At 55.4% G+C, this 57,507-nt stretch carries 52 protein-coding genes and 1 riboswitch (2 of these 53 only partly in view); of the genes, 31 read left to right on the forward strand and 21 right to left on the reverse strand.

Going from position 1 to position 57,507, the window contains the following annotated elements:
* From baeR to Q7C21_RS01305, 8 genes are all read left to right on the forward strand, one after another.
* Positions 1-570, forward strand: the 3' portion of a protein-coding gene (gene baeR / locus Q7C21_RS01270) for a two-component system response regulator BaeR (RefSeq protein ID WP_004571268.1). It extends 138 nt beyond the left edge of the window; the window shows 570 of its 708 coding nt (coding positions 139-708); the start codon falls outside the window, past its left edge; its stop codon occupies positions 568-570.
* Between the two features lie 120 nt (positions 571-690).
* Positions 691-2,073, forward strand: a complete 1,383-nt coding sequence (gene yegQ, locus Q7C21_RS01275; protein ID WP_375150328.1) for a tRNA 5-hydroxyuridine modification protein YegQ — start codon at positions 691-693, stop codon at positions 2,071-2,073.
* Positions 2,074-2,295: 222 nt separating this feature from the next.
* Positions 2,296-3,195: a lipid kinase YegS gene (gene yegS, locus Q7C21_RS01280; protein ID WP_375150277.1), complete on the forward strand. Its 900-nt coding sequence runs from the start codon at positions 2,296-2,298 to the stop codon at positions 3,193-3,195.
* A gap of 206 nt (positions 3,196-3,401) precedes the next feature.
* Complete coding sequence (gene manD, locus Q7C21_RS01285; RefSeq protein WP_182629542.1) at positions 3,402-4,616, forward strand: D-mannonate dehydratase ManD; 1,215 nt, start codon at positions 3,402-3,404, stop codon at positions 4,614-4,616.
* Positions 4,617-4,626: 10 nt separating this feature from the next.
* Entirely contained in the window at positions 4,627-5,637 is a 1,011-nt protein-coding gene (locus Q7C21_RS01290) for a Zn-dependent oxidoreductase (RefSeq protein ID WP_110411245.1), read from the forward strand.
* 80 nt (positions 5,638-5,717) lie between these two features.
* Positions 5,718-7,001 carry an MFS transporter gene (locus Q7C21_RS01295; protein WP_004571263.1) on the forward strand — a complete coding sequence of 428 codons (1,284 nt, stop codon included), beginning with the start codon at positions 5,718-5,720 and terminating at the stop codon, positions 6,999-7,001.
* A 67-nt stretch (positions 7,002-7,068) separates the two neighbouring features.
* Complete coding sequence (locus Q7C21_RS01300) at positions 7,069-8,529, forward strand: mannitol dehydrogenase family protein (protein WP_375150278.1); 1,461 nt, start codon at positions 7,069-7,071, stop codon at positions 8,527-8,529.
* 87 nt (positions 8,530-8,616) lie between these two features.
* Positions 8,617-9,303 carry a GntR family transcriptional regulator gene (locus tag Q7C21_RS01305; protein WP_004571261.1) on the forward strand — a complete coding sequence of 229 codons (687 nt, stop codon included), beginning with the start codon at positions 8,617-8,619 and terminating at the stop codon, positions 9,301-9,303.
* A 51-nt stretch (positions 9,304-9,354) separates the two neighbouring features.
* Here Q7C21_RS01305 and thiD read toward each other — a convergent pair whose 3' ends face one another.
* Positions 9,355-10,155, reverse strand: a complete 801-nt coding sequence (gene thiD / locus Q7C21_RS01310) for a bifunctional hydroxymethylpyrimidine kinase/phosphomethylpyrimidine kinase (protein ID WP_008926102.1) — start codon at positions 10,153-10,155, stop codon at positions 9,355-9,357.
* The gene (gene thiM / locus Q7C21_RS01315; protein WP_375150279.1) at positions 10,142-10,939 is read right to left on the reverse strand and encodes a hydroxyethylthiazole kinase; all 798 of its coding nucleotides are present in this window, start codon (positions 10,937-10,939) and stop codon (positions 10,142-10,144) included. Before thiM ends, thiD begins: the two co-directional genes overlap by 14 nt.
* Before the next feature lie 34 nt (positions 10,940-10,973).
* Positions 10,974-11,074, reverse strand: a riboswitch (TPP riboswitch).
* A 307-nt stretch (positions 11,075-11,381) separates the two neighbouring features.
* On the opposite strand from thiM, the gene Q7C21_RS01320 reads away from it, so the two are divergent.
* Both Q7C21_RS01320 and Q7C21_RS01325 read left to right on the forward strand, forming a co-directional pair.
* Complete coding sequence (locus tag Q7C21_RS01320; protein ID WP_078804586.1) at positions 11,382-11,579, forward strand: hypothetical protein; 198 nt, start codon at positions 11,382-11,384, stop codon at positions 11,577-11,579.
* Positions 11,580-11,677: 98 nt separating this feature from the next.
* Positions 11,678-12,637 carry an AEC family transporter gene (locus tag Q7C21_RS01325; protein WP_375150280.1) on the forward strand — a complete coding sequence of 320 codons (960 nt, stop codon included), beginning with the start codon at positions 11,678-11,680 and terminating at the stop codon, positions 12,635-12,637.
* 64 nt (positions 12,638-12,701) lie between these two features.
* Here the strand turns inward: Q7C21_RS01325 and ahpF are convergent, their stop codons facing one another.
* A complete protein-coding gene (ahpF, locus tag Q7C21_RS01330; protein WP_004571256.1) occupies positions 12,702-14,267 on the reverse strand; it encodes an alkyl hydroperoxide reductase subunit F in 1,566 nt (521 codons plus the stop codon).
* Positions 14,268-14,338: 71 nt separating this feature from the next.
* Positions 14,339-14,902, reverse strand: a complete 564-nt coding sequence (gene ahpC, locus Q7C21_RS01335) for an alkyl hydroperoxide reductase subunit C (protein WP_004571255.1) — start codon at positions 14,900-14,902, stop codon at positions 14,339-14,341.
* 247 nt (positions 14,903-15,149) lie between these two features.
* Here ahpC and Q7C21_RS01340 point away from each other — a divergent pair, with 247 nt between their 5' ends.
* Positions 15,150-15,605: a GNAT family N-acetyltransferase gene (locus tag Q7C21_RS01340; RefSeq protein ID WP_004571254.1), complete on the forward strand. Its 456-nt coding sequence runs from the start codon at positions 15,150-15,152 to the stop codon at positions 15,603-15,605.
* Here Q7C21_RS01340 and apbC read toward each other — a convergent pair.
* On the reverse strand, positions 15,602-16,714 hold the full coding sequence (apbC, locus tag Q7C21_RS01345; RefSeq protein ID WP_004571253.1) for an iron-sulfur cluster carrier protein ApbC: 1,113 nt from the start codon (positions 16,712-16,714) through the stop codon (positions 15,602-15,604). The two genes, Q7C21_RS01340 and apbC, sit on opposite strands and share 4 nt — an antisense overlap.
* Positions 16,715-16,890: 176 nt before the next feature.
* Here apbC and metG point away from each other — a divergent pair, with 176 nt between their 5' ends.
* The 6 genes from metG (at position 16,891) to sanA (ending at position 24,064) form a co-directional block, all read left to right on the forward strand.
* A complete protein-coding gene (gene metG / locus Q7C21_RS01350) occupies positions 16,891-18,924 on the forward strand; it encodes a methionine--tRNA ligase (protein ID WP_182629553.1) in 2,034 nt (677 codons plus the stop codon).
* Positions 18,925-19,153: 229 nt separating this feature from the next.
* Positions 19,154-19,546 (forward strand): CidA/LrgA family protein, encoded by a 393-nt coding sequence (locus Q7C21_RS01355; RefSeq protein WP_004571250.1) that lies wholly within the window; start codon positions 19,154-19,156, stop codon positions 19,544-19,546.
* A complete protein-coding gene (locus Q7C21_RS01360) occupies positions 19,539-20,231 on the forward strand; it encodes a CidB/LrgB family autolysis modulator (RefSeq protein WP_004571249.1) in 693 nt (230 codons plus the stop codon). The genes Q7C21_RS01355 and Q7C21_RS01360 overlap by 8 nt, the downstream gene beginning before the upstream one ends.
* 120 nt (positions 20,232-20,351) lie before the next feature.
* Positions 20,352-21,242, forward strand: a complete 891-nt coding sequence (gene cdd / locus Q7C21_RS01365) for a cytidine deaminase (protein WP_182629554.1) — start codon at positions 20,352-20,354, stop codon at positions 21,240-21,242.
* 269 nt (positions 21,243-21,511) lie between these two features.
* The gene (locus Q7C21_RS01370) at positions 21,512-23,209 is read left to right on the forward strand and encodes an NAD-dependent malic enzyme (protein ID WP_375150281.1); all 1,698 of its coding nucleotides are present in this window, start codon (positions 21,512-21,514) and stop codon (positions 23,207-23,209) included.
* Positions 23,210-23,344: 135 nt separating this feature from the next.
* A complete protein-coding gene (gene sanA, locus Q7C21_RS01375) occupies positions 23,345-24,064 on the forward strand; it encodes an outer membrane permeability protein SanA (protein ID WP_004571246.1) in 720 nt (239 codons plus the stop codon).
* Between the two features lie 442 nt (positions 24,065-24,506).
* Here sanA and mglC read toward each other — a convergent pair whose 3' ends face one another.
* From mglC to Q7C21_RS01410, 7 genes are all read right to left on the reverse strand, one after another.
* Positions 24,507-25,517, reverse strand: a complete 1,011-nt coding sequence (mglC, locus tag Q7C21_RS01380; RefSeq protein ID WP_003854114.1) for a galactose/methyl galactoside ABC transporter permease MglC — start codon at positions 25,515-25,517, stop codon at positions 24,507-24,509.
* A gap of 19 nt (positions 25,518-25,536) precedes the next feature.
* Positions 25,537-27,057, reverse strand: coding sequence for a galactose/methyl galactoside ABC transporter ATP-binding protein MglA (gene mglA / locus Q7C21_RS01385; protein WP_003854115.1), 1,521 nt, complete (start codon positions 27,055-27,057; stop codon positions 25,537-25,539).
* 68 nt (positions 27,058-27,125) lie between these two features.
* A complete protein-coding gene (gene mglB, locus Q7C21_RS01390; RefSeq protein ID WP_003854116.1) occupies positions 27,126-28,121 on the reverse strand; it encodes a galactose/glucose ABC transporter substrate-binding protein MglB in 996 nt (331 codons plus the stop codon).
* A gap of 309 nt (positions 28,122-28,430) precedes the next feature.
* Complete coding sequence (gene galS / locus Q7C21_RS01395) at positions 28,431-29,471, reverse strand: HTH-type transcriptional regulator GalS (RefSeq protein WP_182629555.1); 1,041 nt, start codon at positions 29,469-29,471, stop codon at positions 28,431-28,433.
* 146 nt (positions 29,472-29,617) lie between these two features.
* On the reverse strand, positions 29,618-30,778 hold the full coding sequence (gene yeiB, locus Q7C21_RS01400; protein WP_375150282.1) for a DUF418 domain-containing protein YeiB: 1,161 nt from the start codon (positions 30,776-30,778) through the stop codon (positions 29,618-29,620).
* 48 nt (positions 30,779-30,826) lie between these two features.
* Positions 30,827-31,492: a GTP cyclohydrolase I FolE gene (gene folE, locus Q7C21_RS01405; protein WP_008926107.1), complete on the reverse strand. Its 666-nt coding sequence runs from the start codon at positions 31,490-31,492 to the stop codon at positions 30,827-30,829.
* A 124-nt stretch (positions 31,493-31,616) separates the two neighbouring features.
* A complete protein-coding gene (locus tag Q7C21_RS01410) occupies positions 31,617-32,744 on the reverse strand; it encodes a YbfB/YjiJ family MFS transporter (RefSeq protein ID WP_008926108.1) in 1,128 nt (375 codons plus the stop codon).
* 117 nt (positions 32,745-32,861) lie between these two features.
* On the opposite strand from Q7C21_RS01410, the gene Q7C21_RS01415 reads away from it, so the two are divergent.
* The 3 genes from Q7C21_RS01415 to fghA all read left to right on the forward strand — a co-directional run bounded on the left by Q7C21_RS01415 (position 32,862) and on the right by fghA (position 35,826).
* The gene (locus Q7C21_RS01415; protein ID WP_003854125.1) at positions 32,862-33,773 is read left to right on the forward strand and encodes a LysR family transcriptional regulator; all 912 of its coding nucleotides are present in this window, start codon (positions 32,862-32,864) and stop codon (positions 33,771-33,773) included.
* 73 nt (positions 33,774-33,846) lie between these two features.
* A complete protein-coding gene (locus tag Q7C21_RS01420; protein ID WP_003854127.1) occupies positions 33,847-34,971 on the forward strand; it encodes an S-(hydroxymethyl)glutathione dehydrogenase/class III alcohol dehydrogenase in 1,125 nt (374 codons plus the stop codon).
* 12 nt (positions 34,972-34,983) lie between these two features.
* A complete protein-coding gene (gene fghA / locus Q7C21_RS01425) occupies positions 34,984-35,826 on the forward strand; it encodes an S-formylglutathione hydrolase (protein WP_008926109.1) in 843 nt (280 codons plus the stop codon).
* Positions 35,827-35,969: 143 nt separating this feature from the next.
* On the opposite strand, the gene Q7C21_RS01430 is transcribed toward fghA, so the two are convergent.
* From Q7C21_RS01430 to Q7C21_RS01450, 5 genes are all read right to left on the reverse strand, one after another.
* Positions 35,970-36,758: an ABC transporter ATP-binding protein gene (locus tag Q7C21_RS01430; protein ID WP_140916260.1), complete on the reverse strand. Its 789-nt coding sequence runs from the start codon at positions 36,756-36,758 to the stop codon at positions 35,970-35,972.
* Positions 36,758-37,834 (reverse strand): iron ABC transporter permease, encoded by a 1,077-nt coding sequence (locus Q7C21_RS01435; protein WP_105098971.1) that lies wholly within the window; start codon positions 37,832-37,834, stop codon positions 36,758-36,760. The genes Q7C21_RS01430 and Q7C21_RS01435 overlap by 1 nt, the downstream gene beginning before the upstream one ends.
* Before the next feature lie 282 nt (positions 37,835-38,116).
* Positions 38,117-39,583 carry an amino acid permease gene (locus Q7C21_RS01440; RefSeq protein WP_375150283.1) on the reverse strand — a complete coding sequence of 489 codons (1,467 nt, stop codon included), beginning with the start codon at positions 39,581-39,583 and terminating at the stop codon, positions 38,117-38,119.
* A 117-nt stretch (positions 39,584-39,700) separates the two neighbouring features.
* Positions 39,701-40,567, reverse strand: coding sequence for a DNA-binding transcriptional regulator YeiE (gene yieE / locus Q7C21_RS01445; protein ID WP_003854133.1), 867 nt, complete (start codon positions 40,565-40,567; stop codon positions 39,701-39,703).
* A 9-nt stretch (positions 40,568-40,576) separates the two neighbouring features.
* Positions 40,577-40,951, reverse strand: coding sequence for a YkvA family protein (locus tag Q7C21_RS01450; protein WP_003854134.1), 375 nt, complete (start codon positions 40,949-40,951; stop codon positions 40,577-40,579).
* Between the two features lie 106 nt (positions 40,952-41,057).
* On the opposite strand from Q7C21_RS01450, the gene Q7C21_RS01455 reads away from it, so the two are divergent.
* Both Q7C21_RS01455 and nfo read left to right on the forward strand, forming a co-directional pair.
* Positions 41,058-42,113 carry a YeiH family putative sulfate export transporter gene (locus tag Q7C21_RS01455; RefSeq protein WP_375150284.1) on the forward strand — a complete coding sequence of 352 codons (1,056 nt, stop codon included), beginning with the start codon at positions 41,058-41,060 and terminating at the stop codon, positions 42,111-42,113.
* A gap of 51 nt (positions 42,114-42,164) precedes the next feature.
* Positions 42,165-43,010: a deoxyribonuclease IV gene (gene nfo, locus Q7C21_RS01460; protein WP_003854136.1), complete on the forward strand. Its 846-nt coding sequence runs from the start codon at positions 42,165-42,167 to the stop codon at positions 43,008-43,010.
* A 165-nt stretch (positions 43,011-43,175) separates the two neighbouring features.
* On the opposite strand, the gene fruA is transcribed toward nfo, so the two are convergent.
* From fruA to Q7C21_RS01480, 4 genes are all read right to left on the reverse strand, one after another.
* Positions 43,176-44,888: a PTS fructose transporter subunit IIBC gene (fruA, locus tag Q7C21_RS01465; protein ID WP_110411237.1), complete on the reverse strand. Its 1,713-nt coding sequence runs from the start codon at positions 44,886-44,888 to the stop codon at positions 43,176-43,178.
* A gap of 16 nt (positions 44,889-44,904) precedes the next feature.
* A complete protein-coding gene (gene fruK / locus Q7C21_RS01470) occupies positions 44,905-45,843 on the reverse strand; it encodes a 1-phosphofructokinase (protein WP_003854138.1) in 939 nt (312 codons plus the stop codon).
* Complete coding sequence (gene fruB / locus Q7C21_RS01475) at positions 45,840-46,970, reverse strand: fused PTS fructose transporter subunit IIA/HPr protein (RefSeq protein WP_314508965.1); 1,131 nt, start codon at positions 46,968-46,970, stop codon at positions 45,840-45,842. Before fruB ends, fruK begins: the two co-directional genes overlap by 4 nt.
* Positions 46,971-47,242: 272 nt before the next feature.
* Entirely contained in the window at positions 47,243-47,497 is a 255-nt protein-coding gene (locus Q7C21_RS01480; protein ID WP_003854141.1) for a YkgJ family cysteine cluster protein, read from the reverse strand.
* 163 nt (positions 47,498-47,660) lie between these two features.
* Between Q7C21_RS01480 and yeiP the strand changes: the two genes are divergently transcribed.
* The 9 genes from yeiP to yejF form a co-directional block, all read left to right on the forward strand.
* On the forward strand, positions 47,661-48,233 hold the full coding sequence (yeiP, locus tag Q7C21_RS01485; protein WP_003854146.1) for an elongation factor P-like protein YeiP: 573 nt from the start codon (positions 47,661-47,663) through the stop codon (positions 48,231-48,233).
* A 74-nt stretch (positions 48,234-48,307) separates the two neighbouring features.
* Positions 48,308-49,276, forward strand: coding sequence for a CobW family GTP-binding protein (locus tag Q7C21_RS01490; RefSeq protein WP_375150285.1), 969 nt, complete (start codon positions 48,308-48,310; stop codon positions 49,274-49,276).
* Between the two features lie 42 nt (positions 49,277-49,318).
* Entirely contained in the window at positions 49,319-50,026 is a 708-nt protein-coding gene (locus tag Q7C21_RS01495) for a phosphatase PAP2 family protein (protein ID WP_003854148.1), read from the forward strand.
* 512 nt (positions 50,027-50,538) lie between these two features.
* On the forward strand, positions 50,539-51,114 hold the full coding sequence (gene mepS, locus Q7C21_RS01500) for a bifunctional murein DD-endopeptidase/murein LD-carboxypeptidase (RefSeq protein WP_071591717.1): 576 nt from the start codon (positions 50,539-50,541) through the stop codon (positions 51,112-51,114).
* 216 nt (positions 51,115-51,330) lie between these two features.
* Positions 51,331-52,893 (forward strand): cyclic di-GMP phosphodiesterase, encoded by a 1,563-nt coding sequence (locus Q7C21_RS01505; RefSeq protein WP_375150286.1) that lies wholly within the window; start codon positions 51,331-51,333, stop codon positions 52,891-52,893.
* Positions 52,894-52,937: 44 nt separating this feature from the next.
* Positions 52,938-54,746, forward strand: a complete 1,809-nt coding sequence (locus Q7C21_RS01510) for an extracellular solute-binding protein (RefSeq protein ID WP_375150287.1) — start codon at positions 52,938-52,940, stop codon at positions 54,744-54,746.
* Positions 54,747-54,757: 11 nt separating this feature from the next.
* Complete coding sequence (locus tag Q7C21_RS01515; RefSeq protein WP_003854153.1) at positions 54,758-55,852, forward strand: microcin C ABC transporter permease YejB; 1,095 nt, start codon at positions 54,758-54,760, stop codon at positions 55,850-55,852.
* A complete protein-coding gene (locus Q7C21_RS01520; protein WP_003854154.1) occupies positions 55,849-56,871 on the forward strand; it encodes an ABC transporter permease in 1,023 nt (340 codons plus the stop codon). Before Q7C21_RS01515 ends, Q7C21_RS01520 begins: the two co-directional genes overlap by 4 nt.
* Positions 56,872-57,507, forward strand: partial view of a microcin C ABC transporter ATP-binding protein YejF gene (gene yejF, locus Q7C21_RS01525; RefSeq protein ID WP_008926120.1) — the 5' end (the start) only. 969 nt of this gene lie beyond the right edge of the window; the window shows 636 of its 1,605 coding nt (coding positions 1-636); the start codon lies at positions 56,872-56,874; the stop codon falls past the right edge of the window.

Genomic DNA, 57,507 nt, shown 5'->3' on the forward strand with positions numbered 1-57,507 from the left:
GTGCGTCAGACGCCACCCGACCTGATGCTGCTGGATTTAATGCTGCCCGGCACCGATGGCTTAACGCTTTGCCGTGAAATCCGTCGTCATTCCGAGCTGCCGATTATTATGGTCACCGCGCGTACCGAGGAGATCGATCGGCTGCTGGGATTAGAGCTGGGCGCGGATGACTACATCTGCAAACCCTTCAGTCCGCGTGAAGTGGTCGCACGGGTCAAAACGATTCTGCGCCGGGTCAGGCGTTCAGCGGAAGAGCCGCAAAGCGCCTCGTTGCTGCGGGTCGACGAAAGCCGCTTCTTCGCCAGCTGGCGCGAAAAGCCACTGGATCTAACTCCGGCGGAATTCCGCCTGCTGAAAACGTTGTCGCTGGAACCGGGCAAGGTCTTTTCACGTGAACAGCTGCTCAACCATCTTTATGATGACTACCGCGTGGTCACGGATCGCACCATCGACAGCCATATCAAGAATCTGCGGCGGAAGCTGGAGAACCTCGACAGTGAGCAACCTTTTATCCGCGCTGTTTACGGGATGGGCTATCGCTGGGAAGCCGATGCCTGTCATTTGATCTAGTTTGATCCCGATCAATTTACTTCCCTTTTCTCACTGCCTACAATTCCGCACCCTTTGCAGGGCTTAATGGTCCTGCACCTGTCGCCTGAAGCGACATACTGACCTGACATCAGTGAGAAGATCATGAAACCCGAACTGCTTTCCCCTGCTGGCACGCTAAAAAACATGCGTTACGCCTTTGCTTATGGGGCCGATGCCGTCTATGCCGGCCAGCCGCGCTATAGCCTGCGGGTGCGCAACAACGAATTTACCCACGAAAATCTTGCGCTGGGCATCAATGAAGCGCACGCGCTGGGCAAAAAATTCTATGTGGTGGTGAACATTGCACCGCATAACGCCAAGCTGAAAACCTTTATTCGCGACCTTACGCCGGTGGTGGAGATGCAGCCTGACGCGCTGATCATGTCCGATCCCGGTCTTATCATGCTGGTGCGCGAGGCTTTTCCGACGATGCCGATTCACCTGTCGGTGCAGGCCAATGCGGTCAACTGGGCCACGGTAAAATTCTGGCAGCAGATGGGGCTGAGCCGGGTAATCCTGTCACGCGAGTTATCGCTGGAGGAGATTGGCGAGATCCGCCAGCAGGTGCCGGAGATGGAGCTGGAAGTCTTCGTTCATGGCGCGCTCTGTATGGCCTATTCCGGTCGCTGCCTGCTGTCAGGCTATATGAACAAGCGCGACCCGAATCAGGGCACCTGCACCAATGCCTGCCGCTGGGAATATAAAGTGCAGGAAGGCCAGCAGGATGAGGTGGGGAATATCGTCGGTATTCACACGCCTGTCGCAGTGCAGGATGTCACGCCGGTGCTGGGCATCGGTCAGCCTACCGACAAGGTGTTTCTGCTGGAAGAGAAGATGAAACCTGGCGACGTGATGAGCGCGTTCGAAGATGAGCATGGCACCTATATCATGAACTCGCGGGATCTGCGCGCGGTCGCGCATGTTGAACGGCTCAGCGAGATGGGCGTTCATTCGCTGAAAATCGAGGGGCGTACCAAGTCTTACTACTACTGCGCCCGCACCGCCCAGGTATATCGCCGGGCGATTGATGATGCCGCTGCCGGGAAGCCGTTTGATCCGTCACTGCTGTTAACGCTGGAAGGTCTGGCCCATCGCGGCTATACCGAAGGCTTCCTGCGCCGCCACACGCATGACAGTTATCAGAATTATCAGCAGGGTTTTTCCGTGTCCGATCGCCAGCAATTTGTCGGCGAATTTACCGGCGAGCGTCGGAATGAGTGGGCTGAAGTGGCGGTGAAGAACAAGTTTATGCTGCACGACAGCGTGGAGATCATGACGCCTGAAGGAAACCTCAATTGTCAGCTTGATGCGCTGCAGAACGCGCGCGGCGAACCCACAGAGGTTGCGCCGGGCGATGGCCATCGCATCTGGTTGCGGGTGCCGCAGGAAGTCGATCTGCGTTTTGCACTGCTGCTGCGCAACTTCGATCACGGTGAAGATACCCGGGATCCACATAATCGTTTACCAACGGAAACATTTTGAGGAAATCAGAACAGGATCACAGACCCCTGTTCAGCGCTGCTTTATAGTCCTGCCTGCTGCTAATGAGTAACAACAAACGGCAGATTTACCTGGAACCACCTCATTTACCCGCCCGGCTCCCCCGTGCGGGTTTTCTTTTTTCTCTCTTTCGCCAATTATTTACTGCTGGCAGCTATGTTATAAATTCCCCTTCTTACTCTGTAGATCTCCAAGGAACGCAAAATGGATAATAAACCGCTAACGCTACTCATTCTGAATGGGAAAGGCGCGGGCAATGATGATCTGCGCGAAGCCATTACTGCCCTTCGTGAAGAAGGCTTCGATATTGCGGTGCGTGTCACTTTTGAAAAAGGTGATGGCGACAGGTACGTCAAAGAGGCGATTGCGCTGCAGGCGGAGACGGTGGTAGCAGGTGGTGGCGATGGCACCATCAACGAAATCGCGACGGCGCTGGCGGCATCGAATGCCGATCATCGCCCGGTGCTGGGCATCCTGCCGCTGGGAACGGCCAACGATTTTGCCACCAGCGTGGGCATCCCGGAAGAGATGGAACCGGCATTGCGCCTGGCGATCCAGGGCAAAGCCAGCACCATCGACCTGGCCCAAGTGAACCAGGATCACTACTTCATTAACATGGCGACGGGTGGATTTGGCACCCGTATCACCACGGAAACCCCGGAAAAGCTAAAGTCGGCACTGGGCGGTGTTTCCTATTTTATTCACGGCCTGATGCGCATGGATACGCTGAAACCTGACACCTGCGAGATCAGCGGTCCCGATTTCAACTGGCAGGGTGATGCGCTGGTCATTGGCATTGGTAATGGACGTCAGGCGGGCGGTGGTCAGCGACTCTGCCCTTCGGCCCTGATTAACGATGGCCGGCTGGACGTCAGCATTGTCACCGCACAGGAGCTGCTGCCGACCCTGTTGCACTCGCTGACGGGCGACGACGACAATCCGGGCATCGTCACCGCACAGCTGGAGTCACTGACCATCCGTTCTCCGCATGAAATGACCTTTAACCTTGATGGCGAGCCGCTTTCGGGACGGGAATTCGTGATTGAGGTGATGGCGGGCGCATTAAGCTGTCGCCTGCCACCACAGTGTGAACTCCTTTCCTGAGCCTGATTCAGGGGGCGAAAGCCCCCTTTTAATGCCGGTCTGAATCTCTGTTTGTAAAAAACGCCTCTTTCATTCCCCTGTTTGCCGCGCCTGGGTACCCCTGAAAACACTCTGTGACTGGGTTCACAACTCTGTCAGACCAACTTGTATGGTAGTATTAAAGTGCGTACTTTTTCATCATTGAACGCTGACTGAAAGGCACCAGAATGAAAATTGTTAAGGCGGAAGTATTTGTAACCTGCGCAGGCAGAAACTTTGTCACTCTAAAAATCACCACCGATCAGGGACTGACCGGCATTGGCGACGCCACGCTGAATGGCCGTGAATTACCGGTCGCCTCCTACCTGAAAGATCACATCTGTCCGCAGCTGATTGGCCGCGATGCCCATCAGATCGAAGATATCTGGCAATATTTCTACAAAGGCGCTTACTGGCGTCGCGGTCCGGTGACCATGTCCGCTATCTCTGCGGTCGATATGGCACTGTGGGATATCAAAGGTAAAGCCGCCAATATGCCGCTTTACCAGTTGCTGGGTGGTGCCTCACGCACTGGCGTTATGGTCTATTGCCACACCACTGGCCATTCCATTGATGAAGTGATGGATGACTACGCGAAACACAAAGAGCGGGGCTTCAAAGCGATTCGCGCCCAGTGCGGCGTGCCGGGCATGAAAACCACCTATGGGATGGCGAAAGGCAAAGGCCAGGCTTACGAGCCGGCAACCAAAGGTCACTGGCCGGAAGAGCAGTTCTGGTCAACCGAGAAATACCTCGATTTCACGCCGAAACTCTTTGCGGCTATCCGCGACAAATTTGGTTTCGATGAGCATCTGCTGCATGACATGCACCATCGCCTGACACCGATTGAAGCCGCGCGTTTTGGCAAGAGCGTGGAAGATTATCGCCTGTTCTGGATGGAAGATCCGACACCCGCCGAAAACCAGGAATGCTTCCGTCTGATCCGCCAGCACACCGTCACGCCGATTGCGGTGGGCGAAGTGTTTAACAGCATCTGGGATTGTAAGCAGCTGATTGAAGAGCAGCTGATCGACTACATCCGCACCACCATCACACATGCGGGCGGCATTAGCGGTATGCGACGTATCGCTGATTTTGCCTCGCTCTATCAGGTGCGCACCGGCTCCCACGGTCCTTCAGATCTCTCCCCGATTTGCATGGCGGCGGCACTGCACTTTGACCTCTGGGTGCCGAACTTCGGCGTGCAGGAGTACATGGGCTTCTCTGAACAGATGATGGAGCTATTTGACGCAAACTGGACCTTTGATCAGGGCTATATGCATCCCGGCGACAAACCGGGCCTTGGCATAGAGTTCAACGAGAAACTGGCTGCGAAATATCCCTATGAACCTGCCTATCTGCCGGTCGCCCGTCTTGAAGATGGCACCCTGTGGAACTGGTAAGGAGAAACTCATGAAAAGTGTTGTTATTGAACAGCCAGGCGAACTGGTGATAGCTGAACGTCCACTGCCACAACCGGCGGCAGGTGAAGTCCGGGTCAAAGTGGCCTATGCCAGTATCTGCGGTTCGGATGTGCATATCTGGCACGGCCATAACCCGTTCGCGAAATATCCTCGGGTTATTGGTCACGAATTTTTTGGTGTGATCGATGCGGTAGGTGCGGGAGTCGATGCGGCCCGACTGGGTCAGCGCGTGGCGGTCGATCCGGTGGTGAGCTGCGGCAGCTGCTATCCCTGCTCAGTAGGCCGCCCCAATGTCTGTACCACACTGCAGGTGATTGGCGTGCATCGCGACGGCGGCTTCAGCGACTATGCGCTGGCCCCGGCAAAAAATGCCTGGGAGTTGCCGGACGCCATCCCCGACAAGCTTGCCAGCCTGGTTGAGCCCTTTACTATCGCAGCCAACATCACGGCGTTTCTTAAGCCGCAGCCAGACGATGTCGCCCTGATTTATGGCGCCGGACCAATGGGGCTTACCGCGATTCAGGTGCTGAAAAACGTCTATAAAGTGAAAAAAGTGATGGTAGTGGATCGTCTGCCGGAACGCCTGGCGCTGGCTGAAGAGAGTGGTGCCGATCAGCTGTTCGATAACAGCGAAATCCCACTGGCAGCACAGCTTGAGGGCGTCCAGCCCACGCTGATTATCGACGCCGCCTGCCATCCCGCTATTCTGGCAGAAGCCGCCGCGCTCGCCTCACCGGCCGCGCGTATCGGTCTGCTGGGATTCTCCGGCGAACCGTGCAGCATTACTCAGCAGAGCCTGACCAGCAAAGAGCTGTCGCTGTTTACCTCGCGTCTCAACAGCAACCGCTTTCCACAGGTGATCGCGTGGATGGAACAAGGCTTGATCCAGCCAGAGAAACTCGTGACGCACTACTTCCCGCTGCAGGAGATTGAACGCGCGATGAGCCTGTTCGAAAAAGATCCGCGCACCTGCTGCAAAGTGATCCTGCAAATGGGTTAACTCCCGCTGAACACCAGGTCTCCTTCGCCGGTGCGTACCCGCCGGCCTGATTAAAAAAGAAAACAGATCACGGAGTTTGTATGTTCAAGAATCTGCGCTGGACCCTCGTTTTGCTGCTCTTCCTGGTTTACATGATCAACTACCTCGATCGTGTTGCCCTCTCACTGACGGTGCCGCTGGTGGAGAAAGATCTGGCGATCAATGCTGAGCAGTTCGGCATGATTTTCGGCAGCTTCTTTTTCGGCTATGCCCTGTTTAACTTTGTCGGCGGCCTCGCCACTGACCGCTTTGGCCCGAAAATCGTGCTGGCCGTGGCGGTGGGTGCCTGGTCCATTTTCTGCGGCATGACCGCACTGGCGACCGGCTTCTGGTCGCTGCTGATTCTGCGTGTGCTATTCGGCATGGCGGAAGGCCCAATCTGCTCCTCAGCCAACAAAGCCATTAACGGCTGGTTCCCGAAAAAACAGGCCGCAACAGCGATGGGCTTACTGAGTGCCGGCTCACCTTTGGGTGGTGCCGTCGCCGGTCCGATCATTGGCTATCTTGCTCTGGCCTATGGCTGGCGTCCGGCGTTTGTGATCGTCTGCTGTATCGGTCTGGTCTGGATGGCGTTCTGGCTCTTCTTTGCCGCTGATAACCCGGCAAAAAGCAAAATTGTCACCGAAAAAGAGCGTCTGCTGATTGATCGCCTGAAAGCCACCAATCCGAATGATGAGGTTGACCTGGCTGAAACGCCGCATCCGTTTGGCTACTACCTGCGCCAGCCGATTATCCTGGTCACGGCGTTTGCCTTCTTCTGCTACAACTACATCCTGTTCTTCTTCCTGAGCTGGTTCCCGGCCTATCTGGTGCAGGCGCACGGCCTGGATATCAAATCCATGAGCATCACCACCATGATTCCGTGGATAGTCGGATTCGTTGGTCTGGCGCTGGGTGGCTGGATCTCCGATAAGATCTTCAATATCACCGGCAAACTGTTGTTGTCCCGTAAAATTGTGCTGGTGGTCTCACTGCTGGCAGCCGCAATTTGTGTGGCACTGGCGGGTACGATAAAAGAAGTGGTTCCCGCCGTTATGATGATGTCGGTGTCGATTTTCTTTCTCTATATCACCGGCGCGATCTACTGGGCGATTATTCAGGATGTGGTACACAAGAGTCGTATCGGCAGCATCAGCGGCTTTATCCATCTGGTGGGTAGCCTCTCCGGCATCATCGGGCCGATCGTCACCGGCTTTATTGTCCAGCACACCGGTAAATTCGATAGCGCCTTTGTACTGGCGGGTTGTGTCGCCGCGCTGGGGGCTTTCCTGGTGCTGTTCGTGATTCGCAGTCCGAAATCCCAGGATAAACCGGTTTCGGTCTGAGTGTTGTTCCGCTAACAGAACGATGATTTCGGGGCGCCATGCGCCCCGTTTGCCATAAGGACGGACTATGTTACAGATTGATCGCCTGCCCGCTGAGGTCCAGCGCCCCACTTACGACCGCAGCAATTTAAAGACTCGCATGGTACATATTGGTTTTGGTGCGTTTCACCGCGCGCATCAGGCACTCTGCAGCGATAAGCTGGCTGAACAAGGCAGTGACTGGGGCTACTGCGAAGTTAACCTCAACAGCGGCGATCTGATTCAGGCTCTGCGTGAGCAAAATCTGCTCTATACCCTGACAGAGATGGCCGATGACTCACTGCAAACCCGGGTCATTGGCGTGATTACTCAGGCGCTGCACGGCAAAAGTGATGGGATTGAGGCGGTGATCAACGCAATGAGTCAGCCAGAGGTGGCCATTGTCTCTATGACCGTCACCGAGAAAGGCTATTGCCATCAGCCCGCCAGTGGAAATTTAAACCCCGATCATCCTGACATCGTGCACGATCTGCAGAATCCAGACTCGCCTCGCTCGCTGCCGGGTCTGATTCTGGCCGCGATTCGCCGCCGGAGGAAGCAGGATCTGCCTGCGTTCAGCGTAATGTCCTGCGATAACATGCCGGAAAATGGTCACGTCATCCGTAATGTGATTGTGCAGCTGGCACAGTATCAGGATCCGGCGCTGGCAGACTACATTCAGCAGCACATCACCTTCCCCTCCACCATGGTGGATCGCATTGTTCCGGCCATGACCGATGCGGCATTTGCCGCGCTGAACGCGCGCCTGGGTTGCAGCGATCCGGTTGCGGTTGAAGCGGAACCCTTCTTCCAGTGGGTGATCGAAGATAACTTCGTTAATGGTCGTCCGGCGTGGGAAAAAGCAGGCGCAGAGCTGGTCAGCGATGTCCTGCCCTATGAAGAGATGAAACTGCGGATGTTGAATGGCAGCCACTCTTTCCTGGCCTATCTTGGCTTCCTGGCCGGTTATGAGTACATCAGCGACTGCATGGCCGATCCTCATTTCCGCGCCGCCGCCCGTTCACTGATGGTGGATGAGCAAGCCCCGACGCTGCGCGCCCAGGGCGTGGATCTCAATGCATACGCCGATTCGCTGATTGCCCGTTATGAAAACCGTGCGATTAAACATCGCACCGGACAGATTGCCACTGACGGCACCCAGAAGCTGCCACAACGTATGCTTGATAGCCTGCGCTGGCACCTGCAGCGCGGCAGCGACTGCGACCTGCTGCTGCTGGGCGTGGCGGGCTGGATGCGCTATGTCGGCGGCATTGATGAGAAGGGTCAGCCGATTGAGATTCGTGATCCGATGAAAGCGCAACTGGCAGAATGCGTCGCCAGCAGCGAAGAGGGTGAAGCGCGTGTACGGGCGTTACTCTCCATGCACGAAGTGTTTGGCGACGATCTGGCGCAGAATGCCGATGTGGTCGGCCGACTGACCGCCTGGTATAACAAACTGGCCGCTCAGGGCGCGCGCGCGACGGTGCATCAGTCTCTCAACCGCAGCTAAAAGGGCTGGCGCAGACGCAGCGCGCTGATTAGACTGGCACTTTCCCATCGCGCTGGCTTTTGCCAGCCGTAATATGGATATTGCTGCATGTCGATCGCCTATACCATTACGACCAGCGAACCGGTAAATCAGCAGATTTACCGGTATCTGCGCAAAGATATTGTCACCTGCGCAATTCAGCCAGGCTCGCTACTTTCTGAAAAGGAAGTGTCTGCGCGCTTCAACGTCTCACGCCAGCCGGTGCGCGAAGCGTTCATCAAGCTGGCTGAAGCCGGACTGGTACAGGTATTGCCGCAGCGCGGTACTTTTGTGCGCAAAATCTCCGCTAAGCGGGTAGCAGATGGTCGCTTTATCCGTGAGGCGGTGGAAGTGTCGGTGGTTCGTCGCGCGGCGCTGGAGATAGACGACTCGTCGCTGATGGCGCTGGAACATAACCTGCAGCTGCAGCGCATGGCTGCTGAACGCCATGACAGCCAGGCTTTTCTTACGCTGGACGATGAGTTTCATCGCCTGATCGCTGAAAGTATCGACTGCAAGCTGGCCTGGGAGACGGTGGAGAACATCAAAGCGGCAATGGACCGCGTGCGCTTTCTGACGCTGAGTGAAGTCTCGCCGCCAGAAAAACTGATTGAGCAGCATGAAGAGATTTTTGCCGCGCTCAAGGGCCATGACGACAATGCTGCCGAAGCGGCGATGCGTCGCCACCTGCAGGAGATGATCTTCTCAATCACCCCCATTGCCGAGCGTAACAGCGCCTGGTTTGAAGCACCCTAATCGCTCATCACCCGCACCGCCTGAATGTCAGGCCGGTGCGGGTCTTCGCCGTCACCACCATTGATGAAAATGGTGAACCGGCCCGATGCCCTTCCCGACCTCCAGCGTATCTGCCATTAACAACGCCTGTTGTAACCAGTTTTTGGCTTCCCCAATCGTCTCTGCCCAGTCAGCATGACGCGGACGCAACGCGGCTAAGGCGGCCGACAGCGTGCAGCCGGTGCCATGGGTGTGACGGGTGTTGACGCGAGACGTGCTGAATCGCTGCTCAGTGGAATGCGTGATCAGCCAGTCCGGGCTCTCTGCCGCCGTAAGATGTCCGCCTTTCATCAGCACAGCCTGACAGCCCAGCGCCAGCAATGCCCGTCCCTGCTCGCGCATCTCCGCCTCATCGCTGGCGACAGCACAGTTGAGCAACGCCGCCGCTTCCGGCAGATTCGGTGTGATCAACGAGACCTGCGGCAATAACAGCTCACGTACGCTGGCCACGGCGTCTGGCGAGAGCAGCGCATCGCCACTTTTTGCGACCATCACGGTATCCAGTACCACAAACGGGATATCAGCCTTTCTCAGCCGGGCAGCAACCTGCTCTACGATAGCCGTTTCTGACAGCATGCCAATTTTTGCGCTGTCGATGCGCACATCACTCAGCACCGAATCGAGCTGGGCGGCAACAAAGTCAGGTGCAATCCGGTAAACAGACTGCACGCCTTGCGTGTTTTGTGCCACCAGCGCGGTTATGACGCTGGTGCCATAGGCGCCCAGAGCCGAGAAGGTTTTCAGATCGGCCTGAATGCCTGCCCCGCCGCTGGGATCGGTACCGGCAATCGTCAGGGCATTAATGCGCTTCATTGCCGACCTCCAGCGTCCAGAGGGCATCAATAAACGCGGTGGCAAAGCTGCCCGGCCCGACAGCCTGCGGCGCTGCCTTTTCCCCCGCCAGGGCCATGACCTGACAGGCGGCCGCGACATTCATTAAACGATCACCAGGCAGACTGCTGAAGCCCGCTACCACGGCGGAAAGTGCACAGCCGGTGCCCACCACCCGTGTCATTAACGGGCTGCCACCGCTTATGGCGAGGATCCGCTGACCATCCGTGGCGTAGTCCACTTCACCGGTGACGATCACCAGCGTTTTCCAGGTCTCAGCGAGTTGCTGTGCTGCATCAATTGCCGCATCCGCCTGATGCAGTGTATCAATGCCCCGCCCGCCACTGGCCTGCTGTGCCAGCGCCAGAATCTCTGATGCATTGCCGCGGATCACCGCCGGTTGCTGACTCAATAACTGCTGACAGAAGTCACTGCGCAGCGTCAGCGCGCCGACCGCAACCGGATCGAGTGTCCAGGGTGTGCCCGCCAGATTAGCGGCAGTGATGGCAGCCTGCATCGCCTGCTGCCGTTCGCGGGTTAACGTGCCCACATTAATCAGCAGCGCATCGGCCAATTCACTGAACTCTGCGGCTTCTTCCGGATCGATCACCATCGCCGGTGAGGCATTAAGTGCCAGCAGTACATTGGCGGTGAAGTTCTGAACCACGTCATTGGTCATGCAGTGCACCAGCGGTGACTGACGGCGGAAAGTGTGCAGGATGGGCGCGAAGTGCGCGGCAGAAAGGTGTTGAGATTGATGTGTCATCGTAGCTCCCAACCGGCGAACAAGAAGGCGAATGCGGTCAGGCATCAGACTTCCCTACGCTGGCATTATCCAGTTCAGGTCAGCGGGTTTTTCTCAGCCCTTTCCGTGTGGAAAGCGGCACCCCGAGTCGTGTTACGGCTTGCAGCATAGGAGAGCTATACGGTGAAAGCAAGCGACACCTGTCGGGGAAATAATCCGTGCTGAAACAATTCATATGATCCCGATCAACGCCTGAGGTCACAAAAAAAGGCTTAATGCTGCGGGTTAACGAAACACCTCTTTATAGTTAGCTTTATTTATCCCCCTGACAGGAAATATTTCCTGCAGTGTCTCTGACTGCATAATAATAATTAACCTGCTTGCAGCATCATCGTAAAAAATATTTTATTTCATGAGGTTAGTTACCTCCTGAAGCGGAACTTCATACTATGCAGGATGTATGATGCGATTTTTAGCGCTTATTCCACACCGTCATCGATGGCAGGATATTATTATTGAACGTCAGGGTGCCGTCGCACCCAGTGGCAGATATTATTTTTCAACCTATATTTCCGCACGCTGCTCAGGCTGTAACGAAATAATCCATCGCGTCTATTATCGTGATATCAGCGATGAACAGGCGCGTCGCTGGCTAGATTAGCCGCCCTCACGGCGGAGGGTTCAGACACCGTTCCAGTTAACAGTTAGTTAGCAATTTGTTAGTCTGGTAACTAATCATCGCCTGATCAGACGCCCTCTATGCCACTGCTGTTTGAAAGCTTAAGCCATCAAATTTATCTTTCTGCCCCGCTATTTATCCTGATCTTACTGGGATACTGCCTGACACGCCTCGGAAAATGGCCTGCCAGCATCAGCGAAGGGATGAACCGCTTTGTGTTTAACGTTGCACTGCCCTGCATGCTGTTTCGGGTAATGAGTACCTTCTCACAAAGCCCGCCGGTGGATGCGCGCCTGTTACTGGCCTTCTTCGGCAGTTGCCTGCTGGTGTTTATCGTGGGGCGACTGCTGGCAACAAGGCTGTTCGATCTGGATGGCGTGGCGGCTTCAGTCTTTGCCCTGGGCGGTATCTTCTCTAATAACGTGATGCTGGGGATCCCGGTGGCCACCGTGTTACTCGGGCCAGAAGCGCTGCCACCGGTGGCACTGGTATTGGTGTTTAACAGCCTGATCCTGTGGACTTTACTGACCGTCTCAGTCGAGTGGGCGAAACAGGGCAGCTTCTCGCTGAATGGCCTTTGGCGCACATTGATCGGTGTGCTGAAGAATCCGCTCATCATTGGCATTCTCAGCGGCACAGCCTGGAGTTTTCTGCAACGCCCGTTGCCGCAGCTGGCCGCTGACCCATTAAAGATGCTGGCCTCGCTGGCCGCGCCGCTGTCGCTGGTCACGCTGGGCATGAGCCTGGCGCACTATCGGGTGCGGGACGGCTTAAAAGAGAGCTACACCATTTGCCTGCTGAAGCTGGTGCTGCAACCGATGACGGTATGGGCTATCGCGTGGCTGACCGGTCTGCCGCCGCTGGAGAGTAAAGTGGTAGTCCTGCTGGGATCAATGGCGGTGGGAGTAAACGTTTATCTGATGTCGCAGAAGTTTAATGTCATTACGGGTCCGGCGGCGGCCAGTATGCTCTTTTCTACGGTGTTTGCAGCGGTGACGACGCCGATATGGATGATGCTGATGACGCTGGCGGGCTATTAACAGACTAAAAAAAAGCCCTTCAGCACGAATGCTGAAGGGCTATTGTCTGCCTGACTAAACGTTATTAAGCCGATTTAGTGCGAATCAGATAGTCAAAAGCGCTCAGTGAAGCTTTTGCGCCTTCGCCGCTGGCAATAATAATCTGCTTGTACGGCACGGTGGTGCAGTCGCCCGCCGCGAACACGCCTTTCAGGCTGGTTTCGCATTTACCATCGATGATGATCTCACCCATTTTATTGCGCTCAACCGCGCCTTCCAGCCACGGGGTATTTGGCAGCAGACCGATCTGAACGAAGATACCAGAGAGCGGCAGCTCATGGGTGGTCTGCGTCGTACGGTCAAGATAGTGCAGGCCGGTCACTTTAGTGCCGTCGCCTTTCACTTCGGTGGTCTGCGCGTTCAGGATGACATCAACGTTCTTCAGGCTACGCAGCTTATCCTGCAATACCTGGTCGGCACGCATCTCACCGGCAAACTCCAGCAGCGTAACATGTTCAACGATACCCGCCAGGTCAATGGCTGCTTCAACGCCGGAGTTACCGCCGCCGATCACTGCCGTACGCTTGCCTTTAAACAGCGGGCCATCGCAGTGTGGGCAGTAGGTGACGCCTTTGGTGCGATACTCTTCCTCACCCGGCACACCCATGTTGCGCCAGCGTGCGCCGGTCGCCAGAATGATACTGCGAGACTTCAATACTGCGCCGGAGGCGGTTTCGATGGCATGCAGTCCGCCCTCTTTCGCCGCCGGGATCAATTTGATGGCGCTCTGGCTTTCAATGACATCCACATTGTAATCATCAACGTGTGCGCGCAGTGAACCTGCCAGTTTCGCGCCTTCGGTTTTCGGTACGGAAATATAGTTTTCGATATCCACCGTATCCAGTACCTGGCCGCCAAAACGTTCGCCCATCAGGCCAGTACGGATACCCTTACGCGCTGAGTAGATGGCTGCCGCTGCACCCGCCGGGCCACTGCCGATAATCAGGACTTCATAGGCGTCACGCTTGTTCAGCTCTTCCGCTGCACGTTTATCCGCGTTGGTATCTACTTTGCTGACGATTTCCGCCAGGCTCATGCGGCCCTGACCAAACTCCTTACCATTCAGGTAAACCGCTGGCACGCCCATCACGTTGCGTTCCTGAATCTCGTTCTGGAACAGGCCACCGTCGATAGCAGTGTGGCTGATGCGCGGGTTAATCACCGCCATCAGGTTCAGCGCCTGGACGACGTCCGGGCAGTTATGGCATGAGAGTGAATAATAGGTTTCGAAATGGAAGTCGCTGTCCAGCGCGGCGATCTGGTCCAGCAGGCTCTGTGCTTCTTTAGACGGATGCCCACCGGTCTGTAACAGTGCCAGCACCAGTGAGGTAAATTCGTGACCCAGAGGTGAACCGGCAAAACGCGGGCCGCTGTTCGAACCTGGGTTGGTGATCAGAAATGAGGGCTTACGCACCTGACGATCGTTCTCTTCGCGGAAGCTGACTTTGTCAGACAAGCCGGCGATATCAACCAACAGTTCACGGATCTCGGTTGATTTTGCACCCTCATCCAGGGTGGCAATCAACTCAACAGGTCTGGTTAATTTCTCAAGGTAGGCCTTGAGCTGGGTTTTCAAATTTGTGTCGAGCATAGTGATATCCTGGTCAAAAAATCGGGTGCCGCAGCACCCGATTGGAGAATGATCGAAAGAGCAAAGCGGGATTAGATTTTGCCAACCAGGTCCAGAGACGGAGCCAGTGTTGCATCACCTTCTTTCCATTTAGCCGGGCACACTTCACCTGGGTGAGAAGCCACGTACTGAGCCGCTTTCACTTTACGCAGCAGGTCAGAGGCGTCACGGCCAATGCCTTCAGCGGTGATTTCGATTGCCTGGATTACGCCTTGCGGGTCAACGATGAACGTACCACGGTCAGCCAGACCTTCGTCTTCACGCATGATTTCGAAGTTACGGGTCAGCGCGCCAGTCGGGTCACCGATCATTGTGTATTTGATCTTCGCGATGGTGTCTGAAGAACCGTGCCAGGCTTTGTGGGTAAAGTGGGTGTCGGTAGAAACGGAGTAGATGTCTACGCCCAGTTTCTGGAACTCTTCGTAATGGTCAGCTACGTCGCCCAGTTCGGTCGGGCAGACGAAGGTGAAGTCAGCTGGATAGAAGAAGAACACACTCCATTTACCTTCAACGTCTTTCTCGGTTACGTCGATGAATTCGCCGTTTTTGAATGCTGCGTTTTTGAACGGCTTAATTTTGGTATTGATAATAGACATCTGGTGGCCTCCGTTAAAATATGTGATGCAGGTTACATAATTTTCGGGCCAACATCTAATATGCGGACGTTATCAATCTGATAAACGAAAGCTATCAAACGCTGAGAGCCTGATGCTCTCTGGCCCGGCAGGCAGTGTACAGCGATTTACGTGACATTTAACCCGCTTTATCTTTTACGTGATCTTTTAGGCACGTCTCCGCTAATCACTGCTAGTTTTGTAAGACCAGATGATAAGGAGCTGACCCGTGGAGATTCGTCCGTTTACTGAAGCCGACCGTCCTTTCCTGCGTACGCTGTTTCTGGCAGCGCGACGACATAACTGGCGCTGGCTGGAGGGCAGCGAGTGGCAACTGGAAGATTTTGATGGCGTTATTCTGGGGGAGACCGTCCTGGTTGCGGAGGCTGATGGCCATCGGGTCGGCTTTGCAGGTCTGCTGGAGAACGACAACTTCCTGCACAGTCTCTATGTCGATCCAGACTGGCAGGGGCGCGGCGTGGGCAGCGCGTTGCTGGAGGCGGTAGAGGCGCGTTTTACCTCAACCGGCGCGCTTAAGTGCCTGCAGAAGAACAAAGCGGCGCAGGCATTTTATCTGAAGCATGGCTGGAAGATGATTTCACAGGGCGAAGGCGAGCACGGCGGTTATGTGCTGATGCACTACCCGCTGGCCTCACAATACGCCAGCGGGTCGGGTCGGGCTTAAAGCGCGCGGAAGGCGATATCGCCAGGGATGACCTCGCCCTGCCAGTAAAGCTGGGCCGCGACGCGTCCGGCCAACTGGCGATACAGCGTGGTAAACTCGCTATCGGGCCGGCGAATCACTGTCGGTTCACCTTCATCAAGATCCTCGCGCAGATCAATGTGCAGTGGCAACTGGGCCAGCAGTTGCGTCTGGTAATCTTCCACCAGTTTCTGCGCGCCGCCGGTGCCGAAAATCGGCTCGTGGAAGCCACACTGGCTGCAGACATGCAGGCTCATATTCTCTACCACGCCCAGCACCGGCACATTGACCTTTTCAAACATGACCAGTCCTTTGCGGGCATCAATCAGGGCGATATCCTGCGGCGTCGTGACCACCAGCGCACCGGTTACCGGCACGTTCTGCGCCAGCGTCAGCTGAATGTCGCCCGTGCCGGGCGGCATATCCAGCACCAGATAATCCAGCTCAGGCCACAGAGTCTCATTCAGCAACTGCATAAGCGCTTTACTGGCCATGGGTCCGCGCCACACCATCGCATTGTCATCCGTGACCAGATAACCAATGGAGTTGGTGGCCAGCCCATGTGCCATGATCGGCGCCATATGGGTCCCATCCGGCGAGGTTGGCCGCTGGTCCTGAGTCCCAAGCATGTTCGGCACAGACGGGCCGTAGATATCCGCGTCAAGAATGCCGACGCGCGCGCCCTCAGCTGCCAGCGCCAGTGCCATATTTACGGCGGTGCTGGATTTACCCACGCCGCCTTTGCCGGAGCTGACCGCAATAATGTTTTTAACCCCGTTAACGCCCGGCTGGTTTTTCACCCGCTTCAGGGTGGCGATATCGTGGCTGAGCCGCCAGTCGATGGCGCGTGCGCCGGTCTGACGCAGCAGGTCGGCGCTGACCTGCTCTTTCAGGGCATCGAACCCGCTGGCCCACGCAAACGGCATCAGCAGTTCAACATGCAGCGTTCCATCCAGCTGCGCCACGTGGTGCAGCGCTTTCAGCGAGGTGAGATTCTGTTTAAGGGTCGGATGCTCAAAGCTTCTCAATACGCCCGCTACGATGGCGCGCAGGCCCTCTGGCGTATGCGGTTCCCGGGATTGTACTGTCATCCCCTGCTCCTTATTTCTGCTGTGCTTACGCTGTGTTTCAGCGATGTATTGTCAATGATATCAGATGCTCGTGGATCTGCGGCGACTGGCGGGGTGAATCCCTTATGTTTACGCAGGAGAAGCCATCAGTTACCATCTAAGCCCGTTTTTTCAATCAACAGAAAGCTACGCAAACTATGACTCAAGTCGCTAAAAAAATTCTGGTAACGTGCGCACTGCCTTACGCGAACGGATCAATCCATCTCGGCCACATGCTCGAGCATATCCAGGCAGATATTTGGGTGCGTTACCAACGAATGCGTGGCAATCAGGTTTATTTCATTTGCGCCGATGATGCGCACGGCACGCCTATCATGCTGAAAGCTCAGCAGCTGGGCATTGCGCCGGAGCAGATGATTGCAGAAATGAAAAGCGAGCATGAAGCCGACTTTGCCGGTTTCAACGTCAGCTATGACAATTATCACTCCACTCACGGCAATGAAAACCGCGAGCTGTCTGCGCTGATTTACGGCCGCCTGAAAGAGAACGGTTTTATTAAAAACCGCACCATTTCCCAGCTTTACGATCCGGAAAAAGGGATGTTCCTGCCGGACCGTTTTGTGAAAGGCACCTGCCCGAAATGTAAGTCACCTGATCAATACGGCGACAACTGTGAAGTCTGCAGCGCGACCTACAGCCCGACCGAGCTGATCGATCCGAAGTCTGTGGTTTCTGGTGCGACGCCAGTTCTGCGCGACTCTGAGCACTTCTTCTTTGATCTGCCGTCCTTCAGCGCCATGCTGCAGGCGTGGACCCGCTCCGGTGCGCTGCAGGATCAGGTGGCGAACAAAATGCAGGAGTGGTTTGAGTCAGGCCTGCAGCAGTGGGATATCTCACGCGATGCGCCTTACTTCGGCTTTGAAATTCCGGATGCGCCAGGCAAATACTTCTACGTCTGGCTGGATGCGCCTATCGGCTACATGGGCTCGTTCAAGAACCTGTGCGACAAGCGCGGCGACATCGACTTCGACGAATTCTGGCGTAAAGACTCCACCACCGAGCTGTATCATTTCATCGGTAAAGATATCGTCTATTTCCATAGCCTGTTCTGGCCAGCGATGCTGGAAGGCAGCAACTTCCGCAAGCCGAACAATCTGTTTGTACACGGCTATGTCACCGTTAACGGTGCCAAGATGTCGAAGTCGCGCGGCACCTTTATCAAAGCCAGCACCTGGCTGCAACATCTGGATGCCGACAGCCTGCGTTACTACTACGCGGCGAAACTCTCTTCACGTATCGACGACATCGACCTGAATCTGGAAGATTTCGTCCAGCGCGTAAATGCCGACATCGTCAACAAAGTGGTTAACCTGGCGTCACGTAACGCAGGCTTCATTACCAAACGCTTTGAGGGCAAACTGGCAGCAGAACTGGCCGATCCGGCGCTCTATCAGACCTTCGTTGATGCGTCAGAGAAGATTGGTGATGCCTGGGCTGCGCGCGAATACAGCCGTGCTATCCGTGAAATTATGGCGCTGGCCGACCTGGCGAACCGTTATGTCGATGAGCAGGCTCCGTGGGTGGTCGCGAAGCAGGAAGGCCGTGATGCCGATCTGCAGGCCATCTGCTCAATGGGCATTAACCTGTTCCGCATTCTGATGACCTGGCTGAAGCCGGTGCTGCCGTCACTGAGCGCCCGTGCAGAGGGCTTCCTGAACTGTGAATTGAGCTGGGATGCCATTGCGCAGCCGCTGCTGGATCATCAGGTTGCGCCATTCAAAGCACTCTACAGCCGCATTGAAATGGCGAAGGTTGAGGGACTGATTGACGCCTCAAAAGAGGATGCTGCCGCAGCAAGTGCACCAGCCGCAACCGGTCCGCTGGCAGATGCGCCGATTGGTGACACCATCACCATCGACGATTTCGCCAAAGTGGATATGCGCGTTGCGCTAATCGAGCAGGCGGAACGGGTTGAAGGTTCAGACAAGCTGCTGCGTCTGCAACTCGACCTGGGCGGTGAAAAGCGTCAGATTTTCTCGGGCATCCGCGCCGCTTATCCTGATCCCTCTGTGCTGGTCGGTAAAATGACCATCATCGTGGCCAACCTGGCGCCGCGTAAAATGCGCTTCGGCATCTCCGAAGGTATGGTGCTGTCAGCGGGTCCGGGCGGGAAAGATCTGTTCGTGTTGTCCGTTGATAGCGGTGCTGTACCGGGCATGCCGGTTAAGTAAAGGTCTGCCCTCTGCGGTTTAAACTGTAAAGCACACTGCCGTTCTGAAACCCTTCGTGCCTTAGCTCTGGCGCGAAGGGTTTTCTCTTCTCTGTTCCCACGACTACCCAACCTCTCCTTTTCTTTCCCGGCACGCTTCACCCGGCACTGCCCTGTACCCATAAGTGTGATCGCTAGCACGCTAAGCGGTTAATGCGTATGATGAAGCTCAGTGAAAACAGGAGCCTGCCATGCTCACCGTGCTGTCTGTCTGCGGACGTTATCTTCGCGCTTTTATCATCATTTATCTCTGCTTATACGCCGGTATCGGTATCGCCTCGCTGCTGCCTATCAAAATGCCCGGCAGCATTCTGGGGATGTTAATTCTGTTTGCCCTGCTTGCGTCACAGATTTTGCCAGTGAGCTGGGTGAAGCCGGGATGCCATCTGCTGATTCGCTATATGGCGCTGCTGTTTGTGCCGATTAGCGTCGGGGTAATGAGCTACACCGATATTCTTACCGCGCAGTTCGGCCCTATCGTTGTCTCCTGCGTCGTCAGCACCCTGCTGGTCCTCTCCATTGTTGGCGTAAGTGCCCACAAGCTTCACAGCCGCCGTCCGGCCGGGGAGTCTGCTGATGAGTGAGATATGGTGGTCGCTGCCATTGACGCTGGCCGCCTTTTTTCTGGCGCGCAAGCTGGCGATAAAACTGAAGATTTCGCTGCTAAATCCGCTGCTGGTGGCGATGGCGATCATTATCCCGATACTGCTGCTGTTACAGCTGCCCTACTCGCGCTATTTCGCAGGCAGTGAGATTCTCAATCAGCTGTTGCAACCGGCCGTGGTTGCGCTGGCATTGCCGCTGTATGAGCAGATGCACCAGATTCGTGCCCGCTGGAAGTCCATTATCGGCGTCTGCTTTATTGGCAGTGTGACCGCCATGAGTTCAGGTACTGCTATTGCTCTGTGGATGGGTGCCACGCCCGAAATTGCCGCCACGATCATGCCCAAATCCGTGACCACACCCATCGCGATGGCTGTCTCCGGCTCGCTGCATGGTATCCCCGCTATCAGCGCTATTTGTGTACTTATTGCCGGGGTGCTGGGTGCGGTGTTCGGGCACACGGTACTGAATCTGCTGGGCGTGAAGTCTAAAGCCGCGCGCGGACTGGCAATTGGCAATGCGTCACATGCCCTGGGCACAGCACGCGCGGCCGAGCTCGACTATCAGGAGGGCGCCTTCAGTTCACTGGCGCTGGTGATCTGCGGCATCATCACCTCACTGCTGGCGCCCTTTATTTTTCCGCTCCTGCTGCACTGGTTTGGCTGAAACTTTGCGATAGATCTCGCAAAGTTGAAACATGCAACACAGGTTACATTGTCAGAGCGATGTGGATCACATATAAACCGGTGACTGGCACATCGCCCTGCTGAATTTAATGAGGCTCACATGCAATCCCGTTTCCTCTCCGCTTTTGAGGCATTGCCGTCAACGCTGCAAACTGCACTGGCTCCCCTGCTGAACGAGGCTGACTTCAACGCCGTGCTCAGCGCCGACCAGGTCGCCTCGCTGCAACAACAGACCCAGATGGATGCCGATGCACTGGCGCTGGCGCTGCTGCCTCTGGCGGCGTCCTGCGCCGTGGCTACCGTGTCGCATTTTAACGTCGGGGCGATTGCCCGTGGCGTCAGCGGCAACTGGTACTTCGGGGCCAACATGGAATTTGTCGGCACGGCGATGCAGCAGACGGTTCACGCCGAGCAGAGCGCCATTACCCATGCGTGGCTGCGTGGCGAGCGCCAGCTTGAGACGATAACCGTTAACTACACGCCGTGCGGGCACTGCCGTCAGTTTATGAACGAGCTGAACAGCGGCACCAGCATTCGTATCAGCCTGCCAAAGCGCGCGATCAGCACCCTGGCCGACTATCTGCCCGATGCCTTTGGCCCACGCGATCTCGACATCACAACCTTCCTGATGGATGAGGTTGATCATGGTTACGTCGCCGGGGGCGATGAACTGGTACAGGCCGCCGTGGCCGCCGCCAATGCCAGCCATGCGCCTTACAGTCAGTCACACGCTGGTGTTGCCCTGCTGACCCAGGATGGCGCGATTGTCGCGGGTCGCTATGCGGAAAATGCCGCGTTCAACCCAAGCTTCCCGCCACTTCAGGCGGCGCTGGTCTTGCTGAACATGCAGGGCGGCGATGTTCATCAGATAAAAAAAGCGGTTTTAGCTGAAGTAGAAAATGCCACGTTAAGCCAGTTCGCCGCCACACAGGCAACACTTGAGACATTTGGTTGCGGTGAGCTGCTGCAGGTGACGCTGTACAAAGCATAACCCGCTGTCAGAGAGGCCACAGTTTTGTGAGCTTTTATGAACAAACGCTGTACTTCTGCGGGAAATTTCATAGGATCTGGCGCCAGAATTCACGTGATCACAAATTACTCTGAATAATTCAGGTTGCAGGATGGCACCGCGGTCGTGAATCTTTCTGGAGCGGTTACCCTGCCGCTGCCGGGCCTGCAGTCTGAGCTATAACGGGTAAGAAAACTGGCGCTACCTTTCCGGCGTGACGCCAGACAACACTGCAACCGGAGCATCACTGCATGGAACTCGACTACGAAAGTAAACGCCCGCTGTATATCCCTTATGCTGGCCCGATTTTGCTGGAATTTCCCCTGTTAAACAAAGGCAGCGCCTTCAGTATCGAAGAACGTAACGAATTCAACCTCAATGGTCTGCTGCCAGAAGCCGTAGAATCGATTGAAGAGCAGGCGCAGCGTGCCTGGCGTCAGTTCCAGGACTTCAAAAACAATAACGATAAGCATGTCTACCTGCGCAACATTCAGGACACCAACGAAACGCTGTTTTACCGCCTGCTGGATAACCATCTCGAAGAGATGATGCCGATTATCTACACCCCGACCGTTGGCGCAGCGTGTGAACACTTCTCTGAAATCTACCGCCGTGCGCGTGGCGTGTTCATCTCCTACCCAAACCGCGATCGCATCGAAGATATGCTGCAAAACGCCACCAAGCAGAATGTGAAGGTGATTGTGGTGACTGATGGCGAACGTATTCTGGGCCTCGGCGATCAGGGCATCGGTGGCATGGGTATCCCGATTGGTAAGCTTTCGCTGTATACCGCCTGTGGCGGCATCAGCCCGGCGTACACGCTGCCGGTTGTGCTGGATGTCGGCACCAACAATCAGCAGTTGCTGAACGATCCGCTCTACATGGGCTGGCGTCATCCGCGTATCACTGGCGAAGAGTATGATACGTTCGTGAATGAGTTTATTCAGGCCGTTAAGCGCCGCTGGCCGAAAGTGCTGTTGCAGTTTGAAGATTTCGCCCAGAAGAATGCCATGCCACTGCTGAACCGCTATCGCGATGAAGTCTGCTGCTTTAACGACGATATTCAGGGCACCGCCGCCGTGACCGTTGGCACGCTGATTGCGGCCAGCCGCGCAGCCGGTAGCCGCCTGTGCGAGCAGAAAGTGGTGTTCCTGGGTGCCGGTTCTGCGGGTTGCGGAATCGCTGAACAGATCATTGCGCAGATGAAATCAGAAGGTCTGAGTGATGATGAAGCGCGTGGCCGGGTAATGATGGTGGATCGCTTTGGTCTGTTGACTGATAAGCTCCCCAACCTGCTCGACTTCCAGAGCAAGCTGGTGCAGAAAAGCGAAAACCTGCAGACCTGGGATATCACCAATGATTCCATTTCGCTGCTGGATGTCGTACGCAATGCGAAACCCGATATTCTGATTGGTGTCTCCGGCCAGCCGGGTCTGTTCACCGAAGAGATCATTCGCGAGATGCACAAGCACTGTCAGCGCCCTATCGTGATGCCGTTGTCGAACCCGACATCACGCGTGGAAGCCACACCTGCGGATATCATTGCCTGGACTGACGGTGCCGCGCTGGTCGCCACGGGCAGCCCGTTCTCACCGGTGAGCTGGAATGGTAAAACCTATCCGATTGCGCAGTGCAACAACTCCTATATCTTCCCCGGTATTGGGCTGGGTGTGATTGCGTCAGGCGCCAGCCGCGTTACCGATACCATGCTGATGACCGCCAGCCGTGCGCTCGCCGACTGTTCACCGCTGGTGAATGAAGGCGAAGGCCCGGTGCTGCCTGAGATTAAAGATATTCAGGGTGTGTCGAAAATCATTGCGATGGAAGTGGGTAAAGCGGCTCAGCTGGCGGGTGTCGCCGTAGTGACCTCAGAGGATGTGTTGTCACAGGCTATCGCCAACAACTTCTGGCTGCCGCAGTACCGTCATTATCGTCGTACCTCGATTTAACCTTCAGACTGCCGGATCGCAGGCGATCCGGCAGTGTTCAAAAATAGCACAGCCAGCCGGCAGTAACTTGCTTCACTGCGACAGCTCAAGTAGCCTTGTCCCATCTCAACATTCTGACATCGAGTCTCCAGGCGCATGCTGAAACGCGTTTCCATTGGTCTGCTTTTCATCATCTTACTGATGATGGCAACGGCGCTCGGCCTTGATCGTTGGATCAGCTGGAAAACTGCGCCTTTTATCTACGAAAATGTCGCCTCTTTACCCCATCGTCAGGTTGGCGTGGTGCTGGGTACGGCTAAATATTATCGTACCGGCGTCATCAATCAGTATTACCTCTATCGCATTCAGGGCGCGCTGAACGCCTACAACAGCGGCAAGGTCAATTACCTGCTGCTGAGTGGTGATAACGCGCTGCAAAGTTATAACGAGCCGATGACCATGAGACGCGACCTCATCAAAGCTGGTGTCGATCCGGCTGATATCGTGCTCGATTATGCCGGGTTCCGTACGCTGGACTCCATCGTTCGCACACGTAAAGTGTTTGATACCAACGATTTCATTATTATCACGCAGCGTTTTCACTGTGAGCGTGCGCTGTTTATCGCCTTACAGCTGGGCATTCAGGCGCAGTGCTATGCGGTGCCCTCACCTAAAAACATGCTCAGCGTGCGCTTCCGTGAAGTCGGTGCCCGACTGGGCGCGCTGGCGGACCTCTTTCTGCTCAAGCGTGAACCTCGCTTCTTAGGTCCGCTGGTACCTATTCCCGCCGTACGCGATGTCCCTGAAGATGCGCAGAGTTACCCTGCGGTGACGCCGGAGCAGCTGCTGGAGCTGGAACAAAAACTGCGGAAATAGCTGGCGCTCAGCGGCTTCTTTTAGCTTTGCTGAAATCGCATTGTTAGCAGTTTGCTGCGGTCTGGCAGCAAGGTACAAGGTTCAGGGAATTCTGACAGCAACGACTAAGCTCAACGCGCAGGGAACAGGGTCAGAAGAGGAAAGCGTCCCGCGCCATGAATGGCGCGGGCCGAGCGTGTCATGGATGACGGCCTTTGCGACTTTCCGATCTGACCCTGTTCCCTTCGCTGACTCGATCTCACAGCAATGCCTCCAACACTCTCCCTCATAAAAAGCGTTCTGCAGAGGAATAACACGAGCCGAGCGTGTCATGGATGACAGGTTTTGCGTCTTTCCGATCTGACCCTGTTCCCTTCGCTGACTCGATCTCATAGCAATTCCTCACAACATCTGCCCATAAAAAAAGCGACCCGAAGGTCGCTTTCTTAGCGTTGAATCAGACTTACTTCTTACGAGAGTATTTCAGTGAATCCAGCGCAACGGCGAAGATAATGATGCCGCCTTTAATGATGTACTGCCAGTAAGGGTTGACGCCGATATAGGTCAGACCGTAGTTGATAACGGTGAAGATCAGTACACCGGTCACGACGCCCGCTACGCTACCCACACCACCGGCGAAGGAGACGCCGCCGACCACACAGGCCGCAATCGCATCCAGCTCATACATAAAGCCGAGGTTGTTGGTGGCAGAACCGATACGACCCGCTTCCAGCATCCCGCCGAAGGCGTAAAACACACCTGACAGGGCATAGATCATGATCAGGTTCATCGGGACGTTCACGCCTGACACTTTCGCCGCTTCCGGGTTACCGCCGATAGCAAAAATGTTTTTGCCGAAGCGGGTTTTGTTCCACAGCACCCAGACGAAAATAATGGCAATCACAGCGTAGAACGTGATGAACGACAGTTTGAAATCACCAAAGCGCAAGAAGCCCTGGGTGAATTTCGAGAAGCCTGCGTCAAAACCGGCAATCGGTGATGCGCCAACAAAGTCATAATAGAGTGAGTTGATACCGTAAACGATAATCATGGTGCCCAGCGTGGTGATAAATGGCGTTACCTTCAGGTAAGCAATAATCACACCGTTGACCAGACCAATCACACCGCCGATGATGCACACGGTCAGAATAACCAGTGGAATCGGCACGGTATCCAGCGTCGGGAAGACTTTGTTCGCGTTATCCATCGCCTGCAGCAACGTCGCGGCGACAACCGCAGCCAGACCAACCTGACGTCCGGCTGACAGGTCAGTACCCTGGGTCACAATCAGACCCGCCACACCCAGTGCAATAATAATGCGCACTGAAGATTGGGTCAGAATATTACTCAGGTTCATTAAACTTAAGAACGATGGATCCTGGAAGATAATAATAGCCAGCAATACCAGCAGAACGACGTAAATGCCGCCCTCTTTTAACCAGGTTAGCGCATTCTTTTTTGTGGTCGCTTTCATGTTAACAGCCCTTGCTTCATTAAAGGTGTAATGACGCTAAACGCAATATTTCGTTCTGCGTGGTCGTTTTGGTATCAACTATGCCTGCTACCAGTCCATTACTCATTACCAGAATACGATCGGTAATGCCTAACAGCTCCGGCATTTCAGAAGAGATAATAATGATGCCCTTTTCTTTCTTCGCCAGCTCAGCAATCAACTGGTAAATTTCGAATTTTGCACCAACATCAATACCGCGAGTTGGTTCATCAAGCATCAGGATTTCAGGCTGGGTCAATAACCAGCGGCCAATAATCACTTTTTGCTGGTTACCGCCCGAAAGCGAACCAATTTGAGTATGGTGGCCTGGTGTCTTAACGCGCATAGAATCGATCACCCACTGGGTATCACTCTTCATGCGTTTATTATCCAGCAGCCCCATACTGTTTTTATATTTTTTAATATTGGAAATAAGCGAGTTAAAACCAATATCCAGATAAGCATAAATACCGGTTGAGCGACGCTCTTCCGTCACCAGCGCGAAACCGTGGTTAATGGCTTCGTTGGCGCTGTGATTATTAATCGGTTTACCATGCAGTTTAATGGTGCCGCCCGATTTTTCGCGAATGCCAAACAGCGTTTCGACGATATCGGTACGTTTGGCGCCCACCAGCCCGGCAATGCCGAGTATCTCCCCTTTACGCAGATCAAATGAGATGTCACGAATCGACGGCTGACGCAGCGACGTCAGATTGCGCACCTCAAGAATGGTCTCGCCTGGCACGTTGGTACGGTCAGGGAAACGCTGGTTCAGTGAACGGCCGACCATCATAGCGATGATCTTATCCATATCCAGCCCTTCCAGCGGCTGAGAGGTAATCCACTGACCATCACGCAGAATGGTGATCTCATCGCACAGCTGGAAAATCTCTTCCATCTTGTGCGAAATATAAACAATGCCGCAGCCGCGATCTTTCAGTTTGCGAATAATCGTGAACAGGTGATTAACCTCTTTCTCAGTCAGCGAGGAAGTCGGTTCATCCATAATCACAATTTTCGCGTCGTAAGAGAACGCTTTGGCAATTTCAATCATCTGCATCTGAGATACAGAAAGATTGGCAACTTTGTCGCGCGGATCGATATCGATATCCAGCTCGTCAAAAATCGCTTTTGTATCCTGATACATTTTATCCTGATCGACAAAAAAGCCTTTGCGCGGATAGCGCCCAAGCCACATGTTGTCCATCACGGTACGTTGCAGTACCAGGTTTAATTCCTGATGCACCATCGACACGCCATTTTCCAGCGCCTCTTTGGAGCTTTTATAATCGATCTCGTTACCCTGAAACAGTATACTGCCGGTATCTTTTTTATAGATACCAAACAGGCATTTTAATAATGTGGATTTCCCGGCACCGTTCTCGCCCATTAATGCATGAACAGAGTGAGGCCGCACTTTCAAATTAACATTATCTAACGCTTTAACGCCGGGAAATGATTTTGAAACATTCGTCATTTCCAGCAAATATTCTCGCTGCGCGGTCGTGTTATCACTGGCCATATTTTACCTGGCTAAAAAACGGTGGTGACATAAAAAAGGCGCGACCGCGGTCGCGCCCGTAATCGATCTTATTTCACGAACTGAGACAGATTTTCTTTATCAACCGGCACGTAAGGAACGCGGACGATCTTATCAACCATCTTGAAGTTAGTGCCGTCAGTTGCCGCTTTGCCGTTCGCCAGGTTATTGGCAATATCCAGCGTCGCTTTCGCCTGGTTTTCCGCATCGTTCAGCACGGTACCGGCCAGCGCACCGGATTTAACCAGCGCCAGCGCTTCTGGCAGGGCATCGACGCCGAACACAGGGATTGAGGTCATGTTGTGCGCTTTCAGCGCTTCAACCGCACCCATTGCCATCGCATCGTTGTTGGCAATCACCACTTCGATTTTTTTGGCGTTCGGGCCTGACAACCATGCATCCATCTTATCTTTAGCCTGAGCGGTATCCCACATGGCCGTATCCATTGCTAACTGCTGGGTTTTCAGACCATCTTTGTTCAGGGTGTCGATCACATATTTGGTACGGGCTTCTGCATCAGGATGACCCGGCTCGCCTTTCAGCAGCACGAACTGAATGGTGCCATCTTTGTTCAAATCCCAGGCTGGCGTCGCTTTCCAGTGTTTCTCGATCAGCTGACCCTGAATGATGCCGGACTCTTTAGAGTCGGTACCGACGTAGTAGGCTTTGTCATAACCAGCCAGCACTTTGGCGTTCGGTTCTTTGTTGAAGAAGACAACCGGCACATCGTTAGCACGCGCTTTGTCTACGATCACCGCAGCGGCAGCCGGGTCAACCAGGTTAATCGCCAGCGCTTTCACGCCTTTTGCCATCAGCACGTCAACCTGATCGTTCTGTTTGGACTGGTCGTTTTGTGAGTCATTCATCAGCAACTGTACGCCACCGATCGCTTTCGCTTCTTTCTCGATGTCTTTACGCACCATTGACATGAAGTTGTCATCGTATTTGTAAATGGTCACGCCGATACGGGTGTCAGCTGCGTGAGCGGTTGCACCAAACATCATGCTGGCAACCAGTGCTGTAAGCGTGAAAACCTTCTTATTCATGGTATCTCCGGTTTTATTATGCAGGGTCTTTTTAGCGCTACCGCGTAACATGCGGGAGAGCAATCGGTAAAACAGATCGGCGCGTCGGCTAACGTAATGGGGATGTTGAGCCGTTGAACACCGTCTAAAACCTGACATCCTTGTGCCTGAATGCTTCCATGAAGAGGGGGTGAACCCTATAACCGGCTACTGAGACCACAACTGATGCCGTTACACTGGCGTTACATAATGTTTCAGTCCGGTAAGACGCTGCCATCATAGTGAGAGCAATGTTAATTAACTGTGAATGTAATCACAGATTGAAAACGGTTACATGCCTGAATCACCTGAATTAGTGACGGACTCCACATTTTGCCGCTGCGCCACCGAATGACGCCGCACCAGCGTCGGCATAAAGATATGTGTTGCGGTGTCATCAAGCAGGCCTGCTGCGCCCTGCAGTGCCAGTTCTGTGGCGATTTTTGCCATAGATACAATGGGATAGCGAACAGTCGTTAACTGTGGGTCGGTGTAACGGGAAATGGGAATATCATCGAAGCCAATGACAGAAAAATGCTGTGGAACCTGAATGCCGTTGTCTTTCAGCGCAGTGAGCGCGCCAGCAGCCATGCCGTCGTTATAGGCAAACACCGCCGTAAGGTTGAGATTGCGCCCCAGCAACTCCACCATCGCTGCTTCACCGCCCTGCATGTCGGGCTCTGCACTGGCTATCCAGCTCTCCTGGGGCCGAACGCCCTGCTCTGCCATTGCCTGCATCCATCCTTCACGACGCTGGGCCACATCTTCGATCGGATGACTGGAGCAAAGATAGCCGATGCGGCTATGTCCCTGTTGTAAAAGGGTTCTTGAAGCCATCAATGCGCCAGTGACGTTATCCAGACTGACGCTGCGGTGTTCAAAACCGGGAACGATACGGTTAATGACTACCATGCCGGGTACGTGCTGCATAAAGTCCGCCAGTTCCGCGTCCGGCAGTGTTTTTGCGTGCACCACCAGCGCGCTACAGCGTTGACGGATCAGCACTTCAATGGCATGACGCTCTTTCTCTTCCTGATGCCAGGAGTTGCTGATTAACACATGTTTGTGCACGCGCTGCGCTACGGTATCGACTGCTTTAACCAGCGCCCCGAAGAAGGGATCGGAGACATCCATCACCACCACCCCAATCGTGTCGCTGACCTGCGTCGCCAGCGCCTGGGCGTTGGCGTTAGGGCGATAGCCCAGCGCTTCAACCGCCTGTAACACGGTATCACGGGTGTCTGAGGTCACGGCGTTGCTCTGATTAAGGACGCGCGACACGGTCGCCACTGACACGCCAGCCTGACGGGCAACATCACGAATAGTTATCATGCAGCAGTTCCAGAAAGGAAAATTAGGCATCACGCCGGGTTGTACACCGGCGCTATTCTGTCAGGGGCGGGAGGCGAGCAGCGTGAATTGCGTCACATCAATGAAAACGGTTACATACAATTCTGCAACCTTTGTGATGGCGGTCATTATCCTGCGTTGTCAGTGATGCGTGATTTACCGGCTGAGAGCAGCGTAAACCGCCGCCACAGCCATTCCAGCGGACCCTGTGCGACGAAATGTAACCAGATGAGAGAAAACAGAATATTGATGAGCCACACCGCAGGCACCATCAGCACCAGCTCCAGCCGGGTGAAGTGCATATAGAAGCCAAAGCGATAGAACAATGTAGTGCAGATCACGGTCTGAAGCAGGTAGTTGGTCAGCGCCATCCGGCCCATGCACTGGATGGCATAGCTGATGCGCCAGCGCGCGATCTGCGGCCAGTAAGCCAGGCAGAGTGCGGTGTAGCCCAGACTAATTAGCGGGCTGGCAAGGTCGCGCGGCGCTTGCAGGTAAAATGCGGTCCAGCGAAACTCCCAATGTAACAGCCATTGCGCTGCCACACCGGCCACCGCAATGGAGAACCCAATGATTAACAGCAGCGCCGCCGCCTGACGATAATGCCGTGCAGGGAATTCGCCAATCAGCCAGCCGCTGCGCAGCAGTGCGCCACCGATCATCATCAGACCTGCCAGCTGCCAGCCATACTGCGCTGCAAGCGCCATCAGCCCTGACGAAAGATGGTCCAGCCGGTTCTGTATCGCGTCCCAGCCGCCAGCAAGTTTCCAGAACTGTTCATATTGCAGTTCTGCTGCACCCGGCAGCCAGGAATTAGTCGGCTCAGGAGAGGAGATCGACCCAAACACCAGCAGCACCCCGCAGCCGACCAGGTAGAGCAGAATGCCGGTATTCATCAGGCTGCGGGTGGAGGGAACATCACGCAGTACCCGCCACACCACCAGCCCGATAATGCCGTAGTCCAGCAGGATGTCCCCTTCCCAGAGAAAAACCCCGTGAACAAAACCGATCAGGACCAGAAGGGAAAGCCGGGCTGTGAGCCAGCGACTGCCGCGCGGCAGCTGCATTTGCAGACCCGCGCCAAACAGCAGCGCAAACAGCGTGAGGAATTTGAGCTGAGCAAAAACGTCAGAGAGTGCCCATGTCCAGGCATCGGAAAGCGTGACGCTACCCTGCCAGGCTGGATTAAGGTAGGCGGCTGAAGGCAGACCGAAGCCGACAATATTGAGCAGCAGAATGCCGAGAATGGCACATCCACGAATGAAATCCAGCGCGTGATAGCGTTGCATGCGGCACCTGCACATTGAGGCGGGCAACGTTATGCGCCCGCCATAAACTCAACTATGGCGCACCGCGCGCAAAAATTCCTGACGGGTGTTCTGACTGGACTTGAACAGGCCACCCAGCGACGTCGTGGTAGTGGCGCTGGTGGCATCTTTTACGCCACGCGCTTTGACACAGTAGTGCACCGCATCAATAGAAACAGCCACATTGTTAGTGCCCAGCAGCGTCTGCAATGCAACCAGAACCTGCTGCGTCAGCCGCTCCTGCACCTGCGGACGCTGAGCAAAGAACTGCACGATGCGGTTAATTTTCGACAGGCCAATCACCTTTTCTTTGGGAATATAGGCGACGGTAGCCTTGCCATCGATGATCACAAAGTGGTGTTCACAGGTGCTGGTCAGGGTGATATCACGCACGGTCACCATCTCATCGACCTTCATTTTGTTCTCAATGACGGTGATTTTCGGGAAGTTTGCGTAGTCGAGGCCGGAAAAGATTTCATCCACATACATTTTGGCGATGCGATGTGGCGTTTCCATCAGGCTGTCATCTTCAAGATCCAGATTCAGCAACTGCATAATCTCGGTCATGTGCCCGGCAATCAGGCTCTTACGCGTTTCGTCATCAATGTCGCGCGTCGGTGCACGTAACGGCGTTTCCAGTCCACGCGCCAGCAGCGCTTCGTGAACCAGGGCAGCTTCCTGACTTAAGGTGCTCATCTACTCTTCTCCGGCTGGTGTTGCGCCCGCAAGCTTTTGCCTGCGGGCCCTGTAATCAGGCGCGTATTGTGAAACTTTCTTTGCGGGGAATCCAGCAATCAATCAGATTGGTGATGAAAGCTTTTCACTCAATTCTTCGCCAGACCAGCAGGCCTGCCCAGACCAGACTCACCCCTGCCACCCAGAGCGCAGGCTCAAGCCGATGTAACAAGGCCGTTGAGAGAAAAGAGAGCAGCGGGCCGACAAGTTGTCCAATCGCATAGCCGGTCGTCAGCAGGCCAGCCATGAATCGCAGATGGTTGGGCGCCAGTTCGCGGGCGCAGAGCATAGACAACTGCACCACACTCAGGAAGCCGCCTCCGACCAGCAACGCACCGGCCAGCAGGCCACTAAAGCCGGGCAGCAGCGCCGCAGCAAACACACCCAGCGCCTGTGCCCAGAGCACCAGCGCCAGGCGGACATGGCTGTGCCCCCAGCGCCGCGTCAGAATACCCAGCAGGATGCCGATCATTGCCGCCCCGCCAAATATCGGCCAGACAAACTGCGCGAAGATGCCGTCAGGAAAACGTGTGGCGGCCATCTGCGACAGAAAAGTCGCGGGCAGGATGTAGCCAAACCCTGCCAGACTGTAACTCAGCACCAGCCGTTTAAGATTGCGGTTCAGCACCAGCGGCTCGGGTGCCTGATCCGGACGATGCAGTTCGCCGCGACGCGGTAAATTACGGGTGATTAACGCAATCAGCAGCAGCGCCAGCGCCCCGTAAGCAGCCCAGGCAAGACCGGCGGAGACCTGGAATGTGTGCAGCGCTACCCCCAGCAAACCACTGACAAAAATGCCGCAACCCGGTCCGGCAAACACGGCCGCCGACAACCCTGCCCGCCCATGCCGATGCAGCTGTTCGTTGCTCCAGGCCGCCACCAGCACCATCGCCCAACCGCTGGCCCAGCCAATCAGAAAACGAATAGCGCCATGCAGCCACGGGCCGGTTGCCAGTGCCGAGAGCAGCGTCAGGATTACCGCGCCCCATACACCCGCCTGCAGCCGCAGTTCGACCCTTTGATGCGCCCGCATCGCATCAAAGGAGCCACACAGGTAGCCTAAATAGTTGAGGGCTGCGACCAGGCTGGCACTGGTAAGCGTCAGCTGGTGAGCCTGAATCATCAGTGGCACCTGCGGCGTAAAGGCAAATCGCCCTATGCCCATCGCCACAAATAAAGTTAAAAATGCACTGAGCGCGACGCGTAACGCCATTGCTGAACTCCTGTTGTTCTGCCCTGAGATCTCTTCTGACTTGCTAATAGCATGCAGGATGACTAAACTCACGGAAAGTGAATAATATTAACCAACTTGTTTACAGGAAGAGAAGATATGGATTTAGTTCAGCTGCGTATGTTCTGTTCCGTCGCCGAAACGGGTTCACTGGCGCGCGCAGCAGAACATCTGCATCGCGTCCCCTCTAATCTCACCACGCGGCTGCGTCAGCTGGAAGAGGAATTAGGTGTTGATCTCTTTATTCGTGAGAAGCAGCGCATTCGCCTGTCGCCGATGGGCCATAATTTCCTGAATTATGCGCAACGCATTCTGGCGTTAAGTGAAGAAGCGATGAGCATGACCCGAACCGGCGAACCGGCGGGAAACTTTGCACTGGGCTCCATGGAGAGCACCGCAGCGACCCGCCTGCCTGGCCTGCTCGCCGCCTATCATCAGCGCTTTCCTAAAGTGGCGCTGTCGCTGATTACCGGCACCTCAGGCGAAATTATCGATCGGGTCCGTGAAGGCACCCTGGCCGCTGCGCTGGTGGATGGCCCGGTTTCTCATGATGACCTGAATGGCTGCATCGCTTTTCGCGAGGAGATGGTGCTGATCACCGGGCTGGATCATGGGCCAATCACCACGGCGCGCGACGTGCAGGACGATACTCTGTTTGCGTTCCGCAACAGCTGCTCTTACCGGGTGAAGCTGGAGAGCTGGTATCGCGACAGCCAGACCGCACCCAACAGTGTGATGGAGATTCAGTCCTATCACGCCATGCTGGCCTGCGTAGCGGGCGGTGCAGGGGTCGCGATGATTCCGGCTTCGGTGCTGAAGCAGATGGCGGATCGGTCGCGGGTGCAGGCGCATACCCTGCCCGCAGCTTATCGCGACACCGCCACCTGGCTGATGTGGCGGCGTGACGCCTTTACCCCGAATGTAGAAGCGCTGAAATACCTGATTATTGAACAGTTTGACGATCGTCCGCTCAACGATGAGCTGATCCACCCATTGCAGGCGACGGAATAAGCGTTCCACGCTATGTTTAACTCACGAAAAAAGGCGCTATTACGCGTCACAATCTGACTGGAAGAGGGATTGCATGAACATGATCAAAACCCGTGCCGCGGTTGCCTGGGCTGCTGGCGAACCACTGAAAATCGAAGAAGTGGATTTAATGCCACCGCAAAAAGGTGAAGTGCTGGTGCGTATTGTCGCGACCGGTGTCTGTCATACCGACGCCTACACGCTCTCCGGCACTGACCCGGAAGGTGTTTTCCCGGCGATCCTTGGCCATGAAGGCGGCGGCATCGTGGAAGCGGTGGGCGAAGGAGTAACCAGCGTGGAAGTGGGAGACCATGTCATCCCGCTTTACACCCCGGAGTGCGGCAAATGTAAGTACTGTCTGTCGGGCAAAACTAACCTCTGCCAGGCGATTCGCGCCACCCAGGGTAAGGGCCTGATGCCGGACGGCACCACCCGCTTCTTCAAAGATGGCAAACCGATTTTCCATTACATGGGCACCTCGACCTTCTCTGAATACACCGTCATCCCGGAGATCTCACTGGCAAAAATCAGTAAAGAAGCACCGCTGGAAGAGGTTTGTCTGCTGGGCTGTGGCGTCACGACCGGCATGGGCGCGGTAATGAACACCGCCAAAGTGAAAGAAGGCGACACCGTGGCGATCTTCGGTCTCGGCGGCATCGGTCTTTCTGCGGTGATTGGCGCGAAAATGGCGAAAGCAGGCCGTATCATTGCCATCGACCTCAACACCAGCAAATTCGATCTGGCACGTAAACTGGGTGCCACCGATCTGATTAACCCGAAAGATTACGACAAACCGATTCAGGATGTGATTGTCGAGCTGACCGACGGCGGCGTGGACTTCTCGTTTGAGTGTATCGGTAACGTCAACGTAATGCGTTCCGCACTGGAGTGCTGCCACAAAGGCTGGGGCGAGTCTGTGATTATCGGTGTTGCCGGTGCCGGTGAAGAGATCTCTACCCGTCCGTTCCAGCTGGTAACCGGTCGCGTCTGGCGCGGTTCCGCGTTTGGTGGCGTAAAAGGCCGTTCACAGCTGCCAGGCATTGTGCAGGATTACCTCGACGGTAAATTTGCCCTTAACGACTTCATCACTCACACCATGCCGCTGGAAGAGATCAACGACGCCTTTGATTTGATGCACGAAGGAAAATCGATTCGCTCGGTCGTGCACTTTAACAAGTAATCAGGAGGCGTTATGGCATCCACTCTGGAGCTACTGGAAGAACACCGTATTTTTGGCGGCTGGCAGCAGCGCTGGCGTCATCAGTCAGCCGTGCTGAACTGCCCGATGACCTTTAGCATCTATCTGCCCACCCCGCACGGTGATGCACCGCCGCCGGTGGTCTGGTTTTTAGCCGGCCTGACCTGTAACGACGAGAATTTCACCACCAAAGCGGGCGCGCAGCGCGTTGCAGCGGAACTGGGTCTGGTGCTGATTATGCCGGACACCAGCCCGCGCGGTGACGGCGTGGCGAACGATGAGGGATACGATCTGGGTCAGGGTGCGGGATTTTATCTCAATGCCACCCAGCAACCCTGGGCGAGTCATTTCCGCATGTTCGACTATCTGAGCAGCGAGTTACCTGCCCTGATTGCGGATAACTTCAAGGTCAGTGAACGCCAGTCAATCATGGGTCATTCTATGGGCGGACACGGCGCGCTGATGCTGGCGCTGCGTCTGGGTAACCGCTTTGCCTCGGCTTCAGCCTTTGCACCGATTGTGAATCCAATGCAGGTGCCTTGGGGCCAGAAAGCGTTTCAGGCCTATCTGGGCGACGATCGTGCGGCGTGGCGGGAATATGACAGCTGCCAGCTGATGGCGGAAGTCTCCCATCGGTTGCCAATGCTGATCGATCAGGGTGACAGCGATCAGTTCCTGGCCGATCAGCTGCAACCAGAGCGGTTAGAGGAGATCGCCCGCGAGGTGGGCTTCCCGCTGACGCTGCGTATCCAGCCGGGTTATGACCATAGCTACTTCTTTATTGCCAGTTTTGTGGAAGATCATCTTCGCTTCCATGCCCAGCATCTGCTGGCGTAAATAATCAGGGCCGCTATTGCGGCCCTCTTTTTTTGCATGCTGTAAAGGCGGGAACATGGTTGCAACGTCAGCGCCCTGCCAGCCCTGCACTCCCCTTTCCGAAAGAGGCGGATACTTCAGCCGCCGCAACCTTAACCTGACGATCAGACTAAGGCCGGACCGGTCAGCCCATCGATCATCACCTGGGGAATGCCACGTGAGCAGTGTTCGATACGGCCGTTGACGCCATACACTTTTGCCAGGGTAGCCGGCGTAATCACCTTATCCGGCTGCCCTTCTGCGACCAGCGCGCCCTGCTTAAGCATCAGGGCATGTTGCGCATGACGCAGCGCGATGTTGATGTCATGCACCACCACCACCGTCACAATGTTGCGCTGGGCCGTTTCGCGGCGCACCAGGTCCATGACGTGGAACTGGTAATTGAGATCCAGCGCGCTCAGCGGTTCATCCAGCAGCAGCAGTTTAGGGCGACGGATTAAAGATTGCGCCAGCCCGACCAGCTGCTTCTGTCCGCCCGAAAGCTGATCAAGGTAGCGCATCGCCAGATGGGCAATGCCCAGTTTTTCCAGCAGATGCATGATTTCCGCTTCACTGCTGGCACTGTGCAGGCCACCGGAGGCACGCTGTGCCACGATAATCGATTCCAGCACATGCAGATGCACGCCCGCAGGCAGCGACTGTGGCAGATAGACTACGTTTTTCGCACGGCGGGCAAACGGCTGAGTCATGAGATCTTCACCGTTAAGCCACATCTCGCCCTGACCTTTATTCAGACCAGCCAGTGCACGCAACAGCGTCGATTTACCGCAACCATTCGGTCCCAGCAGAACGGTAATCTCACCGCGTGGCAATGGTGCCACGTTGAGGTTTTCAATCACTTTATGTTTGGGATAACCGGCACTGAAGCCGCGTAATGTCAGACCCGTTTCCATTATACCGTCCCCCGATGACGCAGAATAATACTCAGGAAGAACGGCACACCAATCAGTGACGTCACAATACCCACGGGAATAATGACACCCGGCAGCAGGTTTTTCGACGCGACTGACGCCAGGGAGAGCACCAGCGCGCCAACCAGCGCACTGGCAGGCAGATAGAAACGGTGATCTTCACCAAACATCATGCGAGCAATGTGGGGTGCGACCAGGCCGATGAAGCCGATGGGGCCCACAAACGCCACCGCCAGCGCCGAAAGGATACTGATGCGCAGCAAGGTGGTCAGGCGCAGCCGGCGCACGTCGATACCAAAGCTCACGGCGCGATCTTCACCCAGACGCAGCGCCGTCAGCTTCCAGCTGCTCATCATTGAGAACGGCACCAGGATGGCCAGCGCCACGGTCAGCACGCCCAGCTTCTCCCAGGAGGCGCGCGCCAGGCTGCCCATGGTCCAGAACACCAGACCCTGCAGCGTATCTTCGCTGGCAATGAACTGCATCATCGAGACCAGTGCGTTAAAGGTAAAGACCAGTGCAATACCGAACAGCACGACGCCCGCAGAGGAGACCTGCGTCCAGCGGGTCACGGCATCCAGCATCAGCGCGGCAAACAGTGCAAAGACAAAGGCGTTGGCTGAGATTAACCACTGATCAGGAATGCCAGGAATACCAACGCCGAGAATGATCGCCAGTGCGGCACCAAACGCCGCTGCCGATGAGACACCGAGCGTAAACGGGCTGGCCAGCGGGTTATTCAGGATAGTCTGCATTTCTGCGCCTGCCAGGCCCAGCGACAGCCCGACCACCAGCGCCATCAGTGCATAAGGCAGACGAATATCCCAGACGATAACACGGGTACCGGCATCGACACTGTCGGGGCTGAGCAGCGTATTCCACAGCGTGTCCAGTGAGAGCCCGGCCGGACCGAGCGTAAAGTCGAGGATTAATGAGGCAATAATTGCCACCAGTAATACGCCAATCCAGATCAGGCGGCGGCGCAGCACCTGATGATAGTTTTGCATGGTGTGGTGAAGCGTCTCTTCCCCCGCCAGCAGCGAAGTTTCGGTAGTCATTTTTGAACCCTGTGTGGCTATCACGTCAGAAAACGCAGTCACAATAGTGCAGGTGATAATAATTATCAATTCGTTCGCATAAGCGAGGCGAGAAAAAGCAGTAAAAAATGGTGTTGTTAGGGGAACGATAATGGCAGATATAGCGCCTTGACGTTAAAGATGGGGAAGATGCTCAGGGCGCATACGTCTTTCGCAAAGACGTATGCGCCTATCGCTTTAAGGCCGGGAGCTGCCTCAAGGCGCTGTGTCAGGTACCTGACTTAACAGCGCCAGCGCACAGTTCTAATCTTTATGAACCGGGAACTCCATCTCGCTGTACTTCACGAAACGGCTGCCGCGCGTCAGCCTGTAGCCGAACCAGATAATCAGGAACAGCGGAAGGCCAATGTAGGTGGCCGCTACGCTGTACCAGTCAATGCTGTCGTTAAGGAATGCCTGATAGTTCTGACCCAGCGTAATGATCAGGCAAAGCACAAAGGCGAAGATCGGCCCCAGCGGGAAGAAGCCGGAACGGTAAGGCAGATCGTTCAGGTCATGTCCCTGGGCGACATAGCCGCGGCGGAAACGATAGTGACTGATGGCAATACCCAGCCAGGCGATAAAACCAGTCATGCCTGAGGTATTCAGCAGCCACAGATAGACTTCCTGATTACCAAACTTAGAGGTCAGGAAGCACAGCCCGGCCACAACGGTCGTCGCCCATAAGGCATTGCGCGGCACGCCGCCTTTGGAGAGTTTCGCGAAAATGCGCGGCGCTTTGCCTTCACTCGCCAGGTTGTAAAGCATACGCGTTGAGGCGTACATACCGGAGTTACCGGCTGACAGCACCGCCGTCAGGATCACCGCATTCATCACCGCTGCCGCGGAGAGCAGACCGGCGTTCTGGAACACCAGGGTGAACGGGCTGACGCTGATATCGTCTATGTCGTTATGCAGCAACTGTGGATCGGTGTACGGCAGGATCAGACTGATAATCAGGATGGCGAACACATAGAACAGCAGGATACGCCAGAAAATCTGCCGCACCGCGCGCGGGATATTTTTGGCCGGATCTTCAGATTCGCCCGCCGCGATACCGATCAGCTCGGTGCCCTGGAAGGAGAATCCCACAATCATCGCCACGCCAATCATTGCCGCAAAGCCACCCGCAAACGGCGCATCGCCAACCTGCCAGTTATGCCAGCCCGCATGCTCCGCACCGCGCATAATGCCGATAATCATCAGCACGCCAACAATGATAAAGATAATCACGGTGGCCACTTTAATCAGCGAGAACCAGTATTCCGCCTCGCCAAAGCCTTTCACCGAGATGTAGTTAAGCAGAAATATCAGACCCAGGAACAACGCGCTCCAGATCCAGCCTGGCGTGTCAGGGAACCAGTAGGTCATCACCAGCTGGGACGCCACCAGGTCAACTGCGATGGTCACCGCCCAGTTGTACCAGTAGTTCCAGCCGAGGGCGAAGCCAAAACCCTCTTCGACATATTTCGCGCCGTAGGTGGCGAAAGAACCCGAGACGGGCATAAAGGCGGCCAGCTCACCGAGACTGGTCATCAGGAAGTAGACCATCAGGCCGATGAGCATATAGGAGAGAAGTGCTCCACCGGGGCCAGCCTGTGCGATGGTTGCGCCAGAGGCGACAAACAGGCCAGTACCGATTGAGCCGCCGATGGCGATCATCGTCAGATGACGGGCTTTTAACGCACGTCGTAATGCAGGTTGTTGTGTTGTATTTGGGTCATTATGCATGTGTTAACGCTACGCTGGGTAAAAATGAGGCGCGATTGTAGCAGCCAGACCGCCTCTGTATAGCTGATGCCATGCTGTTATAAGTTATGTTCATGATCGCGCCCGAATTATTAGCGGTCACTCACGGCAATAGGACAAAAAGCGCGTCAGCGCTTTTGAAATATGCTTCTGCCGGTGATGAATGCGGTAGAGCGTTCGGGTCAGACGCGGCAACGGAATCGTCAGTTCTGTCAGCGTGCCCGCCTCCAGCAGATCGGCAATCACCCGGCGTGAAAGACAGCTGATCCCCATGCCATGCCGCACTGCATGCTTGATCGCTTCGGAGTTGCCCAGCTCCATGCCCAGCTGAAAACTTGGCAGGTGTGACAACAGCAGATAGTCGACGATTTCACGGGTGCCCGAGCCACGCTCGCGCAGGATCCAGGGCGCTTCGGCCAGCGTTTTCAGCGTCACCGGCTGTTGCAGGATCGCGGCGTCAGGTGCGGCAAACACCACCAGTTCATCTTCCAGCCAGGGTTCACTGACCAGCTCGGTCATGTGACACGGCCCTTCAATCAACCCGACGTCTACGCGAAAATCGGAAACCGCCTGAATCACATCCTGACTGTTTCCGACGCTCAGCTCCAGCGGCAACCCCGGAAAATCACGGCGATAAGCGGCCATCATGCCCGGCAGCAGATAGTTACCGATGGTGCTGCTGGCGAAGATGCGGATTGCGCCGTTATCCTCTTTGAACAATTGCTCAATTTCACCTGCCTGCTCCAGCAGTCCTACCGCACGCGGATAGAGCAGCCGCCCGTGCTCATTTAGCACCAGCCGTTTGCCGACCCGATCAAACAGCTGCACCCCGAGCTGACTCTCCAGATCGGCCAGCGCCGCGCTGACTGCGGACTGCGACAGCGCCAGCAACTGCGAAGCCTGCGTCGTTGAACCGCTTTTGAGCACTTCGGTGAACACTTCGATTTGCCGCAGCGTAATGTGCATTGTTGCCTCTTAACTCAATGAATGCCTGACAAGATAAATCATTAATGCCAGCCAGAGCAGCCCGGCGATGCCCAGCCAGCCTGCCATTTTTTTACCGCGCGCACGCTGAGACTGCGCTTTCGCGATGCTGCTGATACGCACGTCTTTCGGCAGCAACCGCATCAGCACCATGACGCCCGTCGGGATAATCACCGCGTCATCCAGCAGACCAACAAACGGGATCACATCCGGGATGAGATCGATCGGGCTGACGCCATACGCGACCAGCCCCAGCATCGCCACTTTGTTCCACCAGGGCGTGCGCGGATCGCGAAAGGCAAACCACAGCACCCGGGCATCTCTTTTGATCAGCGTCGCCCAGCGGCGCAGACGCGAAACTATCATGATTGCGGCCTTATCGTTTATTCTGGTCAATTATAAATATATTATCAATTTCACTTTTAAGCCAGTCGCCGTCATGATCATGACTCAACCATGAGGAGTGACCACCATGACCGAACTGAGCATCGCTAAACCCCATCATCCTGTTACGCTCTGGTTCCCCGGTCTGCTGCTGACTGCCGCGATTGCCGCGGCTGCCAGCTGGCTCGCACAGCAACCGGTGGTGGCAGCAGCGGGGCTGGGTTCACTGACCCTGGCAATCATGCTGGGCATCCTGGTCGGCAATAGCGTCTTTACGCCTCTGGCGTCGCGCTGCGACAGCGGCGTGATACTGGCTAAGCAGAAGCTGCTGCGGCTGGGGATCATCCTGTTTGGATTTCGCATCACCTTACAACAGATTGCCGACGTTGGTTTTAGCGGCATCCTGATTGATGCGCTGACGCTGAGCAGCACCTTCTTTATTACCTGCCTGCTGGGCATCCGGCTGCTGAAACTGGATCGCGATACCGTCTGGCTGATTGGCGCGGGCAGCAGCATCTGTGGGGCAGCGGCCGTACTGGCGACCGAGCCAGTGGTAAAAGCCGCCTCCTCGAAAGTGGCGGTGGCTATTGCAACCGTGGTGCTGTTCGGCACGCTGGCAATCTTTATCTATCCAATGCTGTGGCCGCTGGCGCACCATCTTTTTCCAGGCCTGAGTGCATCGCAGTTTGGGGTATTTACCGGTTCGACCATCCATGAAGTGGCACAGGTCGTGGCTGCCGGACACAGCATCAGTCCCGATGCCGAGAACAGCGCGGTGATTGCCAAAATGCTGCGGGTGATGATGCTGGCCCCGTTCCTGCTCTGCCTGAGTGCAGTGCTACGCGGCAAACGCAAAGCGAGCAACGCGCGTCAGCCGGTGACGTTTCCCTGGTTCGCCCTGCTGTTTATCGCAGTCGCGCTGTTTAACTCGCTGCAGCTGCTGCCTGCCACGGTAGTGGCCACGCTGAACGAGCTGGCGGGTCTGCTGCTGGCGATGGCGATGGCGGCTCTGGGATTAACCACCCGTTTTAGCGCATTACGTGAGGCGGGCGTTAAACCGCTGCTGCTGGGCGCACTGGTATTTGGCTGGTTAATCGCGGGTGGCGGCACCATCAATCTGCTGGTGCAACATTTCATGGGCTAACAGCATCGGGTATCATGCCGTTTCATCCGTGCATAGCCCCAGGAGAAAGGCATGAAATATATCGGCGCACACGTGAGTGCGGCAGGTGGTGTGGATCAGGCAGTGATTCGCGCCCATGAAATAGAAGCCACCGCCTTTGCCCTCTTTACTAAAAATCAGCGTCAGTGGAAGGCCGCCCCGCTCTCCACTGAGGTGATTGATGCTTTTCGCGCCGCCTGCGAGACGTACAAATTCAGTCCGCAGCAAATTCTGCCGCACGACAGTTTTCTGATTAACCTCGGTCATCCGGTTGAAGAGGCGCTGGAGAAATCCCGCGCGGCCTTTATTGATGAATTAAAACGTTGTGACCAGCTCGGCCTGACGCTGCTGAACTTCCATCCCGGCAGCCATCTGCATCAGATTGAAGAAGAGGCCTGCCTGAAGCGGATTGCGGAGTCGATCAACATCGCCCTCGACCAGAGCCAGAATGTGACCGCCGTCATTGAGAATACCGCCGGTCAGGGCAGTAACCTCGGATTCCGCTTCGAGCACCTCGCCACCATTATTGAACATGTCGAAGATAAGTCGCGCGTCGGCGTCTGCATTGATACCTGTCATGCGTTTGCTGGCGGGTATGACCTGCGTACCGAAGCGGACTGCGAGGCAACCTTTGCTGAGTTTGAGCGCATTGTCGGCTTTGATTATCTGCGCGGTATGCACCTTAACGATGCCAAAAGCGCCTTCGACAGTCGCGTTGACCGCCATCACAGCCTGGGTGAAGGGAATATCGGCAAAACCGTATTTAGCTGGCTGATGAAAGATCCGCGGTTTGATGGTATTCCGTTAATTCTTGAGACTATTAATCCCGACATCTGGAAAGATGAGATTGCCTGGCTGAAAGCTGAACAGCAGGGATAGAAAAAGGGAGCCAGCTGGCTCCGAGATTTTTGACAAAGTCAGGCCTGGTTGCTGTAAGACTGAGCCTGAACAGGGAACAAGGTCAGATCGGAAAGACGTAAAAGCAAACAGGGAGCCACCGGCTCCCTGTTATTATCACTTCAGCAGATTATGCATTTCTGCACATCAGGCTTTCGCCAGCTGCTCTTCCGGACGTTTCAGTATCGCATAGCCCAGACCCGCAACCGCAGTACCGATGACAATCGACATCAGATAACCGACAACCGGGGTAATGGCGCCAGGGATCAGCAGTACAAACAGTCCACCGTGCGGTGCCATCAGTTTCGCGCCAATCGCCATGGAGATCGCGCCGGTGATTGCGCCGCCCACGATACAGCAAGGCAGAACACGCATCGGGTCACGGGCTGCGAATGGAATCGCACCTTCAGAGATAAAGCAGAGACCCAGAACCAGTGCCGCTTTACCACCTTCCTGCTGACCTTTGTTGAATTTACGACGGGCAACCAGCGTAGCCAGACCCATCGCCAGCGGTGGCACCATACCGGCTGCCATGATGGCGGCCATCGGTGCATACGTCTGCGAACTCAGTAAGCCGACGCCAAATGCGTAAGCCACTTTGTTCACCGGACCGCCCATATCGGTACACATCATGCCGCCCAGGATTGCGCCCAGCAGGACCGCATTCGCCGTGCCCATGTTAGCCAGCCAGTGTGTCAGGCCATTCATGATGCCCGCAACCGGTTTGCCCACCACGTAGATCATCAGCAGGCCGGTGATCAGACTCGCGAACAGCGGGATAATCAATATCGGTTTCAGCGCTTCCATACTCTGCGGCAGTTTGACTTTGCCGCTGATCAGCTTCGCTGCATAACCGGCAATAAAGCCCGCGATAATACCGCCTAAGAAGCCTGCATTGATGCTGGTGGCGATCATACCGCCAATCAGACCTGGCGTCAGACCCGGACGGTCAGCGATGGAGAAGGCGATAAAGCCCGCCAGCACTGGTACCATCAGAGCAAAAGCGCTGCCCCCACCGATTTGCATCAGCGCAGCGGCCAGAGTGCCCTGTTCTTTAAACGCTGTGATACCAAAAGCAAACGACAGGGCGATGCTCAGACCACCCGCGACCACCATCGGCAGCATGTAAGAAACACCGGTCAGCAGGTGACGATAAGCCCCTGCCCCGCCTTTCTTCTCTTCTTCACTGCTATTGCTCTGTCCACCAGCCACCGCTTTATACGGCTTCGCTTCTGCAACCGCTTTATCCAGTTCCTGCGCGGTTTTCTTCAGCGCCAGACCGGTTGAGGTGCGGTACATCGGCTTCCCGTCAAATTTCGCCAGATCCACTTCGATGTCAGCTGCGACGATCACCAGATCGGCGGCAGCAACTTCTTCCGGGGTGATGGCGTTACCCGCACCCACTGAACCGCGAGTTTCAACTTTCACCCACCAGCCGCGACGGGTCGCTTCAGCCTGAATAGCTTCGGCAGCCATAAAGGTGTGTGCCACGCCGGTCGGACAGGCGGTAACGGCCACAACGCGTTTCTGCGCGCCAGCCTGAGCCGGTGCTGCAGCTGATGCACCTGCAGGTGTTGCCACAGCCGCAGGAGCCTGCCAGGTTTTGGCTTCAGCTTTGGCGCGGTTAAGGAAGGTTTCCGGCTCGCGGACCGCCAGCTGGATATCACCCAGCCAGACCGCTTTGCCGTTCAGCGCCGCATCATCCGGCACGTTTTTACCCAGCACAATCGCCAGTTCAGCGTCGGCAGGGTTCTCAGTCAGGGTCAGGCCCGCAGCAGCTGCGGCGGCAGCCAGACGTTGTTGCGCCATATATGCGGAAGCCAGTCCCAGTGTAGGGTCTTTAATCAGCAGCGTTTTCATTATCGCTCTCCTGCTGTCAGTTAACGGGTTGTAAGTCGACACGCGCCATCATTGCGGCCAACTGCGTACGATCGGAAACGCCAACGTTGCTCTGGCTGACGGCCATCGCCGCCACGGCAGTCGCAAGACGCAGCGTGTGTTCGCTGGATTCACGCATCAGCAGGCCATAAATCAGGCCGCCCACCATCGAATCACCGGCACCCACGGTGCTGACGACTTCACACACCGGCGGTTTAGCAATCCATTCGCCTGACGCGTTGACCCACAGTGCGCCTTCCGCGCCCAATGAAATCACCACATGGGCGATGCCCTGCTCGCGCAGTTCGTGCGCAGCGCCAATCACATCCTGCAGACCAGGCAGTTTGCGACCGGCCCAGATCTCCAGCTCACGGCGGTTAGGTTTCACCAGCCATGGTGCGGCTTTCAGTCCTGCCACCAGCGCCTCGCGGCTGCTGTCAAAAATGATGCAGGGGCAGTGAGTACGCAGTTCGGTCATCCAGCGGGTAAAGGCATCGTGATCAACGCCTTCTGGCAGGCTGCCGCTGACGCAGACCATGTCGAACTGGCCCAGCCAGGTCAGAGAATCAGCCGTAAAACGATCCCAGTCCTGACCCGTGACCTGGAAACCGGAGAAGTTCAGATCGGTAACGTCGCCGGTCTGTTCAGTGAGTTTAACGTTAATACGGGTACGGCCCGGCACCACCTGGAAACGGTTGGCAATGCCCAGCTCGCTGAACAGCTGCTGGAAGCCGTCCTGATTCTCTTTACCCAGGAATCCACCCACGGTGACATCGATACCCAGGTCTTTCAGGACTTTAGCAACGTTGATGCCCTTGCCCGCCGCGTGCAGCCCGGTGGTTTTCACCAGGTTGACTTCGCCGCGTTCAATTTCAGGGGTATATCCCACCAGGTCATACGCCGGATTCAGCGTGATGGTGGCGACGCGTCTGCTCATGCTGCCCCCTCGCCCAGACCGCTGTTGATCGCCTCTTCAATGGCGGTCAGCGCCTGCTGTGCATCGTCACCGCTGGCGGTGAAGCGCAGGCGATGGCCTTTCTTCACGCCCAGCGCAACCACTTTCATCAGGCTACGGCCGTTAGCAGGTTTACCGCTGCCGTCGAGATTGGTCACCGTGATGTCGCTGTTGAACTGCTTGATTACGCTAACCAGCGCGGTGCCTGGACGGGCATGGAGACCATGCTCGTTGCGAATAGTGAATTCTGCGGTCAGCACCTCAGCCTGCTCATCAACTTCGCTGGTCAGCAGTGCGTAAACACCTGCCGCATCCGCTTTAAGCAGGCGATCTGCTTTGTTCTGCTGCAGTAATGCGCTGAGGTAACCCAGCACTTCCAGTGGACGTTCATCGGTCGCTGAAACGCTGATTAACAGCGCCGCGGATTCGCCCTGATGGTCGAATGCATGTTCAGCGCGGCTGATGGCAACACCGCTGCGCAGGTTGCCGAGGCTGCTGTCGCTGAGCCAGATGCCCTGACCCAGATTCAGCGGAGCCGTCGAGACCACGTCTGCGACGTAGCTCGCATCCACCACACCCGCGGACTGCAGCCGGCCAGCATTCATTGCCTGCAGAGTGATCAGATCGCTGGCAGCGACGTTGAGCGTAATTAATGAGGTGTCAAAGCTGAACTCGGCGGCCTGTTTTTCGCCCATCAGCAACGCACGGAGATCTTCAGCAGAGGCGGTTTTGAGCTGTTCAGCAATGGTGTCATCGCTCAGAACATGGGTCAGTTGACGCAGCAGCGCCAGATGCTCATCCGACTTAGCGGCAATCCCGATGGCGACATAAGCAGTCTGATCGTCACCCCAGGCAATGCCCTGCGGGAACTGAAACACCTGAACACCGGTTTTCAGGACCATGTCTCGGGTATCGGTGGTGCCATGGGGAATTGCGATGCCGTTGCCGAGGAACGTTGAGGTTTGCTGTTCGCGGGCCAGCATGCCATTGACGTAGCCTTCCGTCACATTACCCGCAGCGGTTAACGCGGCAGCAACCTGACGAATGGCCTCTTCTTTATTCTGGGCGCTGGCTCCGGTATGGATGGCCTGCAATTCGAGCTGGAACATAATTCTCCTCGCTTGCTGAGATTGAATCGTTTCAGCCAGTGGGGGTTTTTTTACGCCATGCTGTTGAAAACAGGTGGCGCAGTCACCGCTGAAACGTTTCAGGGATTGTGGTACAGCAATTTTCCGGAGGCAAGAGAATGCGCAAACGGCGTAACAGATTTTTGACGTTACGCACATTTCAGGGGGATTATGGGGAATAAAAAGTGAACAGGCTGACGCGGTTGCTGTAATGCAGAGATCTGTGGACCGAAAATGTCAGCAGCGTCAGCGCTTCAGGGGGCAGTATCGGCTTCGAGCTGAAGTAAGTATGTCATCGCCTCCTGGCGTGAGTTGCCACACATGCTGTATGCAGGCTGCAGGCCTGCGCAGACGGCAGGACGCAATGGCGAACCAAACAGTTTGCAGCGCAGTAAGTCATCGAGCTGAACGCAGGGCGTGTTCGCGGGCTTGCCGTCAGGCATGCCAGGAATGGGTGAAGAGATCGAGGGCGCTGTACAACAGGCACCGCACTGGCTACGGCATTGCATGCTGTGCTCCGGCAGAGAAAGTCGCGGCGACAATAGCAGTCCGGGGCAGAAATTGCCATGAAAGCCGCGGCCTGACATAAAATTTCGCCACCACCATATTGCCAGTTTTCACCGGCACGCGTAACGTTGCGCGCACTTCACTCTCAAGATAGCGAGAACAGCAATGCCAAAAGCCAATGAAATCAAAAAAGGGATGGCCGTCACGCACAACGGTAAACTGCTGCTGGTTAAAGACATTGATGTCCAGAGCCCCAGCGCACGCGGTGCTGCCACCCTGTATAAAATGCGCTTTACCGATGTCCGCACCGGTTTAAAAGTTGAAGAGCGGTTCAAAGGCGACGAGATTATTGATGCGATTTCGCTCAGCCGTCGCAGCGTCACCTTCTCTTATATAGATGGTGATGAATATATTTTCATGGATGACGAGGATTACACCCCTTACTCCTTTAAGCAGGAGCAGATCGAAGAAGAGCTGCTGTTTATCCCTGAAGGCGGCATCCCTGGCATTCACGTGCTGACGATGGAGGGTCAGGTACTGGCGCTGGAACTGCCACAAACCGTGGATATGGAGATCGTGGATACTTCACCAGGCATTAAAGGGGCTTCCGCCAGCGCCCGTACCAAACCAGCCGGAATGAGCACAGGCCTCTCTATTCAGGTTCCGGAATATTTGAGCAACGGTGACCGCATCCGTATCCATATCGCTGAACGCCGTTACATGGGCCGCGCTGACTAAACCGCCAGCCTGCTGCTGATCGCGATAATGTTATAGTATTACACTATTGCGTTATTTTCTGGCGGGGGCGTCCCATGACACGCGTTAATCTGATTACCGGTTTTTTGGGCAGCGGCAAAACCACGCTGCTCTGCCATCTGCTGGCAGCGCGGCCCGCAGGAGAAAAGTGGGCGGTGCTGGTCAATGAATTTGGCGAGATTGGGATCGACGGTGCCCTGCTGGCCGATCGCGGTGCCACGCTGAAGGAGATCCCCGGCGGCTGCCTGTGCTGCGTTAACGGTCTGCCGATGCAGGTTGGGCTGAATATGCTGCTGAAGAGCAAGCCCGACCGACTGCTGATTGAGCCAACGGGTCTGGGCCATCCGCGTCAGGTGTTGCAGATGTTAAGTGCGCCGGTGTATCAGGCGTGGCTGCAACTGAACGCCACTCTGACGCTGCTGGATGCTCGTCAACTGGCTGAGCCGCGTATTGTTGCCAATGAAAACTTTCGCGATCAACTCGCTGCCGCCGACATTATTATTGCTAATAAGCGCGACTGCTGGAACGAAGAGGACCGTCAGCGCCTGGCTGACTGGCAGCAGCAGATGCAGCCTGCTCGTCCTCTGATACAGACCGAATTCTGTCAAATCCCCCTTTCCCTGCTTGATGCCCCTTATCTGCCGCGCGACCTCCCTGCGCCGCATCACCATCATTCGTCGCCCCCGACCAGCGGTCTGGCGGCATTACGACTGGATGGCGAGGCGCGATGGCGTCGGGCGCTGAACCACGGCCAGGGCTATAGCGCCTGCGGCTGGCTGTTTGATGCTGACACGCTGTTTAGCCGCGATGCGCTGCTGGAGTGGGTCCGGCTGGCAGCGGTCGATCGCATTAAAGGGGTAATGCGCACGCCAGAAGGCACAATGCGTATTAACTGCCAGGCAAAAGAGTTGCAAAGTGAGACATTCACCTCACTGCCGCCCGATAGCCGTATTGAGATCATCCATTCTCAGCAGGTCGACTGGAATCAGCTACAATCGGCATTGTTGAAGTGCCGTTTACGCTAAGACAGGTATTGTCGGCGGTTATTTTTTTAATGAGTTTTAATTATGCGCGTAACCCGCCTTATTACTATCCTGCTGCTCAATGCACTGGGCATAGTGCTGTTTCTTTCCTGGTATTTGCCGCCTGAACACGGTTTCTGGTTTGGCATCGATAAATCTGTTTTCTTTGGCTTCAATAATCAGATGGGCACTCATCCGCTCTTCGCGCTGATCGTCGCTATCACCAATTTTCGTGGTTTTGATGCGGTATCCCTGCTGGCGATGGGTCTGCTTTATCTGTCGATCTGGCGGCAGGAAACGCCAGAGGCCAGGCGTCGGATGCTGGCCATTGGTATCACCATGTTGTTAACCGCCGTGGTGCTTAATCAGCTGGGCCATTTATTGCCCGTGAAACACTCGAGTCCGACGCGATTCTTTGATCACGTTTATCGCGTCAGTGAATTAACCGGTATTCCCGCTAAAGATGCCTCAAAAGACAGTTTCCCTGGGGACCACGGTATGATGCTGATCATCTTCGCCTGCTTTATCTGGCGTTATTTTGGTTTCAGCCGTTTTATCGTTGCCGCCGCTATTGTGGTGATATTTTCACTGCCGCGCGTCATGGCGGGCGCGCACTGGTTTACCGATATTGCCGTCGGTTCACTGTCGGTCGTTTTAGTCGGACTGAGCTGGTGGCTATTAACACCAGCGAGTGACGTATTGGTTAACTGGTTTTATCGCAAATTACCGGGTAAATATAAGCCCGTGATGTAAATGTTAAGCGCGGTCGGTTTACCCGCCAGGTTCATAACCGCCCGCGCTTATAAAAAACAGCTCCTCACTATTAGGCTGCTAATTAAATTCACGAAAAGAAAAGGTTATGACCCGGCTTACGCGTTAACGGGTCTTCACACCAGGCTGTCAATTAAGAAAACACTGAAACAGCAGGCTATGCCCCGAATTGACCTCCCTTTCATCCCCTGTTCTCACCATTATTTCCCCACAATTGTCTCTAAAATAGTCAGTGTGTTACAGTTTGATTCTCATCAAAAAAACCTATATGAAATTGATTAAAAGCACTCGCCACGGCGTCTGTAATCAGTTAACCTCAGTCGCAGTGAGACTACAGCGGCAGAAAATTCAGATTTTTTACCGTTAAAGTGTGTCCATTAACACATTTTAGTAATTAAGGATTTGTCTTAGCCTGTTTCGCTTATTAATCTCCCTGTTTTGTCATCTGGCTGGCGACAATTTTGTCGTAAGGAAATCGAAGGAAAACCCGAATAATGGTCAAGTCTCAACCAATACTGAGATATATAATGCGGATCGTGCCCGCATTGGCGCTAGCCACACTCCTCTCAGCTTGTAGCAGTACCCATAGCAGTCAAAACGCGAATAACGAGAATCATGAAGTTAACAACCACAATGGTTTTTTACTTCAGGCGTCTCAGGATGAGTTTGAAGAAATGGTGCGTAACGTCGATGTTAAGTCGCGCATCATGGAACAATACGCCGTCTGGAAAGGTGTGCGCTATCGCCTCGGTGGCGATACCAAACGCGGGATCGATTGTTCCGCCTTTGTACAACGCACCTTCCGCGATCAGTTTGGCTTAGAATTACCTCGTTCTACCTCTGAGCAACAAGACACAGGCAAAGAGATCACCCGCAGTAAATTACGCCCTGGCGATCTGGTGATGTTCCGTGCCGGTTCAACGGGCCGCCACGTGGGCATTTACCTGGGTAACGATAACTTTGTTCATGCATCTACCAGCAGTGGCGTGATGATCTCCAGTCTCAATGATGACTACTGGAAAAAGCGTTACCGTGAAGGGCGTCGTGTATTAAGTCGTAACCCGACCTGATTATCACCTTCGATTTTCTCTCGCCAGAGAACAAGAAACGCTGCCTGTGCAGCGTTTTTTTTCGTGCCTGAAGATGGCAGGCAGATTTTTATCAGATAAAAGCATTGTATTTCAGATAAATAACGAGACATTTCAGACTCTCTCGTTATATTCTCGGTCGCTTAAACCGAAGCAGTCGTGCGCAATAACATAATAATAATTTATCAGGAGCACCTCATGCCATTGTCGGGGGCACTACGGCGCCGTGACACTACTCCTCGCCGTATCGCATGCAGTAGCGCGATGGCTGGCGGCTTATTCTTTCTTTTGTTCGCCGTACTCTCTTTTCACCAGACCTGGCAGAAGCGCGAACGGCAGCATCAGCAACTGCTGGAGAACAGTCGCACGGCATTGGAGCAAACGCTCTCCACGTTGATTAACAGCACTCTCACTCCCCTGCTTCCGTTTACCCACACTGCCTGCCATAACATAGATCGTGAACTGACCTCACGCGCCGCCTTTGCCGGAAACCTTCGCGCCATTCTGCTGGTTGATAACGGTACAGCCTTTTGCTCGTCAGCGACCGGCAGTTTTAGTCTGCCACTTAATGTGATTGCGCCGCACAGTGATATTTCGCGCGATACCGACCTGCAACTGATGCCAGGCACGCCGTTGCAGCCGAATAAACCGGTGCTGGCCTTGTGGATCAAAAATCCAGGCAGCCTGCAGTCAGGCGTTTTCGCGACGCTCAATATCACTCTCGCGCCTTATCAGCTGCTGGCGTCCCGGCGACCGGAAATCACCGGCATGGCACTCATGGCACAGCGCAGCGCCTTAACCAGCTGGCAGTCCGGCCTCATTGAGAATAAAAACCTGCCGAAGCCCCTGCACCAGCAGGCGCTGACAGGGTATCCGCTCCAGTTTGTCGTGTACGGCTCTACTCTGGCAGTCAGCGACTATCAAACTATCCTGCTAAGTGGCCTGTTGCTGTCGCTGCTGTTTGCAGGGGGATGGTGGCTACTGTTGTCGGTGTATCAGCGTCCCGGCAGAGAGCTGATTCGGGCCATGAAACGCGGCGAGTTTCACGTTGAGTATCAGCCGCTGGTGACGTCTCATGATGGCCAGCCTTATGGTATGGAAGCATTATTACGCTGGACTCACCCGACGAAAGGCCCGGTTCCGCCCGATGTCTTTATTCATTTTGCAGAATCACAGAATCTGATTATTCCGCTGACGCGGCATCTGTTTCAGCTGGTTTCCCGTGATGCACATCTGCTGTGTCATACCATTCCCCGTCATGCCAGCCTGAGTCTCAACATTTCGCCCCTGCACCTGGCTGACAGTGGTTTCCGTCAGGATGTGCTGCACTGGCTTGATACCATGCCTGCGGGACACTTTAACTATGTGTTTGAGATTACTGAGCGAGCCATGGTGCGGGATGAAAACGTCGGAGAACTGTTTGACTGGCTGCATCAGCAGCAGATTCATATTGCTATTGATGATTTTGGTACCGGGCATAGCGCGTTAATCTATCTGGAACGTTATGACTTTGATTACCTCAAAATCGATCGCGGTTTTGTTCAGAGCATCGGTACAGACACCCAGACCTCACCGGTTCTGGATTCCGTGTTGCAACTGGCGAAGAAACTCAACTTAAAGAGTGTGGCCGAAGGCGTTGAGACCGGTGAGCAGGCTACCTGGTTAATTAATCGTGGTGTAACGCATTTGCAGGGTTATATCTTTAGCCGTCCGTTACGGCCAGAAACGCTGATAGACTATTTCCGTCGTCATAAGGCCTGACATGACCTGGCCTGAAACGCCCCGGACATCTGACTGGAGGAATCATGCTGTTTCGCTTTGGACTCATACTGCTGTGTGGCCTGCTCAGCGCCCCGCTGCTGGCTGCCTCTGTCCAGCAAAGCTATGCATTCACCCAGGCTGGTGAAGCAAAATATCCGCCCGGTTTCAGCCATTACGACTATGCCAACCCCAGCGCGCCCAAAGGAGGCAGCATCACCCTGGCGGTGATCGGTACCTATGACAACTTCAATCGCTATGCCTCACGCGGCAATCCAGGCATTAACACCGGCACGCTTTATGACGGGCTTTACACCAGTTCAGACGATGAACCCGGCAGCTATTATCCGCTGATTGCCGAGTCGGCGCGCTATGCCAGCGATTTTTCGTGGATCGAGATCCAGATGAATCCCCACGCCCGCTTCCAGGATGGCACACCGATCACCGCCCGCGACGTGGCGTTCACCTTTGAAAAATTCATGACTGAGGGCGTGCCCCAGTTCCGCGTCGCCTACCGTGGCGTTAGCGTAAAAGCGCTGAACGACCTCACAGTGCTTATAGAAGCACAGAAGCCGGATAAAGATCTGCTGCTTGGATTACTGACGCTGCCGGTGATCGCCGAGTCGTTCTGGCACGATAAAAAGTTTAACGAGCCGTTAAGCGCACCGCCGTTGTCGAGCGGACCCTATCGCATTACCCGCTGGAAGCTGGGCCAGTTTATTGAGTTCAGCCGGGTAAAAGATTACTGGGCCGCCGATCTGCCGGTAAACCGCGGACGTTTTAATTTTGATCGCATGCGCTATGACTACTATCTGGATGACAATGTGGCGTTTGAGGCCTTTAAGGCTGGCGCTTTCGACTGGCGTGAAGAGACTTCGGCGAAGAAATGGGCCACCCAGTATCGCGGCCGCCATTTCGACGATGGCAGCATCGTCAAAGAGACCACGCCCAATGACGCTGCTATTGATACCCGCTGGCTGGCATTTAACAATGAAAAACCGCTGTTTCATGATCGACGCGTGCGTCAGGCTTTCTCACTGATGTTCGATTTCGAGTGGATGAACAAAGCGCTTTACTACGGAGCCTGGCATCGCGCCAGCAGCTATTTCCAGAACACGGAGTATGCTACCAGTGGTGTGCCGGATGCACAGCAACGGGCGCTGCTTGAACCCTGGCGCGCACAACTGCCGCCAGAGCTGTTCAGCCAGCCCTATCAGCCACACAAAACGGATGGCAGCGGCTATGACCGCGCCAGTCTGTTAACCGCATTTGACCTGTTAAAACAGGCGGGCTGGCAGATTAAAAATCGCCGCCTGGTCAATGATAAAACCGGTCAGCCGTTCACCGCCGAGTTGCTGTTAAGCAGCGGTTCTGACATCGACTGGGCACTCCCGCTGCAGCACAATCTTTCGCGGCTTGGCATTACGCTGAATCTGCGGCAGATCGACAGCTCGCAGTATCTGCGGCGCAAACGGGAAGGTGACTACGATATGATTGCCACCGCCTATTCAGCGATGCCCATCCCGACGTCCAGCCTGCAGATCCTCTGGCACTCCGACTACATCAACTCGTCGTGGAACAGTGCGCGGGTTAAAGATCCGATAGTGGATCACTTTGTGAAACAGATTGTGGCGCATCAGGACGATCCTGCTGAACTTCGCCCGCTGGCTCAGGCGCTGGATCGGGTGCTGCTGTGGAATGCCTATATGATCCCAATGTGGTACAACGCTGAACAGCGGCTGGCATACTGGGATAAGTTTTCTCACCCTGCACGCAAGCCCGCCTACAGTACAGGGCTGGAAAACTGGTGGTATGACACAAACAAAGCCGGACGCCTGCCGGCCAGTAAACGCTAAGGAGATCACCGTTGGCCGCTTACTTTCTGCGCAGACTGCTGCTGATTATCCCGACCTTGTGGGCGATCATCACGCTTAATTTTTTTATCGTGCAAATCGCGCCCGGCGGCCCGGTCGATCAGGCGCTGGCAAATATTGAGTTTGGTCAGACAACCGGCCTGCCCGGCAGCGGGGCGGAGAGCGCCAGTTCACGCGCCAGCTTCAGTCACATTAATCCTGGCGATAATCAGTATCGTGGCGCACGCGGGCTGGATCCTGAAGTGATTGCTGAGATTAAAAAGCGTTACGGCTTCGATAAACCTCTCTGGCAGCGCTACGGCGAGATGCTGTGGAATTACCTGCGTCTGGATTTTGGCGACAGCCTGTTTCGCAGCGCCTCGGTGATCGGGCTGATCAAAGAGAGCCTGCCAGTCTCGATCAGCCTGGGACTCTGGAGCACCCTGATTATTTATCTGGTGTCGATTCCACTGGGGATCCGCAAAGCGGTGCGCAATGGCAGCGCCTTTGATGTCTGGAGCAGCGCCTTTATTATCATCGGCTACTCTATTCCGGCCTTTCTGTTCGGCATCATGCTGATTGTGCTGTTTGCCGGTGGCAGCTATCTCGACTGGTTTCCGCTGCGTGGGCTCACCTCTGCGCAGCACGATACACTGCCCTGGTATGGCAAAGTGCTGGACTACTTCTGGCATATCGCTCTGCCGGTGCTGGCGACAGTGATCGGCGGCTTCGCCACGCTGACCATGCTGACCAAAAACGCCTTTCTGGACGAGATCCGCAAACTCTATGTGGTGACCGCGCGCGCCAAAGGGGTGCCAGAGCGACGCATTCTCTATCATCATGTGTTTCGCAATGCGATGCTGCTGGTGATCGCCAGCTTCCCGGCCACGTTTATCAGCATGTTCTTTACCAGTTCGGTACTCATCGAAGTGATGTTTTCGCTCAACGGGCTTGGGCTGCTCGGCTATGACGCGACATTGCAACGCGACTACCCGGTGATGTTTGGCACGCTCTATATTTTCACGCTGATCGGTTTGCTGATGAATATCCTCAGCGATCTGACTTATACGCTGGTCGATCCCCGCATCGACTTCGGGAGCCGCTCATGACGCTCTCACCCCTGAATCAGCAGCGCTGGCAGCGCTTTCGTCACAACCGACGCGGCTACTGGTCGCTCTGGATCTTTCTGATCATTTTTCTGCTGTCGCTGGGTGCTGAACTGATCGCGAATGACAAGCCGTTGCTGGTGCATTACCACCAACGCTGGACGGTGCCGCTGCTGTTTGACTACAGCGAAACCGACTATGGCGGTGTACTGGCGACAGCGGCGGATTATCAGGATCCCTGGCTGCGGCAGCGCATCAGGCAGAATGGCTGGGCGCTGTGGGCACCGATTCGTTTCAGCGACGGAACCATTAATTTTGCTACTCAGGTGCCCTTCCCTTCTCCGCCCTCTGCGCAGAACTGGCTCGGCACGGACGCCAACGGCGGCGACGTACTGGCTCGGCTGCTCTATGGCACACGTATCTCTCTGCTGTTCGGTCTGCTGCTGACGCTTCTCTCCAGCGTCATCGGGATTGTGGTCGGCGCGGTGCAGGGCTATTTCGGCGGCAGAATTGACCTGATTGGGCAGCGGATGATTGAAGTCTGGTCTGGCATGCCCGCGCTGTTTCTGCTGATTCTTCTCTCCAGCGTGATTCAGCCTGGCTTCTGGTGGCTGTTGCTGGTCACCGTGGCGTTTGGCTGGATGAGTCTGGTAAGTGTTGTCAGGGCAGAGTTTCTCCGTACCCGAAATTTTGATTACATTCGTGCCGCGCAGGCGCTGGGCGTCAGCGATGGCCGGATTATGTTGCGCCATATGCTGCCTAACGCGATGGTGGCCACACTGACCTTTCTGCCGTTTATTTTGTGCGGATCGATTACCACGCTGACCTCACTCGACTTTCTGGGCTTCGGCCTGCCGCTGGGTTCGCCCTCGCTGGGCGAGTTACTGCTGCAGGGCAAGAACAACCTGCAGGCTCCCTGGTTAGGTCTGGCGGGCTTTTTCACGCTGGCGATCCTGCTTTCGCTGCTGATTTTTATCGGCGAAGCGGTGCGTGACGCCTTTGATCCGGGCAAAGGAGCCTGAATGACGACGCCATTGCTTGCTATCAATCATCTCTCAGTCGCCTTTCGTCAGGGCAAGCAGCTTCGACAGGTCGTGAATGACGTGTCGCTGCGCATTGACGCAGGTGAAACGCTGGCGCTGGTGGGTGAGTCTGGTTCCGGCAAGAGCGTCACCGCGCTGTCGGTAATGCGACTGCTGCATGAGGCTTCAGTGATTTATCCCAGCGGCGAGATTCTGTTTAACGGTGAAGATCTGCTGCGCGCCCGCGAGCAGCGGCTGCGGGGTATTCGCGGCAACCAGATCGCGATGATTTTTCAGGAGCCCATGGTGTCACTGAATCCGCTGCACACCGTGGAGAAGCAGCTGTATGAAGTGCTGTCACTGCATCGCGGGATGCGTCGTCCGGCCGCACGCGGTGAGATTCTCAGCGTGCTCGATCGGGTCGGTATCCGGCAGCCCGCCACCCGGCTCAATGATTTTCCCCACCAGCTTTCCGGCGGTGAACGCCAGCGGGTGATGATTGCCATGGCGCTGCTGACCGAGCCGCAGCTGCTGATTGCCGATGAGCCGACCACGGCACTGGATGTGACGGTTCAGGCCCAGATCCTGACGCTGCTGCGCGAACTGCAACGTGAGCTGAACATGGGCATGCTGTTC

Source organism: Pantoea sp. ANP04 (assembly GCF_041982285.1).
In the GTDB taxonomy this organism is placed as follows: domain Bacteria; phylum Pseudomonadota; class Gammaproteobacteria; order Enterobacterales; family Enterobacteriaceae; genus Pantoea; species Pantoea eucalypti.

Excerpts from the sequence above, each read along its gene's own strand:
- Q7C21_RS01510 (WP_375150287.1), top strand. The coding sequence starts at position 52,938 with ATGCTGTTTCGCTTTGGACTCATACTGCTGTGTGGCCTGCTCAGCGCC.
- yieE (WP_003854133.1), bottom strand. The coding sequence starts at position 40,567 with ATGCACATTACGCTGCGGCAAATCGAAGTGTTCACCGAAGTGCTCAAA.
- Q7C21_RS01370 (WP_375150281.1), top strand. The coding sequence starts at position 21,512 with ATGGAACTCGACTACGAAAGTAAACGCCCGCTGTATATCCCTTATGCT.
- cdd (WP_182629554.1), top strand. The coding sequence starts at position 20,352 with ATGCAATCCCGTTTCCTCTCCGCTTTTGAGGCATTGCCGTCAACGCTG.
- Q7C21_RS01480 (WP_003854141.1), bottom strand. The coding sequence starts at position 47,497 with ATGCAATGCCGTAGCCAGTGCGGTGCCTGTTGTACAGCGCCCTCGATC.
- Q7C21_RS01420 (WP_003854127.1), top strand. The coding sequence starts at position 33,847 with ATGAACATGATCAAAACCCGTGCCGCGGTTGCCTGGGCTGCTGGCGAA.
- nfo (WP_003854136.1), top strand. The coding sequence starts at position 42,165 with ATGAAATATATCGGCGCACACGTGAGTGCGGCAGGTGGTGTGGATCAG.
- Q7C21_RS01355 (WP_004571250.1), top strand. The coding sequence starts at position 19,154 with ATGCTCACCGTGCTGTCTGTCTGCGGACGTTATCTTCGCGCTTTTATC.
- ahpF (WP_004571256.1), bottom strand. The coding sequence starts at position 14,267 with ATGCTCGACACAAATTTGAAAACCCAGCTCAAGGCCTACCTTGAGAAA.
- galS (WP_182629555.1), bottom strand. The coding sequence starts at position 29,471 with ATGATAACTATTCGTGATGTTGCCCGTCAGGCTGGCGTGTCAGTGGCG.
- Q7C21_RS01410 (WP_008926108.1), bottom strand. The coding sequence starts at position 32,744 with ATGGCGTTACGCGTCGCGCTCAGTGCATTTTTAACTTTATTTGTGGCG.
- Q7C21_RS01415 (WP_003854125.1), top strand. The coding sequence starts at position 32,862 with ATGGATTTAGTTCAGCTGCGTATGTTCTGTTCCGTCGCCGAAACGGGT.
- Q7C21_RS01325 (WP_375150280.1), top strand. The coding sequence starts at position 11,678 with ATGCCACTGCTGTTTGAAAGCTTAAGCCATCAAATTTATCTTTCTGCC.
- Q7C21_RS01435 (WP_105098971.1), bottom strand. The coding sequence starts at position 37,834 with ATGACTACCGAAACTTCGCTGCTGGCGGGGGAAGAGACGCTTCACCAC.
- ahpC (WP_004571255.1), bottom strand. The coding sequence starts at position 14,902 with ATGTCTATTATCAATACCAAAATTAAGCCGTTCAAAAACGCAGCATTC.
- thiD (WP_008926102.1), bottom strand. The coding sequence starts at position 10,155 with ATGAAGCGCATTAATGCCCTGACGATTGCCGGTACCGATCCCAGCGGC.
- fruA (WP_110411237.1), bottom strand. The coding sequence starts at position 44,888 with ATGAAAACGCTGCTGATTAAAGACCCTACACTGGGACTGGCTTCCGCA.
- thiM (WP_375150279.1), bottom strand. The coding sequence starts at position 10,939 with ATGACACATCAATCTCAACACCTTTCTGCCGCGCACTTCGCGCCCATC.
- Q7C21_RS01290 (WP_110411245.1), top strand. The coding sequence starts at position 4,627 with ATGAAAAGTGTTGTTATTGAACAGCCAGGCGAACTGGTGATAGCTGAA.
- Q7C21_RS01320 (WP_078804586.1), top strand. The coding sequence starts at position 11,382 with ATGCGATTTTTAGCGCTTATTCCACACCGTCATCGATGGCAGGATATT.
- yeiP (WP_003854146.1), top strand. The coding sequence starts at position 47,661 with ATGCCAAAAGCCAATGAAATCAAAAAAGGGATGGCCGTCACGCACAAC.
- Q7C21_RS01495 (WP_003854148.1), top strand. The coding sequence starts at position 49,319 with ATGCGCGTAACCCGCCTTATTACTATCCTGCTGCTCAATGCACTGGGC.
- Q7C21_RS01520 (WP_003854154.1), top strand. The coding sequence starts at position 55,849 with ATGACGCTCTCACCCCTGAATCAGCAGCGCTGGCAGCGCTTTCGTCAC.
- apbC (WP_004571253.1), bottom strand. The coding sequence starts at position 16,714 with ATGACAGTACAATCCCGGGAACCGCATACGCCAGAGGGCCTGCGCGCC.
- mepS (WP_071591717.1), top strand. The coding sequence starts at position 50,539 with ATGGTCAAGTCTCAACCAATACTGAGATATATAATGCGGATCGTGCCC.
- Q7C21_RS01490 (WP_375150285.1), top strand. The coding sequence starts at position 48,308 with ATGACACGCGTTAATCTGATTACCGGTTTTTTGGGCAGCGGCAAAACC.
- Q7C21_RS01360 (WP_004571249.1), top strand. The coding sequence starts at position 19,539 with ATGAGTGAGATATGGTGGTCGCTGCCATTGACGCTGGCCGCCTTTTTT.
- Q7C21_RS01455 (WP_375150284.1), top strand. The coding sequence starts at position 41,058 with ATGACCGAACTGAGCATCGCTAAACCCCATCATCCTGTTACGCTCTGG.
- Q7C21_RS01440 (WP_375150283.1), bottom strand. The coding sequence starts at position 39,583 with ATGCATAATGACCCAAATACAACACAACAACCTGCATTACGACGTGCG.
- Q7C21_RS01295 (WP_004571263.1), top strand. The coding sequence starts at position 5,718 with ATGTTCAAGAATCTGCGCTGGACCCTCGTTTTGCTGCTCTTCCTGGTT.
- Q7C21_RS01305 (WP_004571261.1), top strand. The coding sequence starts at position 8,617 with ATGTCGATCGCCTATACCATTACGACCAGCGAACCGGTAAATCAGCAG.
- mglA (WP_003854115.1), bottom strand. The coding sequence starts at position 27,057 with ATGGCCAGTGATAACACGACCGCGCAGCGAGAATATTTGCTGGAAATG.
- fruB (WP_314508965.1), bottom strand. The coding sequence starts at position 46,970 with ATGTTCCAGCTCGAATTGCAGGCCATCCATACCGGAGCCAGCGCCCAG.
- metG (WP_182629553.1), top strand. The coding sequence starts at position 16,891 with ATGACTCAAGTCGCTAAAAAAATTCTGGTAACGTGCGCACTGCCTTAC.
- manD (WP_182629542.1), top strand. The coding sequence starts at position 3,402 with ATGAAAATTGTTAAGGCGGAAGTATTTGTAACCTGCGCAGGCAGAAAC.
- Q7C21_RS01430 (WP_140916260.1), bottom strand. The coding sequence starts at position 36,758 with ATGGAAACGGGTCTGACATTACGCGGCTTCAGTGCCGGTTATCCCAAA.
- Q7C21_RS01505 (WP_375150286.1), top strand. The coding sequence starts at position 51,331 with ATGCCATTGTCGGGGGCACTACGGCGCCGTGACACTACTCCTCGCCGT.
- fruK (WP_003854138.1), bottom strand. The coding sequence starts at position 45,843 with ATGAGCAGACGCGTCGCCACCATCACGCTGAATCCGGCGTATGACCTG.
- mglC (WP_003854114.1), bottom strand. The coding sequence starts at position 25,517 with ATGAAAGCGACCACAAAAAAGAATGCGCTAACCTGGTTAAAAGAGGGC.
- folE (WP_008926107.1), bottom strand. The coding sequence starts at position 31,492 with ATGAGCACCTTAAGTCAGGAAGCTGCCCTGGTTCACGAAGCGCTGCTG.
- fghA (WP_008926109.1), top strand. The coding sequence starts at position 34,984 with ATGGCATCCACTCTGGAGCTACTGGAAGAACACCGTATTTTTGGCGGC.
- yegS (WP_375150277.1), top strand. The coding sequence starts at position 2,296 with ATGGATAATAAACCGCTAACGCTACTCATTCTGAATGGGAAAGGCGCG.
- Q7C21_RS01300 (WP_375150278.1), top strand. The coding sequence starts at position 7,069 with ATGTTACAGATTGATCGCCTGCCCGCTGAGGTCCAGCGCCCCACTTAC.
- sanA (WP_004571246.1), top strand. The coding sequence starts at position 23,345 with ATGCTGAAACGCGTTTCCATTGGTCTGCTTTTCATCATCTTACTGATG.
- mglB (WP_003854116.1), bottom strand. The coding sequence starts at position 28,121 with ATGAATAAGAAGGTTTTCACGCTTACAGCACTGGTTGCCAGCATGATG.
- yeiB (WP_375150282.1), bottom strand. The coding sequence starts at position 30,778 with ATGCAACGCTATCACGCGCTGGATTTCATTCGTGGATGTGCCATTCTC.
- Q7C21_RS01450 (WP_003854134.1), bottom strand. The coding sequence starts at position 40,951 with ATGATAGTTTCGCGTCTGCGCCGCTGGGCGACGCTGATCAAAAGAGAT.